Raw genomic sequence first — 57,671 nt, 5'->3', positions numbered from 1 at the left:
AAGGTGACATCCGAACCGTCCCGGAAGTGGACCCGATAGTTCGGGTCGCACTTGAGCAGCGTCAGGTAGTCCTCGATGCGGCGGCCCACCGCGCGGAAGGTCTCCTCGAACACCTCCGGCATCAGCACGATGGTGGGGCCCAGGTCCCACGTGAAGCCATCCACCTGCAATCGGTTGCAGCGCCCGCCCGGTCCCTGCGTCTTCTCGAAGACCTGGACGTCGAAGCCCTGGTGCGCCAGCCGGGCAGCGGCGGCCAGCCCGCCCACGCCCGCGCCCACCACCACGATGCGCCTGCCCTGTGTCGATGCACGCATGGCGTCCTCAGGCGGTGCGGTGGGCCAGCCGGGCGATGAGCGCGTCGAGCAGCTCTCTCACACCGTTGGGATTGGGCAGCGACTGCAACGAGCGGCGGGCGGCCCGGGAGGCACGCACCACCATGCGCTCACACGCGGCCCGGCCTCCGCAGGACTCCACCAGCGCGCGGGCCCGCGCCAGCGCCGCGGCGTCCTTCTGCTCCACCGGCAGCGCCCACAGCGCCTCCAGCTCCGTGCGCTCGGCCTCGGAGGCGCGCGCGAAGGCGGCCAGCACTGGAAAGGTTCGCTTGCCTTGGAGGAAGTCGCCGTCAGCGGCCTTGCCAGCGACGTTGGAATCACCAAAAAGGCCCAGCAAATCGTCCCGAAGCTGGTAGGCAAGACCGACGTGACGGCCCACGCGCTCCAACCCCTCCACCAAGCCGCTGCTGGCACCGCCGAGCATGGCCCCGCACACCAGCGGGGCGCAGAAGCCGTAGCGCGCCGTCTTGAGATGCGCCACGCGCAGCGCCTGGAAGAGCGTCACCTCCGCCAGCGGCGCGCGGCCCAGGTCCAGGTCCAGGTACTGCCCGGCCGCCGTGTGACGGCACACGCCCAGGTAGTACTGCACCACGCCCGCGACGCCCGTCAGCCCCGAGCCCAGCATGGCCTCCAGGGCGCGCGCGAAGAGGTGGTCTCCCACCACCACGGCCAGGTCCTCACCCGCGCGTCCAGGCGCCAGCATCCGGTGCAGGGACGCTGCGCCCCGCCGCAGCTCCGCCTGATCCGCCACGTCGTCGTGGATGAGGAGGAAGGTGTGCAGCAGCTCCTGCCCAGCGGCGAAGCGCCACAACCCGGAGGGCACCACCGCGCTCCCACGCGCCAGGCAGTGTCCGGCCATCACCAGCGCGGGGCGGAGCCGCTTGGCGGGCCGCAAGGTATAGGCCCGGGCCTGTGTCAGCGCCTGTGTCCAACGAACGTCCAGGCCGACCTCGTCGGGAAGTTCGAACAACTCCGCCAGCGAGGTCTCCACCTCCGCCTGGACCAGTTGCAGCCAGGCCTGCTCCAGAGGAAGCAGGCTCGTCGGCGGCCGCGCATCGGAAAGCGTGAGTGCCATGCTTCTTTCCTCCGAAGAACCTGTTCCTTTGCTTCCTAGAGGTAGCGTTTGCGTCCAGAGCTTGTCAAGGGTATGTCTAAGGTTCGCGATAACCTTGTACACAGAGGTCCCCTCATGAAGGCGTGGATCGCAGGTGCGCTCTCCATCTCCCTGGCAGCGGGAAGCGCCCTGGGCGCGGCGCCGTCCACCGAGCCGGTGGACGCGACGTTACGCACCTCCGCGGGAAAGGAGGTCCGGCTTTCCAAGTGGCGAGGAAAACCGGTCATCCTGTTCTACGAAGACAAGGATTCGACCAAGCTCAACTCGACCCTGAAGAAGGAGCTGTTCGCCCGAGGGCAGGAGCGCGGAATCCTGGATGCGGCCTGGGTGCTGGCGATCGCAAACCTTCAGAATTTCGACTTTTTCCCGGCCCGGCAGATTGCCCTCTCCTTCGTCCGGGACGAGGAGAAGAAGGTGGGCGTGCCTATCCTGGTGGATATGGATGGAGAGATGGGAAAGGCACCGTGGAAGCTGCCGGTGAAAACGTCCAACATCGTGCTGCTGGACGCCGAAGGGGCCCTGGTCTACCGGCACTCCGGCCGGATGAAGCCGGATGAGCTGATGACCTTCTTCGCCGTCCTGAGCCGCCTGGTGGGCGTGGACCTGAACGCGCCGGCGCCCTCGGAGCCCTCCCCGTGAAGGTGGCCGTCACCGGCGCGAGCGGCTTCCTGGGTCCAGGGCTTGTCCAAGGTTTGTTGGAGCGTGGACACCAGGTCCACGTCCTGGCCCGGAACGTTGAACACGCCCTGGCCCGCCTGCCCGCCGGCGTGACGGGAGCGCGCTTCGACGCCAGCTCGCCGCTGCCGCCCGAGGCCCTGGCGGACGCGGAGGCCGTCGTGCACCTGGCGGGCGAGCCGGTGGCCCAGCGCTGGACGCAGGAAGGCAAGCACCGCATCCACGACAGCCGGGTGCTGGGCACGCGCGCGCTAGTGGCGGCGATGCGGGGCGCGGGCACGGTGCGGCGCTTCGTATCGGCGTCCGCCATCGGCTACTACGGCGGCACGCGCGGCGCGGAGCCGCTGACGGAGGAGAGCCCTCCGGGTGACGACTTCCTGGCCCGCGTGTGCGTGGACTGGGAGGCGGAGGCGATGCAGGCGCGCGAGTCCAGCATCCCCACGGCGGTGGTGCGCATGGGCGTGGTGCTGCACCCGGAGGGGGGCGCCCTCCACAAGATGCTGCCACCCTTCCGCGTGGGCGCTGGCGGCCCGGTGGGCAGCGGCGAGCAGTTCGTGAGCTGGGTGCACCGCGAGGACGCCAGGGATTTGCTCCTCTTCCTGCTGGCCCATCCCCAGGTGGAGGGCATGGTGAACGCCACCGCGCCCACGCCGGTGACGAACGCCTTCTTCGCGCACACGCTGGGCCACGTGCTGGGCCGGCCGTCCCTGGTGCGGATGCCCGCGTTCATGCTCAAGGCGGCGCTGGGAGAGATGGCGAAGTTGGTGCTGGAGGGCCAGCGCGTGCTGCCCCAGCGCGCCCATGAGGCGGGCTTCGTGTTCCGGTACCCGGAGTTGGAGGGCGCGCTGCGCGACCTGCTGGCCTAGGGTGCGCGGATGGACGCGAAGACACTGGAGGCGCGGGCCCGCGCCGAGGGAACGCCCGTCATCGAATCGGACACCGCCACCTTCGTGTGGCGAGGCCGGGGCCCCATCTGCCTCCAAGGTGACTTCCAGGACTGGCGCGGCAAGCCGCTGCCCTTCAAGCGCGTGGCGCCCGGACTGTGGGCTCGCACGCTGACGCTGCCCGCGGATGCCTACGTCGAATACGCGCTGGAGGACCCGCGCGGCCAGCGCATGGAGGACCCGCTCAACCGCCACCCTTCCGACAACGGCTTTGGCGGCATCAACCACTCGTTCCACATGCCCCTGGCCCGCTCGTCCCTGCCCGCCCGGCACCCGCGCGGCGCGCCTCGGGGCCGCGTCACCCGGCACGTGGTGGACACAGGAGACGTGGACCTGCCGGGCCAGCGCCGGGTGTACCTGTACGCGCCGCCCACGGACGCGCCAGTGCCCTTGGTGGTGGTGTACGACGGCGAGGACTATCTGCGCCGCGTCCGCCTTCCGGAGCTGGTGGACACCCTGGTGGCCGAAGGCCGCATGCGCCCGGTGGCCCTGGCGCTCGTGTGCAATGGCGGTGAGACACGCAGCATGGAGTACGCCTGCAGCGAGTACACGGTGGGGCTGTTGAAGTGGAAGGTGCTGCCGCTGGCTCGCCAGAAGCTGTCGCTGGTGGACGAGCGGCGCAGCCCCGGTGCCCACGCGGTGCTGGGGGCCTCGCTGGGCGGGTTGATGGCGCTCTACACCGGCCTGCGCATGCCGGACGTCTTCGGCCGGGTGCTGTCGCAGTCCGGGGCCTTCGCGGTGGAGGGCCATGACTTCGTCGTCTTCGACCTGGCGCGGCCCCCACCCCGCCGCCCGCTGGACGTCTGGCTGGACTGCGGCCGCTTCGAGGGCTTGCTGGAGGGCAACCGCCGCATCGCTCCCGTGCTCTCAGAAGCCGGGCATCAGGTGGAACTCCGGGAGTACAGCGGTGGACACAACTACCCTGCGTGGCGTGAGGACCTGGTCCACGGCCTGGAGCGCCACTTCCCTCCCCCGCCCGCCAAGCGCCGGGAGTCATTGCGTTTTTCCGGGCGATGACGTGGGCGCGCCCGCCGTGCGGGGACACTCCGGCGGACGCACGTTAGAGGTGGGACGCAACTGGAGCCACACCGCGCCCGATAACCTACATGGGAATTCCCGGAGCTCTGTCCGCACCGGGCCCCATCCCTGGAGCCCCCATGTCTCGCATTGATGGTGGTAACCGTCCGTCCTCGCCCAAGGGCCCGGCGCATGAGCGCGCCAGCGCTCCGGAGCAGCGGCCGGCCTCCGGCACCGCCACCCAGGGGACGAAGGGTGTCCAGGCGCACCGCACGGTGCAGACGTTCCAGGGCCGCAGCGACTTCGAGCCCGACCGGCGCCCCGCCCAGCGCGGCGTGACGGCGCCGCCTCCGGATGCCACCGCCATCGCGGGCGCTGACGCGGAGCTGGAGCTGCTCTCCGAGTTTCCCGACCAGGCGGATGCCCAGGGCGGGCTCGCCTCCGCCATGCTGCACGCGCACGCGAACGAGCCCGCCTCGCAGGCCCGCATCGTCGAGCGCCTGAAGCAGGACGGCCGCCTGGAGTCGCTCTTCGGCGAGGTGTTCCGCGAGGGCAATCCCTACGTCGAGCAGCCGCACCGCAACGCCGTCGTGCGCGCGCTGGGGACCGCCATGGCGCGGGGCACGGTGACGTCCGACGACCTGCGCGCCTTCGCTCGCGGCGCCTACGCGCAGGAGTGGCGGCAGATCGGCTCCGAGCTGACGACGCCCCGCCCGCTCACGGAGAAGCCATAGCGCACGCGCCGGATGCACCCATGAAAGCTCCTCGTCGACGCACCCCCGTCGCGGGTCGCAGGAAAACCATCAGCCGACGCTCCCGCCCGGCCCGGCGCGCGCATGGCACGTACCGGGCCCGGCTCAGGACGCGCCCGCCCAAGAAGTACCGGGTGCGGATGCGGACCGCCCGCCTCACGCTCTGAACAGGCCCTGATGCCCGGCTCAGGGCAGCGCCACCTGCCCGGGTGACGAGCGCTGCCCCGCGGCGCCCAGGCCCAACGAGCCGTAGAGGCTGGAGCCCCAGCTCAGCACCGTGCCGTCGCGCTTCATGGCCAGGGAGAACTCCGCCCCGCCCGACACCACGGTGACGTCCGACAGCTCCCGCACGCGCAGGGGCTCCGTCCGGTTCGTGTTGTCCCCCAGCCCCAGCTGGCCGTGCGAGTTACGCCCCCACGTCCACACCGTGCCCTTGAGCGCCACGGCGAACGTATGGCGAGCCCCCGCGCCCACGGCGGACACCGCGGACAGGTTCGGCACCGGCTGGGGCACCAGGCGCATCCGCGTGCCGCTGGTGCCGTCCCCCAACTGACCGAACGCGTTGTCGCCCCACGTCCACACGGTGCCGTCGCCCCGCAGCGCCACCGTGTGCGTCGCGCCCGCGCGCACGTCCACCACGCCGTCCATGCCCTTCACCACCACGCGCGAATAGCGGGTGGTGCCGGTGCCGTCTCCCAACTGGCCCGACGCGTTGTTGCCCCACGCGGACAGGGTGCCGTCCGAGTGCAGCGCCAGCGAGTAGTGGTCTCCGCCCGCCACGGCCACCACGCCCTCCAGCCCCTCCACCCGGATGGGCAGGGAGCGCGACTCCGCGGTGCCGTCACCCAGCTGGCCGAACGCGTTGTAGCCCCACGTCCACACCGAGCCGTCCGAGCGCACCGCCATCGCGTGGTAGCCCCCCGAGCCAATGGCCACCACGTCCCCCAACCCGGCCACCTGCACCGGCTTGGTGCGCGGAGTGGACGTGCCATCCCCGAGCTGACCGAAGCCATTGGCGCCCCACGCCCAGACGGTGCCGTCACTGCGCAGCGCCAGCGAGTGCCAGGCGCCCGAGGACACGGCCACCACGCTCGCCAATCCATGCACCGCCAAGGGCACCGCGCGTCGCGTGGTGGTGCCGTCTCCCAACTGGCCGAACGCGTTGTCGCCCCACGTCTGCACGGTGCCGTCCGACATTTGCACCACCGCGTGCTGGCCCCAGGCGCGCACGGTGCGCACGGGCGGTCGGATTTTCGGCCCGTCGATTTTCACCGCCATCGGCGTCAGCTGCGGGCCCGTCTTCCCATCACCGAGCTGGCCGTACTCGTTGCTGCCCCAGGCGCGGGCGGTACCGTCCAGCAGCACGGCCACGGTGTACTGCTCTCCCGCGGCCACCGCCTCCACGCCTTGCAGCTCCGGCACCTGCCGGGGCCACATCCACGTCGGCGAGGACGAGCCATTCCCCAGCTGCCCCAGCGTGTTGTCGCCCCACGTCCACACCGTGCCGTCGGACTGCAGGGCCACCACGTGGTGGGCCCCCGCGGACATGGCGCGGATGCCCTTCACGGAGGCCACCTGCTTGGGCACGCTCCGCGCCTGGTTGGTGCCATCGCCCAGCTGGCCGGACGGGTTCGCGCCCCATGCCCACGCGGTGCCGTCGTCGCGCACCGCCACCGAGAAGGCGCGCCCGGCCGCCACGGACGCCACACGCTCCAGCCCCTTCACGCGCACCGGCGTCAGGCTCGGCGCGGTGCCACCCTCTCCCAGCTGGCCCGAGCCATTCGCGCCCCAGGCCCACAACGCGCCGTCCTCGCCCACCGCCAGGGTGTGCGTTTCGCCAACGGCCACGGCCACCACGTTGGAGAGGTGCCCGAGGTGGGCCGGCAGGGCGCGGTCCGTGGTGGTGCCGTCCCCCAGCTGGCCGCTGGCGTTGCCGCCCCAGCTCCACACGGAGCCATCCGCGCGCAGCGCCACCGACGCGTCTCCACCCGCCGCCAGCGCCACCACGCCCCGAAGTCCCACCACCAGCCCCGGCGTCACGCGCGGGGTGGTGGTGCCATCTCCCAGCTGCCCCCGCCCGTTCGCGCCCCACGCCCAGACGGTGCCGTCACACGCCAGCGCCAGCGAGTGCTGTACGCCACTGGCGACCGAGCGGACACAGGGCACGCCACGCACGGACACCGGACCCGCGCGGTGGGTGGAGGTGCCGTCGCCCAGCTGGCCCGAGCCATTCTCGCCCCAGGCCATCACCGTGCCATCGGCGCGCACCATCAGCGTGTGCGCGCGGCCGACGGACAACCGGTCCACGCGGCCAATGCCACGCACCTGCACTGGCAGGGCGCTCCACCCCGCGGCGCCCAGGCCCAGCTGGCCGAAGCGATTGTAGCCCCACCCGCGCAACGTCCCATCCGCGTGCAGCGCGAGCACGTGCAGGTGGCTGGGGTGGAGCGCCTGGATGCCAGTCAGGCCGGGGATGAGGGCGGGCCGCACGCGCGAGGTGAGCGTTCCGTCTCCGAGCTGGCCGTAACCGTTGTAGCCCCACGCGCGCACCGTGCCATCGCCTTGCAATGCCATGGAGTGGGAGCGGCCACCGCTGACCGCGGTGATGCCCTGCAGCCCCGGCACTTGCACCGGACGGAAGCGGTCCGCCCAGGAGCCGTCCCCGAGCTGCCCTTCACCATTGTCGCCCCACGCCCACACCGTGCCGTCGCCGCGCACGGCCAGCGCATGCGCGGAGCCCGCCGCCACGCGGGTGACGTTCGCCAGTCCCTCCACACGCACCGGACTCAGTCGCTGCACGCCACCGCCGTCCCCCAACTGTCCCTCGAAGCCCTCGCCCCATGTCCACACCGTGCCGTCGGACTGCAGGGCCATGGAGAAGTACGAACCGGCGGCCACCGCCACCACCGCACCGAGCCCCGACACGCGCACCGGCGTCAACCGGTCCACCGTCGTGCCGTCCCCCAACTGCCCCAGCGCGTTGTAGCCCCAGGCCCACACGCTGCCGTCACTGCGCAGCGCCAGGACGTGACTGCCGCCCGCGGCCACCGCCGTCACCGACGTCAGGCCCGACACCGCGACGGGCCGGGCGCGGTCGGTGGTGGTGCCATCCCCCAGCTGTCCGGCGGCGTTGCGCCCCCAGGCCCAGACCGCCCCATCCATGCCCACGGCGAGCGAATGGTGGGCGGCCGAAGCGACGCTGCGAACGCCGCCGAGCCCCTCCACGCGCACCGCGGCGTGGCGCTCGGCGGTGCTGCCATCACCCAGCTGCCCATAGGTGTTGCGGCCCCAGGCCCAGACGGAGCCATCCCCCAGCGCGACCAGGGAGTGGAAGCTGCCCGTCGCCATCGACGTCACGCCCGCCAGGCGCATCACCGGCGCGGGCACCACGTGGCGCTCGGAGCCGCCGTGGCCCAACTGGCCCGACTGGCCTCCGCCCCAGGCCCAGAGCGTGCCGTCTTTTCGCAGGGCCAGCGCGTGCTGCGCGCCGCCCACCACCGAGGCCACCGCATTCAACCCCGACACCTGTCCCGGCGTGGCGCGGTCGGTGGTGTCTCCATCGCCCAGCTGGCCGGAGCCATTGGCCCCCCACGCGAACACGGCGCCCGTTTCGAGCAGCGCCAGCGAATCCGAGTCCATGGAGGCCACGGCCTTCACCCGCTCGAGTCCCGGCACCTGCATGGGTACGGCGCGGTCATTCCACGTGCCATCACCGAGCTGCCCGGAGGCATTGCTGCCCCATGTCCACACGCTGCCGTCCTTGCCCAGCGCCAGCGCGTGGTAGGTGCCCGCCGTCACCTCGGTGATGCCGCTGAGCTCGGAGACCTTCACGGGAGCCAGGCGCTGGGTGAAGGTACCGTCGCCCAGCTGGCCGGAGCCGTTGGAGCCCCACGCGCGCACCGTGCCGTCCTCGAGCACGGCCAGCGTGAAGTCGAAGCCCGCGGCGAGCGCGACCACGCCCTTCAACCCGGGAACCTGTTCGGGCGTGAGCCCCGGCTGCGTGTGTCCCCGGCCGAGCTGTCCGTGGAAGTTCGTCCCCCACGCCCACACCGTTCCGTCCTCGCGCAGCGCCAGCGAGTGGAAGTCTCCGGCGGCCACCGCCACCACGCTGTCCAGGCCGGCCACCCGCATCGGCGTCGCGCGGTCGGTGGTGGTGCCATCACCGAGCTGCCCGGAGCTGTTACCGCCCCACGTCCACACCGAGCCATCCGCGCCCATTGCGAGCGAGTGGGCTTCTCCGGACACCACCGACACGATGTCCTCCAGCGCCGCCAGCCGCACCGGCGCCAGTCCCTGGAGGGACGTCTCCGCCCCGCCAAGCTGGCCGGAGCCATTGCCGCCCCAGGCCCACACGTCGCCTCCGGGTGACAAATACAGCGAGTGCTGGGCGCCCGCGGCGATGCGCATCGGCGGAGCCGTGACGACCACTCGCTGGGTGCGCGTGGCGTGTGGAGTCTCCGGCATGGCGAGCTCCCCCGAGGGCTCGCAGCCAACCATCAGCAGGGCGCTCAACAGGCACGTCAACAGGCGGCGCGTTCCCGCCATCATGTCAGGGGGCATGGGGGTCTCCTCGATGAGGTGGTGCATGCGCGTCAGCCAGGCGGTTCGCCGTTACACACGCGGCGCCCCTTCAGTGGCTTTCGGGCAGGCCGGTGTCTACGGCCAACACGCTGTCACTTGTATCGCGAGAACGGCTCAGGCGCGCTCTTGGCCGCATGCTGCAATCGCATGCGACGTGGGTTCGGGTCGCGATTGCCCCAGCTGCGAACACCCCGCGCGGATTGATGCGATGTCCGTGTACGAGGTGTTCACATTTCTTCACGCCGGATTGCATTGCAGCGCGTCGCGCACGGGTCAGGATGGCGCACTGCATGGACACCGCGCGCTTCATCCTCTTCGCCCTCGTCACCGGCATCGCCACGGTCGCCGTCCACGTCTACCTGTACCGGCGCCTCTTCGCGGCCACGTCGGAGCACCGCGCATGGCGGCGTGTGGGCATGGGCGTCATGACGGTGCTGGGCACATTGCTGGTGCTGTCGTGGTCGGTGACGCGCTTCCTTCCCATGGACTCCACCTTCGCCGTGGCCACGGCGGTGTGGACGTGGATGGGCATGGCCATCTACCTGTTGCTCGCGCTCGGAGTGTTGGGCGCGGTGCGCAAGGTGGCAGCACGAATGCAGCGCTCACGCGGCGAGCCGGCGGTGGTGGAGCTGCGCGGTGGCGAGACGACCTCGATGTCCCATGCGAATGCGGTGGGTGACTCGGCGCAGGCTGGCAGCACGCTGGCGGCGACTGGCACGGAGTCCGTGTCATTGACTCCGGAAGCCCTGGCGACAAGTGGACACGGCGAGGCGGCGACGCACGCCGAGGCTGCTCCGGTGGCGATGGCGGCAGGGACCGGCGGCGCCATGCCCAAGGCTCCGGTAGCGGCAGGCTCCAGCAGCGCCATGCCCGCAGCTTCGGCTCCGGTAGATGTTGAGCGCCGACGCTTCCTTGCTCGGGCGACAGCCGGCGGAGCGGTGCTGGCCGCAGGTGGCGTAACAGGCTTCGGAATGTGGAGCGCCTTCCATCCGCCCGTGGTGAACGAGGTGGCGGTGAAGCTACCGGGGCTGCCCAAGGCGCTGGATGGCTTCAGCATCGTCCACCTGAGTGACATCCACGTGGGCCCGGTCATCCGGCGCCGCTTCATGGACGAGCTGGTGCGCCGCTGCAACGCATTGCGCCCGGACCTGGTGTGCATCACTGGCGACCTGGTGGACGGACACGTCGCATCGCTGGCCCCAGCGGTCTCGGCGCTGTCCGAGCTGAAGTCACGCCACGGCACATACTTCGTCACGGGAAACCACGAGTACTACTGGAGCGACGCTGCCTGGGCTGAGGCGCTGGAGCGTATGGATGTGCATGTTCTGCGCAACCGTCACGTGCGCATTGGCGACACGGCCGCCTCATTCGACCTGGTGGGTGTGGACGACTGGTCAGCGGGCAAGATGGGGTTCTCGCAAGGCTATGACCTGGCGGCGGCGACGGCGGGCCGGGATTCCGAGCGGGCCTCGGTGCTGCTCGCGCATCAGCCGTCGAATTGGAAGGTGGCGGCGCGGGAGGGAATGGGCTTGCAGCTCTCCGGGCACACCCACGGGGGACAGTTCTTCCCCTTCACGCTGGCGGTCTCCGCCATCTGGGAGCACGACGCGGGCTTGTTTCACGAAGGAGACCGGCACCTGTATGTCAGCCGGGGAACAGGTTTCTGGGGTCCGCCGCTCCGCGTCGGAGCGCCGCCGGAGATCGTCCGGGTGACACTCCTGGCGTGATGCATAGATTCGGCGGGTATGGCCAGGGAACCCGCCCAACGTGAGCTGAAACAAGAGCGTGCCGCGCGCACGCGCATGGACATTCTGGAAGCAGCCATCCACCTCTTCGCGAGGCGAGGCTTCCTCGCCACGACGATGGCGGACCTATCCCGCGCCATCCGGATGACGCCCGGAGCGCTGTACTGGCACTTCCCCACCAAGGAAGACCTGCTGCTGGCTGCGATTGAAGAGTTGCACCAGCGCTGCGTCCGCGAGTTCCAACTGCTCGGCAACTACCGCGAGCTGCCGGCACAAGCGCAGTTCCAGGCGATTTCCGAGCGGGCACATCTGCTCCTGCGCGAGCACCGCGAATACGGCATCTTCTTCGCGATGCTCGCGGCCGAAGCGGCGAATTCGAATGACCAGGTGGCGGAAGCCATCCGCGACAAGCTCGCGCTCTACGCGGCGAGACTGGAGGACATCATCCGCCATGGGCAGGAGACGGGAGAGTTCCGGCAGGATGTGAATGCACTCCACGCGGCACACAGCCTGCTTGGCGGCTTCCTGGGCGTGCTCGTGCACCAGAACCTCTTCCGCGCGTCCATGGCCTTTGACCTGCCTTTGGCAGCGCTGAGTTTGCTGATGACGGCTGGAATCAGCCATCCCACGGCAGGGGCATGCCCGCTGCCGCAGAGTTCCTGATAGATACGGCACAGGGTTTCCGCCAGCTCAAAGCTCTCGGCCCACTGAAGGGCTCATGGCACACCAAGCTGTCACCTCGGAATTCTCGATAGGCCGAGGACCTTTCTTGCTCGATTCTTCGTCTCTTCGGATGCCCACGGTGCATGCTCCAAACGGGAGAGCGCCTGTAGCAATCTAGAGTCCATATCAATCCCATCAAGCCATCCAAGTGCAAGCACAGCCCAATACTCCATTCCTCCGACAAGAGCCCCCTCAAGCAAGCGGTTTACTGGGAAGGAGAATTGCTCGCCATCTCCAATCCCATATTCACGCAAGGCACGGAAAACCCCATCCGATATCTGTTCCCTATCGCCTTCGAGCAGTGGAAAAGCCGGAAAAAAACCCACATCCACCAGTCGCCAAAGCTCGCCTCCTCTCTCAGCAACCCACTCACCGTTTCGCAGCACGCCCAAACGCGAACTCCCCGCAATGGACAAAATAGGCATCCACTCAATATCCATGCCTGGCTCATGACACCGCCCCATCCTCCAGCCTGCGTCACCAATCATCATTCGCGCCCCACATAAAGCCGCACAAAGACCTACCACCCAACACTATGCTCAACCACGTCCCCCGTCATCCTCCTCATGGAATCCACAAACTGCGCCCTTACTTCTGGCGTCCAATTTCTCCAGAAATGACCACTCCCTTCGTTCGTAAGGAATTCACCATTCTTGCCTCGACTAAACATCCCGCCCACGACAGTGCCGGGGTCGGCCCCTATCAATGCTGCAAGCTTCTGATGCGGAGATGCCCCCGCTCCCTGAACTGAGCCAACCAGAAACGTCTCTGTCTTTGGATCAAAGACGAACTCAATTGCCGACTGAGAAGGCCTGTAATTCTTAAATGCAGCAACAGATCGAACTCTTGAACTGACTTCAATAACACCAGAGGCAGGTCCCGAGCCCTTCAACACCGCCTTCAAGGAACTATCAACACCACTTCTTGCCGTCTCTGCCGCATGACCTAGCTTAGCAATATTCCGCTGGTTCCGTACGGCCAACCCCACCTTGGCCAATTTAAAAACAATCTTTCCCGTCCCACCAGTAGCCATTTGAAGGGCAAGCTCTTCTTCAGACGTTGGGAGAGGATTGAGAGCAAGGAGCCCTTCCTTCAACGTACTCTCGTACGCGCTTTGGAAGGCCTGTTTATCAGCAACCGAACACCCGCCCTTGCAGGCCTCTGCAAGCGCCACACTCGGAAGATCGAGACGACCAAAGCGTCCATCCGGATCCCAGTAAAGCAAGGGGTTCTGCCGGACATACTGGTACGGGTGAAGGTCCCACGGAGAAGAGAGAAACTGCGGTTCAGGCCCCTTCACAGGCGGATCCGGGGTCAACCACCGAGCGGCCTCGGGTGCCATCCAACGGGCACCATGATCGCTCCAGCCAGTGTACGTCTCGGTCAACTTGTTCAGGACATTGAGGGGCTCGCCCACATGGTCCACCTCACCGAGTTCGGCTGAACCGCCAGGCAACTCACGATAGGCATCAATGGCTGCGCCAAATGGCTCGTAGCGCCGCTCCTCCAGAATGCTTCCATCCTCGCGGCTGATCAACACGGGCCCAGCGCTCACACCTCCGTGGAAGTATTGAACCTGCTCCGCGTTCCATAGCGCCGCGCGCTGAGCGCCAGCGTGGTGCTCGGCCCTGATACCGGTGTCACAGGACAATCCCAGCATCGAGACGGCCAGCATTCCGGCAGACCAGCGCCGACAGCGGCCATGAGCAGGAACACGAATACACAAGACCACCAGCACAACGCAGACGAGCGCTCCCAACATCAATCCCGACAACAAGCGGCCTACAGCCCCATCAATGGCAGCGCCCTCAGGTCCAACAGGAGGCGGCACCACCGAGCTTCCAGACGAAGAAGAGGGTACATGCGTTACACGTGCCAACACGCGGTCCGCCAACCCGAGGTAGCGTTCCCGAATAGATGTTCCCCGCTGGGTCAACTGCGGAGAGAACCAATACTGCATATCTCCAGAGGGAGCACGAGTAAGCACCCGAACCCCATCAAAACCGTAGTCGTGTTCGACAACTGAAGTGGTTCCAAGAGGTGACGGCAACTTGACGCGCACAAGTTGATCCAGCCCGTTGTACGTCATCAAATGGGCGCCCTGCTGCACCAAGCGGCCTGCGCCATCGTAATCCATCAACGTCTCATTGGAACCGGCCGACACCCGGGTCAACTGGCGAGGACCAAACCCTCTCTCTCCGTAGTGATAGACACCTGCGAACACGTTGAGTGCCTTGGGACCTGACGATTGACGCAGAACCATGTTCTGCAGCCCATCGTAGGCATATTCAAACCGGAAAGACTCGGATCCCTCCCCGAGCGTACCATCAGGGAGAGGTACCGCTCCCAGTACGGACTCCGTCAGTCGCGCCGCAGGATCATATTCGAATGTGACCGAATGGTTGAGGCCAACGCCGTCAGCGTCGCTCACAGTCACTGGCGCACCGAAAGCGTTTCGCGTCAGCGTCACGTCGTACAGCGTCACGCCCGTGGCGCGTTGGACATGAACGCGACTTGGCATCCCCAAAGCGTCTCGCGCATAAACCTGACGCACTCCATTACCGAAACGCTCCTCAATGACTCTTCCGGCGGCGTCGAGTTCCACAGCCTCCCAATAATTTCCGAGGCGAACGGGACGTCCGGCAGCATCGTAGGTCGTGTCAACCAGAACTCCGTCTACATCAGAAGTGAGCGGCAACCCCGTCGTACTGAAGAGAGTACCCTCCACGCTCCACATACCTTCAATGGCGCGCCGCTGACGGGTAACTCGCCCATGAGAGTCATAGGCGAAGTGCACGCTACCGCGAGGCTCTTCAACCCAGGCCATTCGACCGGCGGTATTGCCGACGGCGGCCCCATCCTGAGCAACGTCATAGTGATAAATGAACGTCGCGCCATCCTCACCCAAAGTGCGAACAAGACGACCTGCGTCATCATAAAAATACTCTCGAACCTGCTGAGCCCCATTTGTCAATCGCGTCAGATGACCGCTATCTGCGTAACGCAATGTCCTCGTACCGATGTCCGGATCACTCGCGAACACCAATCTGCCCAGTGTGTCGTAGGTGAAGGCGTGGATGACTGCCCCATCTTGCAGCCGCAGCGTTCTGATCCGATCCGCAGCGTCATAAGTGGCGTCCACGGACTCAAGGACTGGGCCAATCTGGCGCGTTGTCCTCCGAATTCTGCCCAGACCATCCTTGGCCGTGTGGACGGGGGCCATCCCCTGCACCGTATGGGTGGCGCCCAATACGGAATAAACCATCGTCTGAACCGCTCCGGTCGGCAGAGACTGGCTCACAATCCGTCCCAGTGCATCATAAGCCAGCAATTGAGCATCGGCGTTTGCCGGCCGAACAGCGGGCAGTGACGACTGCGCCCAGACGAAGGGCTCCGCCCGATAGACAACCCTGCCCCTGGCGTCTCGTTCCGCCCAGTCACCTACGAGCCACTGCGTCGGCAACAGGCGCGTGGCGGTGTACAGCGCCTCGCCAGCACCATTCGCAACAGCCACTGTCTGTCGCCACTTCGAACCAGGACTCCACGGTAAGGATTGCGCCCGGAGCTCGGCGTCAGAGCCGTCATATGCGTACGTGGTCGTCCGCGGCGCAGGGGCCGTCCATTCGTACGAATAACGAAGATGAGGAGGCGCACCAGCAACAGACACTGTTACCAGTCGGCCCAGACTGTCGTAGTCCACTTCAGTCGCGATACCATTGGGGTCCGTCAATACCTTCAACTCCCCCAGTACATCATCCCACTGGGCAACCCACGTCAGTGTTCTGCCCGGAACTGGCGATACACTTTCTGTAGTCGCATGGAGCCGATTGGCATCGTAGGAGATCGTGCGCCACACACCGTTCTCGAACACCCGGACTGGGTTGTCCCAAGCATCATATTCAGTGGAACTATCCACCACCCAGCGCGGATGAACTGAGTCTTCCAACCAGCCACGCTTCACGCGCACCAACCTGCCTACGCGGCATGCTTCGACATCCGTCCAGGCGAAAACCTGCGACGCATCTCCATAGAAAGTGCGTGAGTGAGAAACGAGCGTACCATCCGCCTCCAGTACCTTCTCTTCACACACCGCATCCTGTACCCAGAGCGCATCATCACTGGCGTACGCACGAATGACCGTCTTTTCGTCTCCCTGCAGATCCAAGCGCCCAGCGTGCAGTTCTTCAACAGGCCGTACGCGATTGTCGTAGGCATAGGTCGTGAGGGTCTCTACTGGCGTTGCCGCCCCTTCATGGTGCCAAATACGCTGCTCCAGCACTGCAGCCTTGCGAAGCAGCGCTACGGACGGGAGTCCCTCAACGGTTCGAGCCTCGTATTGGGAGGTCTTGACCGAAAACAGCTTCCCAGTGCCATCCTCGGTGCGCACTTCCAGTGGCAGCCCACGGAGAATGCGCTCCACACCAAGCCCTGCGTGATACAGCGTCTCCTCAATGAGCGTCTCTCCCTGCGTTGTGCCCACTTGACGACGAATGCCGGTGAGAAAGCCACCGAAGCGCCGCTCTTCCCCATCCCAGAAACCATCCCGCACCGAGTACTCCACTACCCGAGGGGGGCCTCCCGCACCTGGATCCACCGTCACTGTCACCGGAACCGGCACAGACACGGGAAGCTGCTTCTCCCACGACTGGCCAGCGGCCTCCGCGGCCACCGACAAGACCGCTGAAGCCGAGTACTCCAGAGAGACTGTCTTCCCCAAGCCATTGTCGATCCCAACCAACATGCCCGCGGAGGTATGCCCCGCCAGATCCAGGACCCACAGTCCTTGCTGAGAGGACCAAACGACATCTTCACTGCCGTTGCCATTCACATCGGCTATAGCAACCACTGAGTCATAGGCAGAGCTGCCCGGTCGAGCAAGGAACCGAGCCGTTGACTGCACACTTCCATCCGCCTTTCCTGCGTACCAGTACGCGTGGCTGGCAGACAGTCTCACGACGTCCATGAGACCATCACGGTTGAGGTCGCATAGTCGCAGGTCAGCCAGCGGAAAACTACCCGTGCCCCACGGATGGCTGTAACTGCCCTTCAAAATAAAGTGACCGTCCCCCTGCCCCAAGAACACGCGCATCAAGGAATCTGTGAGTTGCACCACATCAGCCAATCCGTCACCATTTACGTCGTGAAAACGTACATTGGGGCCAGGAACCAACTGAGAGAATCCACCAATGTATGGACGGGAAATCCAGGCCCCCAAGCCTGTTGGACCATTAAATTTAATACGAACGCCACCCGAAACGCGTTGAATGACGTCAACTCTTCCATCTCCGTTCAGATCGGCGTAGAAGTGGTCAGTCGCAGTCAAAGACAGACCATCGCTTCCCTCCCACTTGCTTCCGACGTCCACCCAGGACAATCCAGCCAACCTATATGGCCTCCAGGCGCCGCTCAGATAGCGAACCAACTCCGGTCGCGCATCACCATCCAAATCCATCAACCGCACATTCGAGAAACCGGTGGATGGGCCAGGCAACGTTCGCGGCGACGCAAATCCATGGCCGTTTCCCTTCTTGTACGAATGCCCAGAGGACTCGATGCGTAGGAGATCACTCATCCCATCTCCGTCCACATCCGCCAAGCTGACACCGCGGGAATTAAGCACCCAACCATCAACCCCCGTCTGCTGAACAACCTGTTCAGCGGAAGGCTGCGCATACGCAAAGGAGAGCATTGGCAGCGCACCTTCGCCTCCGCGACCTGACACCTCTACGTGAGCCAACCTACTCAGCGCAAAGCTATCATCGTAGGACAGATGATATGTGCGAACCACCTCATTGAATGAAGTGACACGCACATCCTTCAAACGCTTCGCGGTCTCAACGCCAAATCCTGAGCGATAGCTCACTACAGAATCCTGTCGCTCCTCGTAGAGCAACTCCACGAGAAATGACTCACCAGGTCCCCAAGTCAGGCTAGCCGGATACACCTGGCCGCCATCAATGAAGTACTGAATAGTGATCCGATGACCTGCCGGATGATGAACCTCCTCGGCGAACCATGCAGCAACCTGTCCTGTTGTGGCTGACTCCTGGCGGGCATTGGCCGTAGTGCCCAAGAAGTACCGTGTTCCCCCGTTTTCAGTAACCAAGAAACCCGCGCCGCTGCGCTCTATCTTCACCTCCTGCCCACGCCCTTCCAATCGCCATGAGCCATCCGGCAGCTCGACCAAGCGACCTCCTCCCGAAATCCCTACCAACTCCAACTCATCCGCCGACGTATACGCTGGAACGCCGTGGCGCAGCGAGCGTCGAACAGACATAACGGGCAGCGACCACCCCACGCCAACCAAGCCATTTCCCAGCGCCCCCGAATAAGACAACTCTAGCTTTGGCGAGAATCCCCCCACCCCCCTAGGCAAATCAAAAGACACGCCATACCGAACCTGAGCGCTAAACTCATTCACGGAAAGCTCATCCCCGAGCCCTCGCACTGACCCTGGTCCATCCGGCAACCGTAGCGTCTGTGCATTAAGCGCACTTGGCACGGGCTCCCCCGCCGCCCATGCCGAACTCGAGAGGGCACACAAAACCCCCAAAGCAACGACTATCTTCATTCTGAAAGCCTTGAGCTATGGATGCGAGACATCCAAGGAGGAGAGGCCCGCCCCAAAAGGCGCGGGCCTCTTACTATCACTTCAAAATCAACCTAAAACGACAGGCACGAAGCTTCCCCAACATCTTCGGGTTCACACATAGAACCCCTAGACGCGTCATGCAGCAGATCCTGATTGCTCGGTGACGCACTCGGCTCCGGAGCATTCGAAATAGACACCACATCAAACCGCAGATGTATGTCGGCTATCTTATTCACAGGAAATCCGTTTTCCAACGCTCCCAGATACGGGACGAGCAGCAGGTATTCACCGTAAAAGCCTCGCCCCGCCAGTTCATCGGAACAGCCAGTTTGAATCGTACACCCCAACGACACCCAATCAGCCTGCTCCATGTTAAGTTTCGCCTGGAGGCCTGCAGCTGACCACGCAGCGGTTGAGGCCCTATTGTGCTGCCCTCCTAGGCCGGTCAAGTCGAGCGACGGTCGGCTGGCGCGCACCTGGAAGTCCGACCCATCACCACGGCCAAGGCTATCACACCAGTGACTCTGGAATGCATTGCGCTTATACAGCAACACTTGAACACCATTGGCTTCAACCCAATTTCCGAGGTGGCCCGTAGTCACCAGCGCACGCACCGACCACACACGTTCCGCACAGCGCAAAGCCAAACCATTTGGGACAGGCATAGCAAAACGAATTCCTTGCCCCATATATCGTCCGTCTCGATCGAACACTGCACTTTCAGGCGCGGCCATTCGCCGTGCGAACCTTTCTTCAGGACTGAACGCTCTTTCGCCCAAAGGAGAATCCTCTTGAGATACCAATTTAAGGACATCGTCGCGCAAGCTAAGCGTGACACTCACTTCCCCAGGGAACCTTCCTCCAACCTTGCCAGCGAATTTGAGCTGATTCAGCCTATTGAAAACCGCCCTCAACTCCGCGGGCCCTGATGCGCTCAGCACCTGTCGGCGCTCAATGAGGCTTTGCTGCATTTCGGATTCCAGCGAAAGCGCCAGAAGGTAACTCAATCGCCGAGCCCACTGGAGTGATGCCTCTGCCGTGGCGATACGCTCGTCCAGCCAATAGTGATGAGCGACTGATGGAACCTGGCGCCCTTCCTCACGACTCACCGCTGCGGCTCCCTCATGAGAAAGTTGGGTCACGCGATCCTGCATGTTCCGCATATTCAGCAGTGCGAGTTCCACGTCCGTGGCGGCGCGTTCGATCTGAAGGGCTGCGGTCTTGATCCCCACCATATGGAGGTTGGCGTTATAGAAACACTCCTTGACAGAACTCGCCAGAGACAAGGTTTCCAACTTCGTGTTGAACTCTTGCTCAGCAATGGCGATCTGCCTCGAAATTCTGGCAGACTCATCTGCCTTAAGACCACCCAAAACGCCTATTCCGAGGCCAATCACGAACCCAACGCCACCACCAATTGGCCCTCCGAGGGATGCACCAAGGGTAGCGCCAGTCCCGGCCATGGAAATAGCGCGATTGACACTATCGACACCTTGATTGAGCCGATCGGCATCGGACCTCGCGCTTATCAGCCTGACCATTTTCTTCTCGTGCTCATCAATGAGCGCAAGCCTCGCGTTCCCATCCTCGACGACGTCCCAGCACCGACGAGTTGAGATGTCATGGCGCTCTTGGGCATCAACCCAGGAGGAACGGGCAACCTGCATGCTCTGGCTTGCGGCAGTGACTTCAAGCCGAAGCCTTCCCAACTCCCCACGGAAGCACTCATTGCCAAGACTCCGGTCAATGTCCACGGGTGAGGGCAACATGTGGATCCCTCCGAGTGAACCACTGCATTGTTGCTCGAAGTATGCCAACGATGCTTCCGACACCTTATCCACGGAGAATGGCGGCCGGTACAGGGCGGTCACAGGCATCTGTTGCCCTCTGGCACGAACCATCCCGCCCAAGACCACTGCTTCATGCCAGCCTGCGGCTACCTCGAAGTAAGGCGAGGGAAGCGTGATTTCTCCCCGCCCCCGCAGACCATTCCAAACACAAAGCGAATATCGAGCGGCTGGTGCCCTCACGGCTGAATAGAGGGAAATTGGCGTAACACTGCACTCAGGAGATTGCCGCGCAACGTAGCATGTCTCAGCGCGAAGCGCGTTCGGCTGCTCAGGGTCGAACAAGGCCAAAGCGTCTTTTGCTTCGGAGTCAAGGCCGCACATCTCAACCAACGGACGACCATACTCCGTCTTGAGGGTCTCCAAACGTCGCTGTACATCAAACTCTGACAACTGTTGCTGAATGGCACTGGTCCGCTGTTGGTCCCAAGCCGTTCGCGCAGCCTCGACGTCCGCCTCAGCCTGAGCCAAACCACTTGCGGCATACCCGAGAATATAGTCAGAGCTTGCAAAGTAGCGCTCTGACGCTCCCGTAGCACTTCGGAAGAAGAGCGGTGCCTCATCCTCGGGGATGTTCCAGGGACGGCAACTCTGCATTGCAGCAAATCGCTGTTGCACTCGGTTGCGTACTGCCTCAAGCCCGGCACGCGCTTTCTTCCAGCGAGCCTCAATATTGGGCCCCATCCCTACAGTCCCATCACAGTTCATCGAACGCACATTGTAGTGTTGCGCGGCAGCCCGTGATTCAAGAACAATGGAGTAACGGAAAGCTCGACCGAAGCGCTCCATCGCTTGACCGCGCTCGGAGCCAGGTGACGTGTCACTACAGGCAGCAGTCCGAGAGACCCGCTCCAACTCAGCATCCAGCAACTCCAGGTGAGCCGAAAGGCCTTCCAAAATGACTGTCGGCAGCCCGATTCCCTGGTCATGATGAGGAAGACTCCCATTCGGCGCCAACAAGTCGCTCGACCTGTCTGCAAAATGCGACGCCGACTTTTGAACGAACTCAGCAACCTGCTCATCCGACAAAGCATGATCCCACACGACCGCCCCGGAAGTAGAATTTTTCAAGTCACCCGCTGCGGGGTCTTCCGTGTATGGGGCTACGAAACCTGTCGGCCCAGTGGATGACGGAACAACGAAGAATGGCTGTTGATATGGAGAATGGACCTCGTATTGACCTGAACGTCGACGCACCACATACGGCGCCGTAATATCGGGATCCATCCACTCCAGTTCGTGCTCAACCCGCGTCCACTCGCCACCTGCGACATGCTCTACAATGAGCACCTCCTCGGCCCCCGCCATGTATTCATTCCCAAACTTATGCACATAGAACTTATTGGAAGCCTCGCCACCTACCTCCTCGCCAAAAGACAGAATTGGATAGAAGCCCTTCTCGCATCGGCCCGGCGGGCACCCTTCCCGATTCTGCGCGCATTCATCAGCCTGAATCACATCGCACGAACTCTGTGCGCTTGCATTTGGATACCAAAAAACTGTCAGATCCGAACCGCCCGGGAAATGATCAGGGGCAACCCACCGATCCATGACCAAGCTATTCGACCGCCAACTCCAAACGCCCGTCGGCCTCGGAGGAAGTCGATAATCCGGGTTCTTGAGATCGCAGAACGAGTTTCCCCCAACATAACTTCCAATCTGAGGCACAGCTTCGTCAAACATGAGGTCCCACGCTCGCTCGAACTGATCAAGCGAACTGGCCAACGATGGGACCTGCCAATTCGGATTGTCTCCCAAGTATGAATAGGATCCTTGCTGCTGAACGACCTGGCGGGCAGTAAAGGCATTCGCCTCAATCCACCGCTGCAGCAAGTACCAGCGCAACCGGTCATGATCCGCTCGGCGCCTATCGCCAAGCAATGACAGTGAGTCAAAAAGCCGCACCGCACTGAAGCACTGTCCAGGGTTCTGCAATCTCGCCTGGAAGAATGATTGAATATCCGTCGACATGGGCCATTGAGGCATGGCCTGCAAATCGCCGATACAAGCCTGCAACATCTGACGACTATCCAAGACAGCCAGACCTGGGCGGACAGCGTTGAAGTCTCTCTGAGTAGCCAACCGCGAGAGCGACGGTGGCAATCCGTTCAGGCAGGCAAGATCTCCTGAGTAAGAAAGAATTTCATCATCAAAGATACGCACTGGCGACTGCTGGTCGCCACTTTGACACATGATGCCCTGAGCCAGGAAGGCATGAGACATGCCAAAAAATGCGGGTGCCTCCTGGAGTTGCTGGGCACCTGAGTCATTCCAGGCCTTTCTCTGCTCATGAACAATCGTGTTTCGCGGAGCTACCGTGCTGCTAGCAGAACCTTGCCTCACAAATGACCATGCATCCCCTGGCACGCAAACTTGCAGTCCATCCTCACAGACCATTCCACTTGAGCAAGGGTTTACTGCGCCGCACTCACCAACTGCAGCCCCGACCGACTTCGAAAGTGCGTAATCAACCTCAATCAACGCGCCAGCAACACTCAAGCGAAACGCGCCAGAGAGACTCTGTGTCGAAGCCGTCACATTGGGGAAACCAGCGATGTAGTGGACGGTCGCCGTCATCGCGTCTACAACCGTTCTATCCCCAGATGCAGTCGTTGATGGGAGCCAACCAAATTCGACCTTGGGGTTCGTCCTGCTCAGCCTGAGCTTGCCCGTGGTCGAAAGCACCTTGCTTTCATCGTACAGGAGAAGAAATTGATTGTTGGCCCAGGCTTTCACAGGGAGCGTCAACTTTGTCTCGGGAGCTCCTAGCGAAGAGATGGCTGTGGTCGAGTTCCTCAGATGCAGAACGACCTGTCCTTCGAAGGGCACAACTGCCGTCGAGGAGCCCGGAGGAGCGTATCGAACCGCCGACACACGCTCTCTTGAAGGAGCTAGCTCTGCTCCATCAAGCAGGATGTCCCAAGTCGTCTGAGTGCTGCCCACGGAGGGCCGCGCCCAAATTCGCTTTACACTCCTGAACTGGCTACCAGCGGCGGAAAAACTCCATCCAGTCAGGTTGCATTCATGACTGTAGGGACCGGCTCGGTCAGCACAGGAGACCTCCATCTGCGTCCCAGCTCGGACACGCACGTTTCGACTTGCCGCCGAAGCAGTCTCAGACGAGGACTTCACCTGAAGATAGACATCGACCCCCAGCGCCGACCAATCGGCACCTGATGCAGCAGGGGGCTCAAAGCTAAGAAAAGATGGCTGTAACGTCAGAGCAGGCCTTACCGTTGCAACTGACGGATTGCCTCCCGGGGTGCCGCACCGACCATCGCAGCCACAGACACTTCCAGGCTCGGCACATGCCTCCGCCCCCGTCCCCTCCTCAAGACACTGCCAATCACACTGTGATGTACTTCGATTGCAGAAGGCCCCCCATGGACAGTCATCATCAAAGGAACACGCACGAGGATGCGTCGTTTTCAAGGACTCAAGCAACTCCGCATCGCGAGAGCAGCTCAGGTCGAGCCCTTGAACCATGACTCCATCTGACTCAGCCCTAGAACGTTCGGGCTCAGCTACGCCACAGGCAACGACAAGCATTGCACCGAAAGCAAGCACACCAACCCTGTAAACACCCACATCGAACAATGCGAACCCCCTCATGAGGCGGTGCTGACTAGCACATTTGTTGGATAGATTTAATGCAGTCGAAATTGGCGGATTCCCTTGTCGCTTCTGTCCCCACCTTTATTGCCAGTCCTCCAACGCGTGGGGCGCTGGAACGTATCGAGGACAGCTCTAGCCGAAGTGCCATCTGGCCTCTCCATGGGAGGTATCCCCAGGCGCCCGTTGGCATGTGAGTCACTAGCGTCGTGACGCGTTGGGACTGAGCGTGAATGGCCTCTTCCGCGTTCAACCATGACCCACCTTCGTCATGGATGCCTCCGTCGGAGTAATGCAACTCAGGCGCCACACATACAGAGAGAGTATGGGCGAGCAACCCGCTCACACTCCATGTCTGTTCAGCCTCCCGACGCCGCGCCACACACCTCTGCGGCCAGGTCCCTCGGGGAGCGCGGGATGCGCCAATTCTACGGCCCATAAGGCTCTAGGGCTGATTGAGCTGGTGCAGACGCCTTTGCGGTGGCGAGTCAAGGCGCGGCAGTCCTGCACGGCCTGCCTCGACAAGCCCGCGTCTCCGGTGAGTGGCCTTCTCGGACCGTCTCATTAGAGAGACGGCCCGTCTCGTTTAGGAGATGGGGCGGCTCCATCAAAGCGCCAAAAAGAAACGGGCGGAACCCCAAGCCAGGGTTCCGCCCGTTCTGAAACTCAATGGGACAGGGCCAGCACTTCAGCCCCACCCCCTTGCTGCCTGACGGCTACGGCTGCTCTGCCGGGCTCTGCGAGTTCTGCGGCTGACGCGCGGCGCGGACGACGAAGTCGTCCCCATTGTTGTCCGTGTCATGGCCGTTGCCGGCCAGGGCATCCGCCCCCCCCTCCGCCATGGTCTCCGTCGTGGCGTTCGGACGCGCCTTGCGCTCAAGGCTGCCACCCGCGGCCGGGTGGGCAGGGGCCGCGCTGCGCTCGGGCTGATTCGCATTGCCGTAGCCGATCTTGTCCACCGTGTTCGGGTCATCCAGGACGCTCGCATCCAGGCTCGGGCCGATACGGACGTGGCCGCCGCCCGACGCCGAGGCCGACATGTCGAAGGCGTACCCCACGTCCTTGGTGACCGTGCCGGTGTAGCCCGTGTTGTGCGCGAGCAGCAGGTACCCGTAGGCCCTGATGACCGTGCCATCCGGAATGTCTGCCGAGCCCGAGTAGTTGGAGGTGCTGGTCGAGCTCTTGTACTGGACCTTCCAGCCATTCAGCGTGATGTCCGCGCCCGTCGGGTTGTACAGCTCGATGAACTCATCGTTCTGAGCCGTCGCGCCGCGCGCGGAGATTTCACTGATGACGATATGGCCGACGGCGGGCCGGTCCGCGATGGTGATCTCCACCCCGCGGGTGACGCCCGCGTAGGACGCAATCAGCCGCCCCTGGGCGTCCACGTCGCCCGCGATGAACGTCACGGTGCCCGTCGTCTGGCCTTCCGCGATGCTCACCGTCGAGCTCGACAGCTCACCCATGCCCGTGGCCGGCTCCAGCGTCACGTCCACCGTGATGCCACCCGCAGGAGCCCGACGGTCCAGCGCCACCGTGAAGACCTGCTGCGTGCCGAAGTAGACGGTGGCCACCGACGGCGTCACCGCGCTGAGCGCGGGCGGAGGCGGAAGCACCGTGAGCTCGGTGGTCTGGGTGATGCCGTACAGCGAGGCGTACACCGTGCCCGTGCCCTCGCCCTGCGCGTCCGCCGTGAAGGTGAAGGTCACCTCCGTGGCACCCGCCGGAATCGTGGCCGAGGCCGGCACCGTGCCGTAGTTCTGCACGCCCGCCCCCGGCACCACCGCCAGCTCAACAACCGTGTCCTGCGCCGCCGGACGGTCCACCGTCAGGGTGAACGTCTGCGTCCCGCCCGCCGGAATCGTCACCGCCGAGGACGGCGACAGGGCCGTCAGCCGCGGAGCATTCTGGTCCAGCGTCACGGTTGCGCTCGCGCTGCTCGCGCCGATGCTCGCCGTCACCGTGCCGGGCTCGGTGGCCGTGGCCGCCGCGTCCGTGATGAAGGAGAACACCGCCTCCGTGGCGTTCTCCGTCACGGTGAGCGTGCCGTTCGCCGGAACGAAGGTGCCGAAGCCCGTCGCCGGATTTACGCTCAGCGCCACGGTGGCGTTGGCGGGCGCCGGACGGTCCATCTGCACGGTGAAGACCACCTCGCCGCCGGGCACCATCGTCACGTCACCCGGGGTGACGCCTACCACCTCGGGCTGCTCGTCGGCACCCAGCACCCGGATGGTGGCCGTCTGCGTGGAGCCGCCCAGCGTGGCCGTCAGCGTCACGCTCTGCGCGGGCGCCAGCGCATTCACCTGCACCGTCGCGGACGTCTGACCCGCGGGGATGGTGATGCGGCCGTCCGGCACGCTCAGCGCGCTCTCGTTGGAGGAGGTGATGGCGACGTCGAGCGCCTCCGCGTAGGCGGACGACAGCGACAGCGTCAGCGCCTGCGGGAAGGTGTTCACCGCACCCGTGCCACCCACGCGCGCGTAGCCATCCGGACCGAAACCCGTCAGCGACGGCGGCGGCAGCGGCATGTCCGCCTGGAAGCGCGGCACCAGCTTCGAGTCGTTGAAGTTGTACGTCAGCACGCCGCGCAGCGCGCCGAAGCGCGTGCCAATGGACGGGACCGGGAAGGCATAGGCCTGGTCGTCAATCATCAGACCCGGCTGACCGGCATCACCCGCCTCGTTCACGAGGAACTGGCCGAACTCGTCCACTCCCGTGTTGACCGCCACGTCGCGGACCTCCACGAGCACGCCTTCCAGCGCGGCGGCGCGCGGGCCACCGGTGCGGATGTCGGCCGTCGTCACCAGCACCGGCGCGGGCACCTCGTTGCCGGAGCTGCGCTTGACGTACTTGACCTCGGTCAGCTCGGGCAGGCCGTGGAAGAGAATCAGCACACCCGTGGTGATGTCGATGCGGTCGCCCACCGCCAGGTCCTCCTTGCGCGAGTACACCAAGAGGCCCGAGTGGTCCACACTCGTGCCCGAGGGCAGCGGGTACGTCTGCACCCAGTAGCCCAGAGAGCTCGCGCCGCCCTTCACCACGCCGGTGACGACGACGTCGGGGATGGACACCGGCTTCCCCAAGAGCGGCAGGCTGCCGCCCACGGGCGTCTTCAGCTCGTGAATGGTGGCGGGGCAGCCCAGGTCGCCCGGGTTCGGAACACTGGAGCACGCGTCACACGCATCACCCTTGCCGTCGCCGTCCGCGTCCGCCTGGTCCGGGTTGGCAACGAACGGGCAGTTGTCCAGCCACGTCACGATGCCGTCGTGGTCATCGTCGCCCACGGTGAACGACGTGCAGGCGTTACCCGCCTCCAGCGGGCAGGGGTCGCACGCGTCGCCAATCCCGTCGCCATCCGAATCCGCCTGCTTGCCATTGTCCATGGGGCGAACGGGGTTGAAGATGGCAGGGCAGTTGTCGACGGAGTCCACCAGCCCGTCCCCGTCCTTGTCCGCGGTGCGAACCTCGCCCGTGTAGCTGGTGGAGTTGTTCACGACGGCCGGCCAGCGCGAGTCCAGCGAGGCACGGCGGGGCGCGCACGTCGGCTCGTTCTCCGGCGTACCGCACGCGAACAGCGGGTACTTAGCCGTGGCGCCAGACGTCAGCGCCGCCAGGTTCTTGCCAATCTCGGACTGGAGGCAGACCTCCTTCGAGGCGCCGCACACGTCCAGCGTGTCGCAGGTATCCGCGCCACGGAGCCCGGCCATCAGCGCCTGGTCACCGTAGAGCGCCTTGCCACCCCGCATCGTGAGCACCACGTGCTCGGGGTTCGAGGTGATGACCGCGCGGTGCGGCGAGCGGGTGAAGGTCCGCAACTGGAAGATGGCCAGGTCGGCCACCTTGCCCTCGGCGATGCGGCCCGTCTTCTCGAACGTGTCCACCAGGTCCGATGCGTTCGACGTCACCATGCGCCAGAGGTCCTCGTCGCTGAAGGTCCGCGCGTAGTGCGAGGTGTTGAGGTAGTCCGCGCACTGGAGCTCGCGCAGCAGGTTCATGGAGCCGGAGCGCAGCCAGTCGGTTCCCAGCGCGATGGTCACACCCTGGTTCTTGTAGGCAGACACCATGGCCGTGTCGCCATACAGAGAGATGTTCGAACGGGGCGACCAGATGAGGCCGGTGCCGTTCTCCGCCATGACGCGGATTTCCTTCGCCGTCAGGCCGATGCCGTGGATGACGGCGGTGCGCGGCTGCATCACGTTGTTCGTGCCCGTGGACAGGCAGAGGAACTCGTTGAGCGCCGCGGTGGAGATGCCCTCGGAGACGTGCGGCAGGTACGCGGCCGAGCTCGGCAACGAGCTCGTCGTCGGCATCGAGCCGTAGCCACAGCCCGATGCAATCATGGTGCCGCTGGTGTCCCCCAGCGGGAAGGTGTCGGAGTTCACCACGCCCTCGCCCAGGCCTTCCTGGAGCGCGGTGTTGCTCACGTCCACGTTGCGCAGCAGACCTGCCTGGCCGCCCGCACCCGCCATGGAGGTGGCGCCGGCCATCATCTGCCGCAGCTCGCCCCAGCGGACGTTGTCCGCGGCGGAAGCCTGCGGACTGTTGATGCGCGTGTGGCCGTTGCGGCCGGTACGCCACTCGTGGCGGTGCTCGTAGCGCTCCTCGGTTCCAACGTACGGCTCCATCGGAAAGGCGATGTGCTCGTGCGGATTCACCAGGCCCGGGGAGATGACACCGCCGGGGCAGGACACCTGCGTGGCATCGGCGGCGCCCGCCGCGGCGGAGCAGTCACAGGCGGCGCACTGGATGATGCCCTGCGCGTCCACCAGCACCTGGCCGCCCACCAGCGTCTCGCCGTCCTTCAGCACCACGCCCGTGAAGAGGCGCGCGGCGGAGCCCGGCTGCGTCACCGCGCAGGTGGCGCCGTCGGGAAGCGCGGGCGCGTTGGCCGCGGGGCATAGGGTCAGCGTCGGCGTGCAGTCCGCCTGACAGCCATCACCGTCCACCGTGTTGCCGTCGTCACAGACCTCTTCGCCTTCCAGCTTGCCGTTGCCACATACCGCGGCCGGCGCGGGCGTCCGCGTACAGTCGGACTCACAGCCGTCGCCGTCCACCTTGTTGCCGTCGTCGCACTGCTCGCCCTGCTCCACGGTGTTGTTGCCGCAGACCGCTTGCGGGTTGCAGCTCGCACCCTCACAGCCAGGCTCGTCGCCGCATCCGGCGTGGAAGAGGAGGACCGCGCCTAGCGCGGCGAGTAATAAACGTGGGGACATTCGCATCTCGTGGGTCTCCCGGCGGAGCCGGCCGGAGGGAAGGTGACAGGTCCTTGGCACGCGAAGAGCGTACCCCTTGAAACATTTCAGCGACACCTGACCGAACAGGTCCAGTTCCCGAGCGTCCGCGCACGCGAATGTGCCGTGGAGTACGCCGCTCACCTCACCTCAAGTACGGGGTGTTCAGCGCCTACCTGTCGGACTGGCCCGCACCCGGTCTTGACGCACCGCGAGAATCCTGCGCGCAGGTGCCTCACGCGCTACAAGCCGCTGCACGTTTCAACACCGGGAGCCCGCGTCATGGACGTCGCCGTCCTCACCTTCGAAGGCTTGCCTCAACTCGATGCCTTTGACGCATCGCTGCTGCCCGCGCTCGCGGCCCTGGGCGTGGAGGCCCGGCCCGTCGTCTGGGATGACCCAGCCATGGACTGGAAGACGGTGCGGCTGGCCCTGGTGCGCAACACGTGGGACAGCCACCTGCGCCGCGACGCCTTCGTCGCCTGGGCGGACAAGGTGGGCCGCCTCACGCAGCTCCACAATCCCGCGCCCGTGCTGCGCTGGAACACGCACAAGCACTACCTGCGCGAACTGGAGGAGAAGGGCGTGTTGGTGACGCCCACCACCTGGGTGCGGAAGGGCGACACGCTCGATGTGGGCGAGCTGGCGTCCAGGCACGGCTGGGACGCGGTGGTGCTCAAGCCCGCCGTGTCCGCGGGAGCGCTCAAGACGCACGTCTTCCCGCGCGCGGAGGCCCACGCCGCCACCGCCCGGCTGGCGGAGCTGACCCGCGAGGGCGACGTCATGGTGCAGCCCTACCTCACCGCTTTCGAAACGGAGGGCGAGCGCAGCTACGTCTTCTTCGACGGCGTCCTCAGCCACGCGGTGCGCCGGCCCCCCACGCTGCTGGACGCGCCGCGCGGCTTCTCCGAGCCCACCGCCTTCACGCCCGAGGACGCAGCCGAGCTGCGGCTGGCGGAGTCCGTGCTGGAAGCGGTGGGCCGTCCCCTGCTCTACGCCCGCGTGGACCTGGCCACCGACAACGCGGGCCAGGCGCGGCTGCAAGAGCTAGAGGCCACCGAGCCCCGCCTGTTCCTGTCGCTCGACGCGGGGGCCGCGGACCGGCTGGCCCGCGCCATCGTCGCGAAGCTGTGAGGCCGGACTACAGGCCGCACACCGCCGGGGCCGCGTTGCGGAAGTTGCACAGCAGCTTCGGCAAGCGCCGCTTCCAGAAGGCCCAGTCGTGCTCGGCGCCGGGCTCGTTCCAGTGGGCCACGCCGTAGCCGCGGCCGCGCAGCGCCTCCACGAACTCCAGGTTGGACTGGCAGTCGTCCCCACCCTCCTCGCCGTCCCGCGTGCAGCCCGCCACGGGCGAGCCGTGGTCCACGTAGAAGCGCACCGGCACCACCGGCTCCTGGCTCGCGCGGACAATCATCGCGTTGCCGTCGTCGCGGTCCACCACGCCGTCATGGGGCCAGAACAGCGTGCCGGACTGGGAGCCCACGAAGCCGAACTTCTCCGGCATCTGGAAGCCCGCGTACACGGAGATGAGGCCGCCCAGCGACGCGCCGGCGATGCCCGTCTCCTGCGGGCCCGTCTTCACGCGGTAGGACGCCTCCACGCGCGGCATCAGGTCGTCGCGGATGAAGGCCAGGTAGTCATCCCCGCGCGGCGTGGGCCAGCCCGGCGCGCGCGCGGGCGGAAAGGTGTACTGCGCCAAGCGCACGGACTGGTCCGGCAGCGCCACGAAGACGAGCACCGCCGAGTCCGCCGGCCGCGCCACGTAGTGCGTGTCCGCCGCTTCCGCGAAGGACTCACGCGTCAGGCTCTCGTTGCCGTCGTGGAGGTACATCACCGGCAGGGACGGACACGCCGGCCCGTCATACGCCGCCGGCGTGTAGACGAAGACGTCGCGCGCGTCCCCCAACACCGTGGCGGGCACGCCGTACCACGCGGTGAGCCGGCCCTTCGCGGCGTCCTGGAGCTCCGGGTAGATGAGCGAGTTGAATCGCCCCACGTCGTACCGGTTGAAGTCGTCCCACGCGACGTGGCGCGCGCCCGGGTCCGCGATGAAGTCGCCGTCCTTCACCAGCTTGTACGGCTGCGGGCCCGTGCGCGGCACCTCCACCTCCGCCACGTACAGGTCGGTGTCCCGCACCTGCACCAGCGGCGTGGCCGTGGCGGACCAGCCGTTGAAGTCGCCGGCGACGAAGGTGTCCCGGCCGGCCTCGCCTCGCACGAAGAAGGCCACGCGAGGACGACCCGCCTTGACGTCACTCACCAGGGGCCGGCCGCCCTGCTCCTCCACCTCCGCCACGAAGCGGTCGATGGCCTCCGTGCGCTGCGCGGAGGACGTGGCGCGGCTCATCTCCAGTTGCAGCCGGGTGAGCAGCCTCATGGGCGCGTTGTGCACCGTCGTGCTCCGCTGGCAGGCCCAGGGCTCCTGGGTGCCCGCGTCCGGGCGCGTGCCGGCGTCCGGGTACGTCTCCGTGGAGGGAGGCGGCGGCGTGGGAGGCGGTGGGGAATCGTCTTCACAAGCCGCCAGCACGACGGCGGCGCAGAACACGGCGGCGAGCAGGCGACGCATCGAATCTTCCAAGAGGCGGGGATGCCTTGTCCGGGGGACAGGAGGCGGTCGCGGGTGTACTACAGGGGTCGGCCCAGGCGCGAGTGGGGCATCCCACCCGCATCTGGCCATTCGTTGACATCCCATGGCCCCCCACGCGCACCTTCTCGGGCCGCGACGGGGGAGGAAGGTTATTCAACCCGCATGGCTCGCGCACTGCTGCTCTCGCTGCTCGTGAGGCAGCACATGGCTCTCAAGGAGAAGTTTCGCGCCAAGTACCCACACCCATGGCTGGTGTGGGAGGCGGGCGCTTGGAATGTCCCCGAAGTGGTGGAGGGCAACGTGGCCGCCACGCGGCTGCCGCTGACGGACCTGCGGGACTGTCTGCCCGCTGGAGACGCCCTGTGCTTCGAACTGGTGAGCCAGACGGACGGCAGTCCGCTGCGGCTGGGCCGGGCCTCGAACAACGCGCTGGTCGTCAATGACGCCACCGTGTCGCGCGAGCAGTTCCACCTGTCCCCTACCCTGGAAGGACGCTGGACGGTGACGCGCGTGGCCGCTTCCCGGACGGTGACGCTGGGCGGCACGGCCCTGGAGCCGGAGCAGCCCACCGTGCTCCAGCCCGGCGTGCAGCTTCACGTGGGTGATGTGCGCCTCACCTTCCACGAGGCGGAGGACTTCAACGAGCGCATTGGCCGCATCGCCGCCCAGGTGCTCGCCCAGACGGCGGCACCGCGCTGAGCGGGCTCAGGCCCCGCCTCCCAGGGCGGGGCCACCGCGACACCTACTGCGCGACAGGGCGCTCGCGACTCTTCTTGCCTGTCTCGCGCTGCGTCCCGGCCGCGGGCTTCTGCCGAGGTGAAGGCAGCGCCTTCACCAGCGGCACCTCCAGCTCGGCGTGCTTGTCCAGGTCCACCATCCGCTCCAGCGGGGCATAGCCGGCCAGCTCCACGCGCAGGCGCAGCGGCGCGGACTCACCGGACACCTGCTTCACCAGCGGCGTCACGCCCAGCAGCTCGCCCGTGTCCAGGCGCAGCACCTGCGCGCCCTCCGGGAAGGAGCGCACCGTGAGCGTGACGGGCGGAAGCAGCTGGGGCGCGGCGGCGGGCCGGCCCACGACGTCGGCCTCCTGGGCCACTGGGGCTTCGGCGGGGGCGGGCTCCGGCTGCATGCCGGACCAGGTGACCACCGCGGCAACCACCACCAACGCCGCGGTACCCACCGTCACCACCGCCCGGCGGTGCCAGCGCCCCGTCACCGCCACCCGCACCTTGTGCGTGGGCCGCTCGGAGGCCTCCAGCGCCAGCTCGGCGGGCGCGGGCGTCAGCGCCTGGGCGGACGCGGGCAACAGAAGGAGCGCCGTCGTCACCTCCGCCAGGCTCTGCGGCCGGGCCTCGGGCTCCTTCGACAGGCAGCGCATCACCAGCTCCGCCAACTGCGGCGGCACGGGCTCGCCGGACGGCAGGTGCGCGGGCAACGGCGGCGGCGGCTGGGTGATGATCTGCACGACCAGGTGGCCGAAGGCCGGCGCCTGAAAGGGCGGTTTGCCGGAGATGAGCTCGTAGAGGATGTTGCCCACCGCGTAGATGTCGGAGCGCGCATCCACCGGAAGGCCCGCGGCCTGCTCCGGCGCCATGTACGCGGGCGTCCCGATGATGGTGCCGTCCACCGTCCCGGTGGTGCCTCCCTCGGCGGTGAGCAGCTTCGCCACACCGAAGTCCAACACCTTCACGAAGTCCGGCTGGCCCGCGCGGTGGATGACGAAGAGGTTGTCCGGCTTCACGTCCCGGTGCACCACGCCCACCTGGTGGGCCGCGCCGAGCGCCGCGCACACCTGCACCACGAAGCGCTGGATGCGCGCCAGCGTCAGCGGCTCCGCCTGCGCCAACGAGCTCAGGCTCTGCCCGCGCAACAGCTCCATCACGCAGTAGACGTGCCCGCCCGTCGCGCTCTCATCGACGAAGTCGAAAATCTCCACGATGTGCTCGTGGTTGATTTGATTGACGGTGCGGGCCTCCTGGAAGAAGCGCCGTACGAAGCCGCCGTCCCGCGCGTGCTCCGGCCGCAGGACCTTGAGCGCCACCTGGCGCCCCAGCCGCGTGTGCCGCGCCTGGAACACCCGGCCCATGGACCCTTCGCCCAGGAGTTGCTCCAACTGGTAGTTCCCCAGCGTGGAGCCCTCCTGGAGCTCGTCGCTGGCTCGGGGCCCCGCGTCACTCACGGTGGCCTCGGCACTGGACTGCACGGTCTGCATGAAGGCGTCATCGGAGCCCATGGTGAGAAGAAATTTCCATGTCCGGGGCAAACAGCAACCCTGGATCTGCACTCTGTCTTCCCAGGGACGCCCCCCACCCTCGGTGAGTGCGGGATGGCGGACATTGACGCACGGGAGCCGACTTCATCACAGACAGACTCCGTTCACCTGGCAGCGCGGATAATCGTTTTCGTCATCCGACCTGAGAGGCCCGCACTGCGTTTCCGTGGGGCAGTCCGCGCGGTCCGCGCAGTCCACGAGCCCGTCCCCGTCATCATCCACGCCGTTGGTGCAGCTCATCTCCGTCTTCGAGCCCCCCTTGCACACGCACTGCGAACCACACGACTGGCCGTCGCAGTCCGCGCGGTCCTGGCAGTCCGTGAAGCCGTCCCCGTCGTCGTCCTGGCCGTTGGCGCAGTCCAGCTCCTGACGGCGCACGCACTCGCCATTCACGCAGTCCTGGAGGAAGGAACAATCATTGTTGCAGGCGCCGCAGTGGCCTGGGTCCGTCTTCAGGTCGAAGTCCTCGTCCGCCGTCCCGTCGCAGTCGTCATCCAGGCCATTGCAGATTTCAGTGCCGGGCAACACCTGCCCCACGCACGCGATGCTCGCCTCCCGGGTACAGATGGACTCACCGGCGTGACAGAGCCCCACGTCGAGCGTGCCTTCCGGCCCCGTGTAGCAGGCGGTCTCCAGGTTATCCACCAAGCCGTCGCAGTCGTCGTCCAGGCCATTGCAGACTTCCGCGGGGTCCGGCAGGCAGCAGTACCGCGGCCCGTTGTCGGGCAGAGACGTGCAGACGTAGCCGTCACCGCCGCAGTCGGCGGTCTCCGTGCACGTGTAGGGCACGTCGTCCGGGAAACTCACCGTACAGCCCACCGCGCCCACGACGAGCAACAGGCCACACCACACGCGCAGCCGGGATTCGAAGGTCTTCATAGGCTCTAGAAACTCCCGCCGACCATGAGGTGCAGGGACGAGGAGGCGCCGCCGCCGCTTCCGGGCGCCACGGACGTCGATGCGGGCGCGCTGCGCGCGGGCACCAGCACCAGCCACGCCACGCTGCCCGCCGTCACCGCGCCGCCGCCCACCAGCAGCGCCGTGGCCAGGTTGGCCTGGGACTGCGCGTCCAGCCGCTCCTTGCGGGTGACGTCGAACACGCCATCCCCATCCGCGTCGCCCCCACGCTTCTCCACGTCCTTGGCGGCCATGCCCATCACCACGCCCGCGCCCACCGCGGCCAGTCCCACCAGCGCGGTGTAAAGCGCGGGCCGCTTGAAGAAGGACTTGCGAGGCGCCTTCCGGGAAGACGCCACGCCGGCCACGGAATCATCGGGAGGTCCATCCGGCGCCGGACCGGAAATCTCCAGCATGACGTCCACTGTCTCGCGCGCGCCGGGCTTGAGGTCCAGGGTGCGCGTCTGGGTGCCGTATTCGTCCGCGGACACCTCCACCGCCACCGCGCCGGGCGCCTGGCGCACCTCCACGCTGCCCACGCCCACGATGCGCTCGCCCACCTTCACCACCGCCTGCGGCACGTTGACGTTCACCGTCAGCATCGCGCGCGGCCGGGCCAACGCCGTCAGGCGCTTGGACAGCATCGCGGCGGCTTCGTTCACGAAGTCCTCGTCACGCGGGTTGCGCCCTGTCACGAAGTCCTCGTGCACCACGCGGCGATCCCTGTCGTAGGTCCACGTCCGCAACGTCCAGCCCGCGTCCTCCAAAGACAGACGCGCGGTGGTCAGCAGGTCCGCGTCCAGCAACTCCGCGGGCTCGGCGAAACACGCGGCCTCCGAGCAACGCACCGCCGCGTCGTGGCCCTCCGCCAACCGCTCACGCGTCTCCACCAGGTCCGACGCCTGCGCCACCATGGCGGAGGACAGCGCCCCGCGCGCCAGGGCATCCAACCAGTTCGACGCCTGCTGCGCTCCCGCGCGCTCCGTCGCGTACAGCCCCACCAACGCGAAGCGAGGCAGGAGGTCCGCGTTGGGATTGCTGGGACGCAGGTCCAACCCCATGTCCATTCCCTGCTGCTCGGCGGGGGCGTCCGAGGTGAGGTCCAGGCCCAACCCACCCTGTTCCTGGGCCCACGAGGGGGCAGCCAGCAGCGCGAGCGCCAGCAGGGCGGTGACGGGAGCAACGGGAACACGCATGGCCCCCTTGTATCGCGACGCTCCGCGCAACGGAATGAGGCGCCCGTGGCGCCCCCAGTCCCCGCAAAACCCGTCAATGGCGCGCGGTCTGGCTGCCTGCCCTGCGCTCGGCGGGCGTGCGGCTCGTCTGGGGAAGCTTGCCTTGGCCCCGAGGGGTCCGCATCTCCCACTCTATAGCGCAAGGAGACGCACGACATGGCGAATGGGACGCTCTGGATTCTGGTGGGGAACGCAAGCCGGGCCCGCCTCTTCGCGACGGACGCGAAGGCGGAAGAGGACTGGCGGCTGGTGGAGGAGTTCCACCACGACGAGAGTCGGGCCCGTCAGGCAGAGCTGATTGAGCAGGCGGACAACCCCAATGCCGGCACCCTGCACGGCCCGCCGGCGGAGAACGAGCCCAATGGACGAAGGGAGCTGGAGCACGACCGCTTCGCCCGCGAGCTGTCCGTGTTCCTGGACAAGGCACATGACCGGCACGATTTCGACAAGCTGGTCATCGCGGCACCGCCGGGATTCCTGGGGAGGATTCGCCGCTTGCTGAGCGCCCGGGTCCGGCAGCGCGTCCTCCTGGACGTGGACTCGGACTACTCCAACGTCCCGGCGAAGGAGCTGCCCAACCGGGTGCCTGTCATCTGAGCAGGCAAGCGCGGGGGTGCCCTGGAGACGCGGGGCTCTGGTATAGGACGAGGGCCGACCTTTCTGGGAGGCCCCCGCACGCTGCCCGCCGCGCCACATGGCCCTTTCTCTTCCTGGAACCAAGTCCCTTCGTGGACGCCTCACGCTCTACGCGACGCTGCTGTCGGTCGTCCCGCTGCTGACACTGACCTGGCTCCAGGCCCGCAGCGCGCGGCAGGTGATGGAAGAGCAGATTCACGCGTCGCTGCTGAGCGAGGCCGAAGGCGTGAAGGACCTGCTGGAGTCGACGCTGGCCGAACGGGAGGCGAGCGCCCGCGGCTGGGCCGAGGACCCCGCGGTCCGTGCCGCGCTGCGGGGTGACGTGTCGCCCGCCGACGCCATGCTCGGCGTGCTCCAGAGCCGCTACCTCACCCTCAACGGCATCGTCGTCTTCGACGACACCGGCCGCGCCATCTCCGCCAACACCCCTGCCCTGCGCGACGAATACCTGCGCCGGCAGGACGAGGTGCGGCGCAGCCCCTGGTTCGCGGAGGCCCAGCAGGGGCGCACCAGCAGCGAGGGCATCACCGAGGAGCATCCCATCTTCACCGGCCACGTGCTATCGCTGGCCTTCCCGGTGCTGGACCCGGTCTCCAAGCACCGGATGGGCGTGCTGCTGGCCGCCTTCGACTGGGCGCACGTGGACCAGTTGGTGCAGCCGGCGCTGGCCCGTGCCCATCAGCGCGCACTGAAGAGCTTCGCGATTACCCTCCAGCGGCCGGACGGCACGCCGCTGTACGACTCACGCGGCGCGAACGCCCAGGGCAATGACGCGCTGCTGGCCGTCACGGCCGTCAACGGCACGGACGTGCGCGACGTGGCCGACGGCTGGCACTTCGTGGCGCGCGTGGACCCGGCGGAGGCCTACGCCCCGGTGGTGCGCGTGAACCGGGTGGCGCTGCTGATGGCGGTGGGCTTCATCGTGCTGGCCGTCGTGGGCGCGTGGCTGCTGTCGCACCGCATCTCCGGTCCCGTGCTGGCCCTGCGCGCGGCGGTGACGCGGCTGGTGAGCGAGGGCGACCTCACGCAGACGCTGGACGTGAAGGCCGGGAACGACGAGGTGGGCGAGCTGGCCGGCGCCTTCGGCCTGCTGGTGTTCCAGCTGCGGGAGACGGCGCAGAGCCTGCACTCCGGCACGCGCGTGCTCAGTGAGACGGTGGCGGAGCTGCAGACGGCGTCGACGCAGCAGGAGCGCAACGTGGCCCGTCAGGCCGCGGCCCTCCAGCAGACGCAGGTGACGGCGCAGGAAATCAAGCAGACGTCGATGCTGGCCTCGGAGAAGGCGGAGGACGTGCTCAATCGCGCCTCCGTGGCCGAAGAGGTGGGACGCGCGGGCGAAGGGGCCATCCGGGACAGCCTGGGCGGCTTCTCCGAAATCCTGTCCCAGGCCGAGCAGATGACGGAGCGCATCGCCCAGCTCAACGAGCGCACGCAGCAGATTGGCGGAATCACCCAGACAGTGAAGGACCTGGCGGACCAGTCCAACATGCTGGCGCTCAACGCCGCCATCGAGGCCGTCCGCTCCGGCGAGCACGGAAAGGGCTTTGGCGTCGTGGCGCGCGAGATTCGCAGCCTGGCGGACCAGTCCATCCAGGCCACGGACCGGGTGCGCGAAATCCTGGGCGATTTGAGCAGCGCCATCCTCTCCACCGCGAAGATGACGGAGCAGGGCTACACGCATATGGAGAGCGGCCTGGAGCAGGTGCGCGGCACCGGCGAGCGGCTGAAGGAGCTGGCCGCCATCATCCAGGACAACGCCACCGCGGTGCGGCAGATTGCCGGCGCGGTGAGTCAGCAGAACGCGGGCATCGCCCAGATTTTCAGCGCGGTCACGGACCTGTCCTCCATGATGAACGACACCCAGGAGAGCCTGGCGGCCACTACCCGGGCGGCGAAGTTGCTCCAGGATGTGTCCGAGCAGATGCAGGACGTGGCCCGCGCTTATCGCATCTGAAGGAGCATGCATGGCGCAGGTGAAGGCAGTACTGCTGGACCTGGGCAACGTCCTCGTCTTCCACGACAACACCCTGCTCTTCTCCCGGCTGGGCGCCCGCGCGGGCCTGGAGGCCGCGGAGGTGGCCCGGCGGCTGACGGGCGCGGGGTGGACGGACGCCAACCGGGGCGTGCTGGGCGCGGAGGGCATCCGCCAGGACGTGTGCCGCGCGCTGGACGTGGACCTGCCCATGGCGGAGTTCGCCCCGCTGTGGAGCAGCCACTTCACGCTGCATGATGCCGTGCTGCCGCGCATCGAGTCGCTGGTGGGCCGGGTGCGCCTGGGGCTGGTGTCCAACACCAACGCGCTGCACGTCGCCTACCTGCGTCCGCTGCTGCCGGTGCTCCAGCGCTTCGACAGCGTGGTGATGAGCTGCGAGGTGGGCCACGTGAAGCCGGAGCCGGACATCTTCCGGCTCGCGCTGACGGGCGTGAGCTGCGCCCCGGAGGAGGCCGTCTTCTTCGACGACCTGGCCGAATTCGTCCAGGCCGCCGAGGCCGTGGGGATTCAAGGCCGGCTCTTCACCACCGCCGCTGCCTTCGATGCGCAGCTCAAGGCCCTGGGTCTATGAAGCTGGGCGGCTACGTCCTCCACCGGAACAACCGGGACACGTTGGAGCCATGCCTGCGCGGGCTGCTGGCGCTCTGCGATGACGTGGTGGCGCTGGACTCCGGGGCCACGGATGGCTCGGCGGAGCTGGTGCGTTCGCTGGGCGCGCGCTCCGTGCCCCATGCGTGGCGAGGCTACGGCGCCGCGCGCGAGGCCGCGGTGAACGCCCTGGCGCCCTGTGACTACGTCTTCTTCCTCGACTCGGACGAGCTGCTGGGCCCCGAGGCGGTGGAGACACTGCGCGCGTGGAAGACCTCTTCGCCCACGGAGGCCGTGTACCGGCTGCCCCGCCGCGACTGGGCCGAGCTGGGGACGCACCGCTTCCGCTACCGCACGCAGTGGCGGGCGCGGCTGGTGCGCCGGGACAAGGCCGTGTGGCGGCCGGAGCAGATTGTCCACGAGGCCCTGCCGAAGCTGGCGGGCGGACGCGTCCGCGCCTTCATCGAGCACCGCTTCGCCACGTCGGTGGAGTACCGCGCGCAGAAGGAGGACCGCTATGCCTTGCTGTGGGCCCTGCGCGCCCATGCCGAGCAGCGCGGCCTCAAGCCCGTGGGCGTGCAGCGCCTGGCGTCCTGGGCACGCGACTGTCTGCTGAAGGGCGCGCTGTGGCGCGGCGGCGCGGAGGCCTCCCGCCTGGCATGGGCGGTGGCGGGTTACCACGCCACGAAGTACGCGTACCTGCGCGAGCTGCGCCAGGGCCGCTACCCGGAGCTGGTGCGGCTCTACGCGGAAGGCCGCTACGACGCGCTGTTCGAGCGCGTGCGCGACGGCGCGCTGAGCTGACAGCCATGACCAAAGCGTGACGAAATGACCGCACCGCCATGGCCCTGGCGGTGCGCGGGCTCCCTACGGTGGCGTCCTCTCCCCGACGTCCTCCGAAAGGTCTGCTCGTGATGTCCCCTTCCCTTCTCCCCCGGCTGTCGATGTGGGCGGCTTGCTGCACCCTGGGTCTGCTCGGCGCGTGCACGAGCGTGAACACCGCCCCCGCTGCCGCGTCGCTGTCCGTGCGTGAGCTGAACATCGTCGACGAGCACGGACAGGCGCGCATCCGCATCGCGGCGCCCATGCCCGACCCCAAGGGCCTCAAGCGCGCGGTGAAGGCCTACGGCATCCAGTTCATGAATGCGTCCGGGCAGGAGGTCGGCGGACTCGGGATGCTCGACAGCATCGGCATCAACGCCCTCTGCTTCGACAGCGAGGAAGGCTACGAGGCGATGTGCATGGGGCTCATCCAGGGCAAGCCCAACATCACCTTCCGGCACGACTGGAAGGAGCGCATCGTCATCGGCGTGGAGGAGGGCGTGGCGAGCATCGTCCTGCATGATGCGAAGGGCACGCCCCACCTGAAGCTCGCGGTGGACAAGGACGGCGCCACCCGGGTCGAAGAGGTGAAGCCGGCCCCCGCGAGCAAGTAGCGCGCTGGGAGGAAGGCTCAGTCGTACTTCGGGATGCCGGGCTCGCTCCGCCCTTCCTCGGTCCACTTCTGGAGCGCGGGCAGCGCGAGCACCGCGTCGCGGTAGGCCGCGCTCACCGCGTCCAGCGCCACGTCGTAGGTGACGAAGCGGGTGACGACGGGCGCGTAGAAGGCGTCCGCGATGGAGAAGCGGCCGAAGAGGAAGGGCCCTCCCTGGCCGAAGCGCCCGCGACAGTCATTCCAGAGGGCCTGGACGCGGGCGATGTCCTCCGCCACACCGGGCGCACGGCCCTTGCCCGGGCTGCGCGCGCGCAGGTTCATGTTCATGTGCTGCCGGAGCGCGCCGAAACCGGAGTGCATCTCCGCGGTGACGGCGCGGGCCACCGCGCGAGCCGCCATGTCCTGGGGCCACAGCTGGGCCTGGGGGAAGGCCTCCGCGAGGTACTCACAGATGGCCAGCGAGTCCCAGATGGCCAGGTCGCCGTGCTGGAGCACCGGCACGCGCTTGCTGGGGGAGTACCGGGCAATCCGGTCCTCTGTGTCCGGAACAGCCAGCGGAATCACCACCTCCTGGAAGGGCTGTCCCGTGTGGGCCAGCGCGAGGTAGGGCCGCAGGGACCAGGATGAGTAGTTCTTCGAACCGACGACAAGTGTGAGCTGGGGCATGGGGCGGCCTCTATAACGCCGCTCGCCCAGGCCCGCCCGCGCTTGTGCGCGTCAGTTCGCCGCGCTCCGGCGCCCCCAGAAGGAGCGCATGCGCGACAGCAGCGGCGTCCGGCGGCGGTGCTCGGGCGGGTCGATGCGGTAGACGGCCACGGGCAACCGGATGTTCTTCATCTCGCCACGGCCCAGGCGAACCGGCGGTGAAGCCAGGCGGCCTTCCACCTGACGCGCCACCGTCTCGCTGACATAGAGCGTGCCGGGACGGGCCAGCGCCTCGATGCGCGCGGCCAGGTTGACGCCTTCTCCAAACACGTCACCGTCGCGGTGGACCACCATGCCCAGGTGGACACCCACGCGCAAGACGACACGGCGCTCGGCGGACACGTCTCCGTTGCGGGCATCCAGGACGCGCTGCAATTCCAGACCGAAGTCCACCGCCGCGGGGCCGCCCTCGAACTCCAGGAGGAAGCCATCCTCCAGCCGCTTCACCTCGCGCCCTCCATGGCGCGGCAACAACTCACGGACGAGCAGCGCATGCTCATCCCGCATGTCGTTCTGGAGCGATTCGTCACGCCATGAGAGCCCATCAGGGCCTTCAATGCCCGTGAAGAGAATCGCCGATAGTTTCCCGGGTTCTGGAGCCTCCACCACCATCGCGCATCTCCCCTTTCCCCCCGGCACTGTCAGCGATGCTACATCACACAGGGCCCCCGGTCCCAGCCGAGCCCCCCTCTCGGCTGGAACCGGGCCCTGGACGGCCGTCCGCCCCGGGGGGACGCGGCCGTACACCGTGGGTCCACCGGCGATGACAGGCTCCCCCCGAGGGCCCCTTGCCCTCCCTGTGCCCGCATACGCTCGGTGTTGGACATGACATGAACCGACGTGTCAGTCCTCATCAGGATACGTAAACCCTGACGCGCCGCACCAACGCCCTGCTGCGTCCTGTCCGGGCGTGTCGGGCCTCGAACTCAGCAGGTCGGGTTCGGTCCGAGTCCTGACAGGGCACGGCCCCACGGTCCCGCCAGGCTGGGGCGCCCGCGAGGCCATCCTGCTGGCCAGGAGGCTCGGCTGGTCGCCCGAGGGGCGAGGCACGTTCTGGATTCAGCCCGAGCACGGCCTCGAACTCGAGGCACTCTCGGTCATCGCACCTGACGCCTCCACGTAAGGAGGACGCTACTCCGCGCCAGCAGCGGGCACGGCGTGCGTTCCTGACGCCTCCACGCGTGGATCCGGCCGTGGCCACACGGCGAAGGCCACGGCGGCGACGAGCGCCACCATCATCGCCACCGTGAGCGGAGTCAGCTTCCGCTTCGGCTGGGCGGCGAGCACGCCTGGCGAGGCGGACTGGGCCACGCCCGTCTTCGAGCGCAGCAACACGGTTGACCCCACCGCGCCCGCGCCTGGCGAGGGCGGCCCATTCCGGGCAGCGACCGGCGCGGAGGGCCCCCCTGCCACGGGCGCCCGCGCGATGGGCGCGGGGACCACCTTCGGTGACGCGGCACCGGGCTGTGCGCCCCCTGCTGGCGGACGTACGGGTGGAGCGTCAGCGCGGCGCGGCAACGGAGCAGGCGCGAGGGGTTTCTCTGGAGGGGGTTCCCCATGCGTCCACTCGGGCCCTGGAGACGCCGCGGAGGGCGGCCTCGCCACGGGCGAACGGGCGATGGGCGCGGGCACGACGTCCGCGGGCGCCACGACGGGCCGAGGCGGGGGCGCCTCCATCTCCGGCAAGGGCATCGCCTCGGCGATGGTCGCGGCGTCGTGGGCCGGGGCCACCACGGGCGCCGGCGCGGCCAGGCTGACCGTCTCCGACTCCCGGAATGGCGGGTTCGCGTCCGGAGGATTCACGTCGACGTCTTCGTCCTCCGTCCCGCGTCCCGAGCGCCTGCCGGGCACCGTCTCCGGCTTCGACTCCGGAGCCAGCTCCACCGCGAGCCGCGGCGTGCTCAGCGGCGTGAGCATCGGCACCTCGCCCATCGTCTGGAGCGCGCGCCCCGTCAGCGCGAAGATGAAGCTGGCCACGTCCGGGAAGCGGTCCTCCGGGCGCTTCTCCAACGACTTCTCCACCGCCGCGATGACGTGGTCCGGCAGGTCCGGCACCAGCGCCTCCAGGGGCTCCGGCGGATCATAGACGATGCGGTAGATGAGCTCCGGAAGGTTGCCGTTGTCCCGGAACGGAAGCCGGCGCGCCAGCATCTCGTAGACGAGGCACCCGAAGGCGAAGATGTCCGTGCGCGGGTCCACCTCGCCGTTCTTCCCGGTGGCCTGCTCGGGCGCCATGTACTGCGGCGTGCCCAGGAGGATGCCGCCCTGCGTGTGCACGCTCTGCGAGTCGATGACCTTGGAGATGCCGAAGTCGAGCAACTTCACATGCTCCATCATCACGCCGCCCACCTCGGTGGGCACGAGGAACACGTTGCCCGGCTTGAGGTCGCGGTGGACGATGCCCGCGCGGTGCGCGGCCTGGAGCGCCGAGCCCATCTGCCGCGCGCAGGAGAACACCTCCTCCAGCGTCATCGGGCCCTTGCGCAGCCTGCGCGACAGCGGCATGCCGCGCAGGCACTCCATCACCATGTAGGGTGAGCCATCCTCGAGGCTGTCGAAGTCGAGCACCTCGACGATGTTGGGGTGCCCCAGCTTCGAGGCAATCTCCGCCTCGCGCCGGAAGCGCACGAAGGCCTCGGCCCCCATGCCCGCGTCGTGGCGCAGCACCTTGATGGCCACCTGCCGTCCGCGCAGCCGCAGGTGGTTGGCCAGGAAGACGGTCCCCATGCCACCTCGGCCGAGGACGCCTGCAATCTCATAGGTCTCCCTCAGCACCGTGCCGAGGGGAATGTCATTGGGTTTGGAGGGAGCCATGAGTAACCGGTTTTCAGCTTTGAACCGGATTCTATCCTGCTCCCTCTGACATGCCTTGGCCACTGCGGCCAAGGCGTTCAGAAAGCCCAAATCCAATCCACAAGACCTCTCAGGTCTTGAGAACCGCGACTACTTCGCGGGAACGACTGCGGCGTCGCTGGCCGTGCGCAGCTCGTCTACCACGCGCCTGGCCCCGTAGACGTGCTCCAGCCCCGCCAGGATGCCCTCTCCGTGCACGGCGACCGCGCGGTTCGTCTCAGGAACGTACGCATAGCGGCCCCCCAGCGAGTGCAGGTTCCCATCGAAGATGAGCCCCACCACGCGCCCGTCGCGGTCCACCAGGGGCGAGCCGGAGTTGCCGCCGATGATGTCGTTGGTGGTGGCCACGTCGAACGGCGTCTGGGGCGGCACCTTGCCGCGCGCCTTCAACCAGGTGTCCGGGAGCTTGTACGGCTCCTTGCCGGTGTGCCGCTCATACGCGCCGCCAAAGGTGGTGAGCGCGGCCACGGGGCGGCCATTCTCATCCCAGCCCTTCACCTGCCCGGGGTTGAGGCGGAGGGTGAAGGTGGCGTCCGGATAACCGGAGGTGCCGTACACCGCGAGGTGCGCCTTGGCGATGCGCTCGCCATTGCGCTTGAGCACCGCCTCCACGGTGTCCTCGTAGCGCTTGCGCGCCGCGCGGGCCTCCGCGTCCACCTTGCGCGCGAAGAGAATCATCGGGTCCTTGGAGGCCTCCACCGCAGCCTTGCCGCCCTTGAGCAGCGCGGCGCGCACCTTCACGTCCCGCAGCTTCGTGCCACGCACCAGGGTGCGCGCCAGGTCGGCGGGCGCCTCGCGTCCGAGCACCAACTTGACGAAGGCGTCATCCGCCCCCAGCGTCTCGCGCACGCGGGTGAGGCCGAACGTCAGCAGCGCCTGGTCCAGCTCGGGGGTAACCGGCGCGTCGCGCAGGAGCTGCTGCTCCAGCGTGGGGAGCTGGGACTGGGTGTACTCGCGCAGCCGCTCCGCGTTGGGCCGCTCCTTCTCCTCGGCCACGCGCACCAGGTGCCGGGCCATGCGGAAGAGCTCGGAGGGATAGGCGTCCCCGGCCTCCTTCATGCGGTAGTCGGGCAGCATGCGGCGGTACGCATCCAGCGCCTGGGTGATTTCGTCCCACGCGCCGTCGGTGGCGGCCTTCACCTGCGCGTTGGCGTCCACCTTCTGGCGCAGCGCCGCCTCGTCCTGACGCTTGCCGGCCAGCAGCGCCGGGTCCGCCAGCGACTGGTGCCGCCCGCGCAGCGCCTTCAGCCCGTTCTCCACGCCGCGCAGCATGGAGCGCGTGGTGCGGTAGCGCTCCGCCGCCCCCCCGGCGTACTCGCGCAGCATGCCGCGCAGCTCGGCGAGCTGGAGCAACGTGTACGGCAGGTTGACGTCGCGCTGGAACTCCAGCTCGGCGACGGTCGCCTTGCGCTCGGTGCCACCCGGGTGGCCGGAGACGAAGACGAGGTCACCCTCCTTCGCGCCCTGCTTCGCCCACGGCAGGAAGTGCGGGCTCTTCGCGGGCGCATTGTCCTGCCACACGCGCAAGAAGGCCGCGTCGAAGCCGAAGCGCGGGAAGTTGAAGTTGTCCGGGTCACCGCCAAAGGCGGCCATGGAGAACTCGGGCGCGAAGACGAGCCGCACGTCCTGGAAGCGACGGTACTTGTACAGGTGATACTTGCCGCCGTTGAAAAGCGTCACCACGTCACAGCGCACGTCTCCGGACGTGGCGCAGGCGGCCTCCACCGCGGCCGTCTCCTTCTTCAACGCGGTGTTGAAAGCCGCGCCCGTGAGGCCCTTCGTCGCCGCGTTCATCCGCTCGGTGACGTCCGTCATCTCCACCAGCTGGTTGGCCTCCACCTTCGGGCAGCGCAGCTCCTGCGCGGCGCTCGACGCGTAGAAGCCCTTGGCCAGCAGGTCCTTCTTCGGCGAGGACAGGTCCTCGATGCAGCCGCGGATGCAGTGGTGATTGGTCATCACCAGGCCCTCTGGCGACACGAAGCTGGCGGAGCAGCCGCCTGCCAGTCGCACCGAGCCGAGCCGGACGTGGTCCAGCCACGCCTGCGTGGGCGTGAAGCCGTAGGCCTTGTTCACCGTGTCGGAGGGAAAGGCGTCGTAGGTCCACATTCCCTCGTCCGCCGAGGCGGGGAGGGACAGGAGCAGGCCGAGTGCGAGCAGTCTGCGATCCACGTGCGGGCGTCCTTCTGTCATGACTGGGAGTGGGGGTTGCCGGTTCTGGACTTGACGGCCGGCGCGCGTCAACCCCCGAGCGGAGGATGCATTCCCCACGGGTATCATGCGCCGCGTCAGATATGGTGGAGGCAATGCCAGGCAAGCATCGCGTCTACCTCGTCCCCGGTTTCTTCGGCTTCATCAACCTGGGCGAGCTCATCTACTTCGGCCACGCCCTGGACTATCTGAAGGACGAGTTGGCCCGCAGGCAGGTGGAGGCGGAGGTCATCATCGTCCTCTCCCACCCCACGGCCTCCATCCGCACGCGCACCGCGGACCTGCTCAAGGCCGTGCAGGAGACGGCGTCCGGAGACGACGGCCCCATCCACCTCATCGGCCACTCGACGGGCGGGTTGGACTCGCGCCTGTTCGTCAGCCCCGGCGCGCAGGTGGCGGAGGGCGTGGACCTGGAGTCCTTCGCCAGGCGCGTGCGCACCGTGACGTCCGTATCCACGCCGCACGCGGGCACGCCGCTGGCCACCTTCTTCATGGGCCTGTTCGGGCAGCGCATCCTCAAGCTGCTGTCGCTCTTCACCGTCTACGTGCTGCGCTTCGGCAGGCTGCCGCTGCGCGTGGTGTTCCGCTTCGGACACCTGCTGGCGCGAGCGGATGACCAGCTCGGGTGGAAGCCCACGCTGCTGGACCAGCTCTATGACCAGCTCCTGGGTGACTTCTCCTCGGAGCGCCGTGACGCGGTGTCGAAGTTCCTCAGCGACGTGGGCAACGACACCTCGCTGATTCCGCAGCTCACGCCGGAGGGCATCGACCTGTTCAATGCCAGCACGCTGGACCGGCCCGGCGTGCGGTATGGCTCGGTGGTGACGCAGGCGCGCCCGCCGTCGCTGCGCACGCGCATGGCGGCGGGGCTGGACCCCTACGCGCAGCTCACGCACACCATCTACGCGCTGACATACGGGCAGACGCAGCGGATGCCGCTCACGGCGCTGCCGCTGCACACGCCCGCGCAGACGGCGGCGCTGGTGCAGGCCTATGGCGCGATGCCCGGCCCCACGGCGTGTGACGGCATCGTCCCCACGCGCTCGCAGGTGTATGGCCGGGTGCTGGCCGCGGTGCGCGCGGACCACCTGGATGCGATTGGCCACTTCGACCAGCCCGCGCACCAACCGCCGCACGTGGATTGGCTCATCTCCGGCTCCGGCTTCCGCAGGCCCCAGTTCGAGTCGACGTGGAAGAGCATCGTCGACTTCCTGCTGGAGGACGAGCGCCCTGTCTTCACGGGGCCGTGACGACCGCGAAGACCTCCGCGTCCGGCAGGGTCAGTAGACGCCAATCAGGTGAATCTGCACGCGCGGATTCCCAAGGTATTCCTCCAGCCGCCATCGGCTGCGCATGCCGTCATCACGGATGCCCAGGCCGCCTCCGGGCTTCGGCGCCTCCGCGCTGGCGAGCGCGTCCCGGAGCTGGGACACGGCCCAGGAGTCGAATTTCGGGTCGCCGGAGCCTTCGAGCACCTTGAGGTCGAGCAGCTTCCCGTCGCGCGCCTGCCAGACCTCGACGATGGCCGCGAGCGCGAGCACCGGCGTGGTGACGTCCACCATGTACATGTTGGCCGCGCGTCCAGCCTCGACAGCCGCTTGCATGCGATTGCGCTGCTCCAACCGGTGGTCCCGGGGCTCGGCGACAATGGGACTGCCTGTCTTTCCGAAGCGCGCAATGGCATCCACTTGCTCGCGCTTCATTCGTGAGCCCAACACCTTCAGGTCCGGGGGTGGCGGGTTCACCAACTGCTTCGCGAAGCCTTCCCGCAACTTCGCGAAGTAGGGATGCGTGGCGCCGCTCGACGCGCGCGCCGTGGCGGCGGCGTCCTGGGCCCAGCCGTCCACACGCACCCGGGCCTCCTCGGCCTGCCGGACCGCCAGCGCCTTCGGGTCGGGGCCTTCGCCAGGGCGGAGCGTCCGTCCCGTCGAAGGGGGGCCGCCGCGCAGCATGCCGCCTCCCAGCAGGCCCTGTGGCTCCAGGTTGGGACGCTGCTGTGGGTGAGGGACGTCGCGAGGGACGTCTTGCGCCAGGGCTGGCGGCGGCTCGCTGGGGCCCGCTGGAGCGGCATCGGACGGAGGTGCCTCGGATGTGTCGGGGGCCTTCGTCGTGGTGGGGCGCGGACGCTCCGCGTGACGAGGCGGGTCCTCCTTCTTCGGAGGCAGGCGCGGGGGCGCTTCGTCAGGAGGCGGCTGGCGGGGCTCCGGCGCTGGCGGCTCGGGGGGAGGCGTCACGTCCTGGTAAACGACCTCCATCTCGACGGCACGTGGTTCCACGCGGCGCTGGCGGTCGTTGGGCTCGCTGCCTGACAGCGCCACGAAGAGCGCGACGTGCAGGAGCCCCGACACCAGGAGCATGAAAATCAGTTGAGCGCGCCGCGACACGGCGGACAGCTTGCCTCGACGGGTCACCACAGTGAAGCAGCTCCTTTTGACGGGTGCCCGGAGCTGACTCCTGCCTGCCAGCTACTCGCCTTCACCTCCCCTCAACGCTGGCGGTCCCGAACTTCAGTGCCGTCGCCGCCTGGTCCCAGCACAAGGGGGCAGCCCTACGCCGCCTCAGGCCTTCTTCATCACCGCCAGGAAGCGGGCATCCGCGATGTGCGTGCCCTCGAAGTCCTCCAGGCGAACGGGAATCCACTCCTGGGCCTTGTCCCCCTTCTGCCGGAGCGCCGCGTCCAGGGTGTTGAAAACCTCGGGAGACGGCTCGCAGATGGCGCGCACGCCGCCCTTCGCCTTCGCCTTGAATGACACCTGGAGTTCGTTCACCAGCGCCAGGTAGCGGCCGGGCGGAAAGCGGCGGAAGAGCCACACGCCCATGGTCAGCTCCATCACCGTCACCTGCACGCCCAGGTACACGCTGCCCACGTGGTTGCGCGTGCGCCGCTTCAGCGGCACGGACACCTGGGCCCGGGCATCCGATGCGTCCTCTACCCGGACGCCCATCACCGAGGACAGCGGGATGATGTTCTTCACCGCCACCGTCAGCAGCGCATTCGCCGCGCTGGGAGACACCTGGCGCAGCCGTTCCACGAGGTCGAGAGCAAGCATGGTCCGCCCATCATACCGACCGCGAGCCCGGCCGCCTGCCCCCCAGGCATCACGCATGGGCTGGCAATCCCGGAAGGAATCCCCACCTTGGAATGACCTTCTGGAGGAACCGCGCACCATGAACTTCCCAAGCCATGTGAATCTCCCCACCGACGCACGTGAGGAGCTCATCGATTCCCTCAACACCCTGCTTGCCGACGCCATCGACCTGCATTGGCAAATCAAACAAGCGCACTGGAACATCCGCGGCCGGCACTTCTACAGCCGCCACGAGCTGTTCGACGACCTGGCCAAGCACGTCCGCAAGCAGGCCGACGAGTTCGCCGAGCGCGCGGGCACGCTGGGCGGCTACGCCGAGGGCACCATCCGGCTGGCGGCCAAGAACAGCGAGCTGCCCGAATACGACCTGAAGGCCGTGGACGGTGACGACCACCTCAAGGCCCTGGTGGACCGCTTCGCCCGCTACGGGGCCAGCATCCGCACCGGCATCCACCGCTCCGACGAGCTAAACGACCCCGTCACCTCCGACCTGCTCACCCAGACGCTGGGCGAGGTCGAGCTGGACCTGTGGTTCCTGGAGAGCCACCTGCACGGCGAGCCCCGCGCGGGGGCGCGCCGCGGCGGGGACGTCCGGCCCCAGGACGCCTCCAGCCCCCCGTCCAACGCCTGAACGGAGCGTTGACCACCGGAAGGCCCCCGCGCGCCTGCTCAAGAGCAAGCGCGCGGGCGGGCTCCAGCGTATAGAAGGCGTCCTTTCGCGATGGAGGACGCCTTTTGACTTCACAGACGCGCATGGATGGGAAGGTGTGCCTCATCACCGGGGCCACCGGCGGCATCGGCCTGGAGGCCGCCAAGGCGCTCGCGCGCATGGGCGCCACGGTGGTGCTGGTGGGCCGGGACGCGGGCCGCACCGAGGCGGCCGTGGCCGCCGTGAAGGAGGCCGCCCCCAGCGCCCAGGTGGACTGGCTCCGCGCCGACCTCACCTCCCTGAAATCCGTGCGGGAGCTGGCGCAGACCTTCCGCGACCGCTACCCGCGCCTGGACGTGCTGCTCAACAACGCGGGGCTCATCATCGACCGGCGGCAGGTGACGGAGGACGGGCTGGAGGCCACCATGGCCACCAACCACTTCGCGCCCTTCCTCCTGACGAACCTGCTGCTGGACGTGATGAAGGCCACCGGCCCGGCCCGCATCATCAACGTCTCGTCCGATGCCCACGCCGCGGGCAAGCTCGACTTCGATGACCTGCAGAGCGAGCGGAGCTTCATCGGCTTCCGCGTGTACGGCACGTCGAAGCTGGCCAACATCCTGTTCACCCGCGCGCTGGCAAAGCGGCTGGAGGGCACGCAGGTGACGACCAACGCCCTGCACCCGGGCGTGGTGCGCACGGGCTTCGGTCACAACACCCAGGGATTCTTCCGCCACATCGTCAAGCTGGGCGCGGCGTTCATGATTTCGGCGGAGAAAGGAGCGCGGACGTCCGTGTATCTGGCGTCCTCGCCCGAAGTGGAGGCAGTGTCCGGGCAGTACTTCTACAAATGCCGTCCGAAGAAGCCGTCCTCCGCCGCGCGGAACGACGCGCTCGCCGAGCGGCTCTGGCAGGTGAGCGAGCAGCTCACAGGAGTCAAGGGATGATCGACCTCTACACGTTCGCGACGCCCAACGGGCAGAAGGTATCCATCGCCCTGGAGGAGCTGGGCCTCCAGTACAAGACGCACGTGGTGGACATCACCAAGGGCGAGCAGTTCAAGCCCGAGTTCCTGGACATCAACCCCAACAACAAGATTCCGGCCATCGTCGACCACGCGACGCAGGACCACCGTCCGATCAAGGTCTTCGAGTCCGGCGCCATCCTCATCTACCTGGCGGAGAAGACGGGCCAGCTGCTGCCCTCCAACCAGCGCGGCCGGGCGGAAGTGATGGAGTGGCTGATGTTCCAGATGGGCGGCGTGGGCCCCATGTTCGGCCAGCTCTACCACTTCGCCCGCTTCGCCCCCAAGAAGGTCCCCTACGGCATCGAGCGCTATCATGCCGAGTCCCGGCGGCTCGTCGGCGTGCTCGACGGGAAGCTGGGCTCCGGGGATTACGTCGCGGGCCGCTACTCCATCGCGGACATCGCGCTGTATCCCTGGGTGGCCGGCGCCCGCGCGAGCTTCCCCGAGCTGTTCCGGGGGAGCAGCAACGTCGTGCAGTGGCTCCACCGCGTGGGCAGCCGGCCCGCCGTGGAGCGCGGCATGAAGGTCCCCCAGCTCAAGTAGTCCCACGCAGCTTCCCGGAAGCGTGGTGGCTGGATGGCCGCCGCGCTTCCATGTGTTCTCCCCCGTCATGGCCACGCTCGAACAGCTCCGATTCGACAACACCTATGCCCGCCTGCCCGCTGGGTTCGGCGCGCGCGTCCACCCCAGTCCCTTTCCAGACGCGAAGCTGGTGAGCGTCAACCCCGCCGCCCTGAAGCTCCTGGACCTGACGCCCGAGGAAGCGCGGCGGCCGGAGTTCGTCGCGGCGATGGGGGGTGCAAAGCCTCTGCCGGGGATGGAGCCCTTCGCCATGGTGTACGCGGGGCACCAGTTCGGCGTGTACGTGCCCCGGCTGGGCGACGGCCGCGCCCTGCTGCTGGGCGAGGTCCGCGACGCCGCCGGGGCGAAGTGGGACTTGCACCTCAAGGGCGGCGGGCCCACGCCCTTCTCGCGCGGGGGTGACGGACGCGCGGTGCTGCGCTCCACCATTCGCGAATACCTGTGCGGCGAGGCCATGCACGGCCTGGGCATCCCCACCACGCGGGGCCTGGGCATCCTTGGCAGCCAGGCCCCGGTGTACCGCGAGGCGGTGGAGACGGGCGCCATGCTGGTGCGCATGGCGCCATCGCACGTGCGCTTCGGCACCTTCGAGTTCTTCCACTACACCGAGCAGACCGAGCACGTGGCGACGCTGGCCGACCACGTCATCACCGAGCACTTCCCCCACCTGGCGGGCCAGGAAGGCCGCTACGCGCGCTTCTACACGGAGGTGGTGGAGCGCACGGCGCGGCTGATTGCGCAGTGGCAGGCGGTGGGCTTCGCGCACGGGGTGATGAACACGGACAACATGTCCATCCTGGGCCTCACGCTGGACTACGGACCCTTCGGCTTCCTGGACGACTTCGAGCCGGGCTTCATCTGCAATCACTCCGACGACCGGGGCCGCTACGCATTCGACCAGCAGCCGCGCATCGGCCTGTGGAACCTCGCGTGTCTGGGCGAAGCGCTGCTCACCCTCATCTCGGAGGATGAGGCCCGCGCGGCGCTGGCCACCTACCAGCCCGCCTACAACGCGCACTACGTGGACCGGATGCGCGCGAAGCTGGGCCTGCGAGAGACGCGCGACGAGGACCGCGAGCTGGTGAGCGACCTGTTCGCCCGCATGGCCGAGGCCCACGTGGACTACACGCGCTTCTTCCGCGCGCTGGGCCACTTCGCCTCGACGGACGGCGCGGACACACATTCAGTACGTGACATGTTCCCCGCCCCCGAGGGCTTCGATGCCTGGGCCGGGCGCTACCGGGCGCGGCTGGCCGCCGAGGGCAGCGTGGACGCAGAGCGCCACGCGCGCATGACGCGGGTGAACCCCAAGTACGTGCTGCGCAACTGGGTGGCGCAGGAGGCCATCTCCCGCGCGGAGGCCGGGGACTTCTCGCTCGTGGACCAGCTGCTCGGCGTGCTGTCGGACCCGTTCGCCGAACACCCCGACGCGGAGGCCTACGCGGCGGCGCCTCCCACCTGGGGCCGGCACCTGGCGGTGAGCTGCAGCTCCTGAGGCCGCCCCACGGGCGAAGGTTGAAGAAGCGAAGATTCCGCCCGGCCACGGTTGCCGGAACACGCGGCAGGCGCAACCTTTGCTGTCTATGGTGACGGACCTCACCCGGTTGCCCCTGCGAGGGAAACAAGGCGCCTTTCACGTCATCGTCGAGTCTCCCCGAGGCTCCACGCTGAAGCTCAAGTACGACACGGCGCTCAGGGCCTTCAGCCTCTCACGGCCGCTTCCCAGGGGCCTGAGCTATCCCTTCGACTGGGGCTTCATCCCCTCCACCCAGGGGCCGGATGGGGACCCGCTGGATGCGATGGTGTACTGGGACGACGCGAGCTTTCCCGGCGTGGTGCTGCCCTGCCGTGCGCTCGGCGTGCTCCAGGTGGAGCAGAACACGGGCGACGGCGGACGCGAGCGCAATGACCGCATCCTCGCCGTTCCCATCAGCCCGTCCCGCGCCGGACACCTGACGGACTATCAGCAACTGTCACAGCGCGAACGAGAGGAGTTGGAGCACTTCTTCCTCGCCGCCGTGCGCTTCGAGGACAAGGACGCGCGCATCCTGGGCTGGGAGGGGCCGGAGGGTGTCGAGCGGATGCTCCGCCAACACGCACGCACGGAGGAATAGATGGCTCAACCCACGCCCATCCGAGGACTCGGGCCCGACAGCCGCCTGGGAGACGCCGCGCGCCGCATCCTCGCGGGCCGGCTCGCGGACGTTCGCAAACCGGAGGCCGGCTTCCAGGACGCCGTGGATGACGAGTCCGTCCATGACATGCGCGTGGCCACCCGGCGGCTTCGCGCCGCCCTCAATGTATTCCGCTCCCTGGGCGGCATGAAGAAACTGGAGCGCGACGTGAAGCGCATCCAGGACGCGCTGGGGGGCGTTCGGGACGTGCACGTCCAGTCCGCGTGGATGGAGAGCGTGGCCCGGAATGTGAGCAAGAAGCCCCAGGTGCGCGCCGGCATCCTGACCCTGCGCAAGAAGCGGCTGTCCGAGCTGGCGACGCACGAGACGCGCCTGCACGCGGAGCTGGAGCGCTGGGTGGACAGGACGGTGCCGCGGCTCTTGCGCAGGATGGACGGGCTCGATGACGGGCACCGCTTCGCCGGCCGCCGCGTCCGGGACGAGCTGCGCCAACGCCTCAAGCGCGTGCAGAAGCGAATCGACACGTACGTGGACTCGGCCGACGCGGCGTCCGCCCACGAGCTGCGCAAGGAGCTGAAGCGGCTGCGCTACGAGCTGGAGATCTTCCAGCCGGCCGTCCGCCGCACCCTGGACGCGCTGCTGGAGATGCTCGTGCCGCTCCAGGACGGCCTGGGCGAGCTGCACGACGCCGACGTGCGCCTGGAGCTGTTCGAGCGGCTGGCCGCGGAGTCGGCGCCGCGCGAGCGCAAGTCCGCGCGGGCCCTGCTCCCCCTGGTCCGGGAGGAGCGAACGAAACGCGCGGCGGAGATTGCCCGCGAGGTCCAGCGGTGGCGCACGGAAGAGATTCCCAAGCGCTTGCGCCGCATGTTGACCTGAGGTCACAGCGCGTGTGTCGGGTTTCCCCAACGTCGCGCGCTATTGCGCATTCCGTTACATGTAATTGAAGGGCATGGCGACGGAGAGCGTATGGATGAGTTGCTCGGTCTCCGCATAGGGCCTGCGCGTGAAGACGTTGAGGTAGCCCACCTCCACGGAGGAGTGGTCCCCGTACTTCCAGCCCGCGCCAACGAACACGCGGTTCATGTCGAAGCCGGCGCTGGGGCCATTCGCCACCGAGCTGAGGTGGTAGAAGACCTCATCCCAGACAATCAACGACAGCCGCCCCTCCGCGGCCACGGGGTGCGCACCGCGCAGCATGACGCGGCCCCGGTGGGAGACCTCCGTCGTTCCGGGCAGGAAGCGCTGCTCCAGGCGGGCGCGGAGCGTGCCCCGGACCTGGCCGAACTTCGGCGTGTAGAGGAACTGCTGGAAGAGCCGGCTTTCGCCCTGACGCAAGGCCGGGTCGCCCTCCCAGCGCCACAATGGAAACCAGCCCTGCCCCAGCCACAGCGACATGTCCTGGGCCAACCGTACGCCTCCCGCCGAGCGGAGGATGCCGCGGGCGTCGTCCTTGCCGAAGCGCGGCTGGGCTTCCAGGTAATAGAGGAGGTGTTCCCCGATGCCACCCTGCACCGACACCGTGTACCAGAGCTGGGCTTCCGCACGGACGGGCCGGGCCTCCACGGTGCGAAAGGGGATGACGAGCAACAGACCGATGAGGGGGAGCCAGGTCGCCGTGCGCATGATGCTCATGCCTAGAGCACGACACGTGCACTGGCTCAACTGGACAACGCGCGAGTGCGGTCTGACCGACGATGCCGCGGCCGCTTCGCACACCCCGAGGCTGGAATGACGTGTCCGCCATTCACCGTGAGGAAGGACGGACGGCCCAGGCAGGCTACTGCGTGGGCTGCTGGGAGCCCGGGGTGGACTGGCCACGCTCCGGAGCAGCCGGCGCAATGGGCTGGACCTGGGAGGTCACCTCGATGCGCACCGCATGGGGCGCGGGCGCCACGGCCATTGGCTGCTGTGTCTGCTGGCGAAGCTGCTCGACCTGCTGACGAGCCTGCTGATTCTGCTGCTGGGCGCTCTGCTGGGCCTGCGACACCTGGCCGTTCACCGCAGACTGCTCACTTGCCTGCCCTTGGTTCCCCCGGTCGCGTTCTTCACACGCCGTCCCCAGCGTCAGCGCCGCAGCGCCCGCCAACAGCCATCCCGCGCGAAATCTCATTGGCTGCCTCCCGTCTACATGCACGTCCCAGAAGAAAGATGGCGAGCGGCGTCCTCGCGCCACCCCACATCCGCTCCAGGCGTCCGCCCTCCCGGCCGCCCTCCTCCCACTGGTTGGTGCACGAAGCGCTACCCATGGATGGGGTTTAACGGTAAGGGGCGCCCCCCATGCGTGCGTGCGGACTCGATTTCGGAACCAGCAACACCGCCGCGGCCCTGCCTGACGGCACGGTGCTGTCCCTGCAACCCCATACCTCGGAGGCCCGTCTCTTCCGCTCCGTCCTCTTCTTCCCGGACGACGAGCAGGACATCTACGCCGGCGCCAGCGCCATCCAGCGCTACCTGGAGGACAACACCGGACGCTTCATCCAGTCCGTGAAGTCCTTCCTCCACTCCAGCTCCTTCCGCGCCACCCAGGTGAAGGGGCGCACCTACACCATCGAGGAGCTGGTGGCCGTGCTGCTGCGCCGCGTGCGGGACGCCGCCGCGAGCTCCATGGGTGGCGCGCCCGAAGCCGTCGTGCTCGGCCGGCCCGCCGTCTTCACGCCGGACCCGGAGGCGGATGCCCTGGCCCAGCAGCGCCTGCTGCGCGCCGCGGAGCTCGCGGGCTTCCAGCACGTCCAGTTCCTCATCGAGCCCATCGCCGCGGCGCTCGCCTATGAGGCGCAGCTCACTCGCGACGAGCTCGTGCTGGTGGCGGACTTCGGCGCCGGCACCACCGACCTCACCCTGATGCGCCTGGGCCCCAGCCGCCGCGGCAACCCGGACCGCCGCCAGGACGTGGTGGGCTCCACGGGCGTGCGCATCGGTGGTGACCGCTTCGACGCGGAAATCATGCGCCACAAGCTGCTGCCCCGCTTCGGCGCCGGCTCCACCTACCAGGTGCGCGGTTTCAGCGACAAGCGGCTGCCCATTCCCCAGCACATCATGGCCAAGCTGCTCACCTGGCACGAGATGTCCTTCATCCGGGAGAAGTCGACCCAGGAGCTGCTGGAGACCATGCTCAACACGAGCGACCGCAAGGCCGAAATCCAGGCCCTGTACGACCTCGTCATGGACAACCTGGGCTACCGCCTGTTCCGCGCCATTGAAGCGGCCAAGGTGCGCCTGTCCCAGGAAGACACGGCCACGGTGGACTTCGAGGAAGCCCGCATCACCCTCCACGAGCCCATCACCCGCGAGGAGTTCGACACCTTCAGCCAGCCCCTGCTGAACGAGCTGGACCAGTGCACCGCGGGCCTGCTGGAGAAGCACGCGGAGGCGCAGGACATCGACGCGGTGTTCCTCACCGGCGGCTCGTCGCAGATTCCCGCGGTGCGCCAGCTCTACGTGCGCCGCTTCGGCGAGGGGCGCGTGCGCACGGCGGATGCCTTCACCTCCGTGGCCGAAGGGCTCGGGCGCGCCGCGGCGCACCTGTCCGTCTGAGCCGGACGTCCGGGGCTGGGCCTATGGGCCCACGTCCACGGTGCGGCTGAGCCACCCCACCCGTCTCTTATACCCATCTCC

The 57,671-nt window shown here is 67.2% G+C and carries 40 protein-coding genes and 1 pseudogene (1 of these 41 running past the window's edge); 21 read left to right on the top strand and 20 right to left on the bottom strand.

Annotated elements, in window-relative coordinates:
- A protein-coding gene (locus F8M74_RS02830) for an NAD(P)/FAD-dependent oxidoreductase (RefSeq protein ID WP_141253619.1) crosses the window boundary here: on the bottom strand, positions 1–314 show its start. The gene continues 1,240 nt to the left of window position 1, outside the view; only the first 314 of its 1,554 coding nucleotides appear in the window; it begins with the start codon at positions 312–314; its stop codon lies off the left edge, out of view.
- 7 nt (positions 315–321) lie between these two features.
- Positions 322–1,407: a polyprenyl synthetase family protein gene (locus tag F8M74_RS02825; protein ID WP_141253620.1), complete on the bottom strand. Its 1,086-nt coding sequence runs from the start codon at positions 1,405–1,407 to the stop codon at positions 322–324.
- Positions 1,408–1,521: 114 nt separating this feature from the next.
- Between F8M74_RS02825 and F8M74_RS02820 the strand changes: the two genes are divergently transcribed.
- The 4 genes from F8M74_RS02820 (at position 1,522) to F8M74_RS02805 (ending at position 4,816) form a co-directional block, all read left to right on the top strand.
- Positions 1,522–2,085, top strand: coding sequence for a peroxiredoxin (locus F8M74_RS02820; RefSeq protein WP_171410205.1), 564 nt, complete (start codon positions 1,522–1,524; stop codon positions 2,083–2,085).
- Positions 2,082–2,987 (top strand): TIGR01777 family oxidoreductase, encoded by a 906-nt coding sequence (locus tag F8M74_RS02815; RefSeq protein WP_141253622.1) that lies wholly within the window; start codon positions 2,082–2,084, stop codon positions 2,985–2,987. Before F8M74_RS02820 ends, F8M74_RS02815 begins: the two co-directional genes overlap by 4 nt.
- Positions 2,988–2,996: 9 nt before the next feature.
- Complete coding sequence (locus tag F8M74_RS02810; RefSeq protein WP_141253623.1) at positions 2,997–4,082, top strand: alpha/beta hydrolase-fold protein; 1,086 nt, start codon at positions 2,997–2,999, stop codon at positions 4,080–4,082.
- 140 nt (positions 4,083–4,222) lie between these two features.
- A complete protein-coding gene (locus F8M74_RS02805; RefSeq protein ID WP_228559165.1) occupies positions 4,223–4,816 on the top strand; it encodes a hypothetical protein in 594 nt (197 codons plus the stop codon).
- Positions 4,817–5,020: 204 nt separating this feature from the next.
- Here F8M74_RS02805 and F8M74_RS02800 read toward each other — a convergent pair whose 3' ends face one another.
- Positions 5,021–9,394 carry a chromosome condensation regulator RCC1 gene (locus tag F8M74_RS02800; protein WP_228559166.1) on the bottom strand — a complete coding sequence of 1,458 codons (4,374 nt, stop codon included), beginning with the start codon at positions 9,392–9,394 and terminating at the stop codon, positions 5,021–5,023.
- Between the two features lie 311 nt (positions 9,395–9,705).
- Here F8M74_RS02800 and F8M74_RS02795 point away from each other — a divergent pair, with 311 nt between their 5' ends.
- Positions 9,706–11,142: a metallophosphoesterase gene (locus F8M74_RS02795; protein ID WP_141253626.1), complete on the top strand. Its 1,437-nt coding sequence runs from the start codon at positions 9,706–9,708 to the stop codon at positions 11,140–11,142.
- Positions 11,143–11,160: 18 nt separating this feature from the next.
- Positions 11,161–11,823: a TetR/AcrR family transcriptional regulator gene (locus tag F8M74_RS02790; protein WP_141253627.1), complete on the top strand. Its 663-nt coding sequence runs from the start codon at positions 11,161–11,163 to the stop codon at positions 11,821–11,823.
- A gap of 71 nt (positions 11,824–11,894) precedes the next feature.
- Here F8M74_RS02790 and F8M74_RS02785 read toward each other — a convergent pair whose 3' ends face one another.
- The 5 genes and pseudogenes from F8M74_RS02785 to F8M74_RS02770 form a co-directional block, all read right to left on the bottom strand.
- Positions 11,895–12,323, bottom strand: a complete 429-nt coding sequence (locus F8M74_RS02785; protein WP_141253628.1) for a hypothetical protein — start codon at positions 12,321–12,323, stop codon at positions 11,895–11,897.
- A gap of 80 nt (positions 12,324–12,403) precedes the next feature.
- Complete coding sequence (locus F8M74_RS02780; protein ID WP_239004895.1) at positions 12,404–18,070, bottom strand: FG-GAP-like repeat-containing protein; 5,667 nt, start codon at positions 18,068–18,070, stop codon at positions 12,404–12,406.
- 39 nt (positions 18,071–18,109) lie between these two features.
- Positions 18,110–18,454: pseudogene (locus F8M74_RS38610) on the bottom strand (SpvB/TcaC N-terminal domain-containing protein); the annotation flags it as partial.
- Between the two features lie 92 nt (positions 18,455–18,546).
- Positions 18,547–23,058, bottom strand: coding sequence for a hypothetical protein (locus F8M74_RS02775; RefSeq protein WP_141253630.1), 4,512 nt, complete (start codon positions 23,056–23,058; stop codon positions 18,547–18,549).
- A gap of 1,592 nt (positions 23,059–24,650) precedes the next feature.
- A complete protein-coding gene (locus F8M74_RS02770; RefSeq protein WP_163884315.1) occupies positions 24,651–29,153 on the bottom strand; it encodes a lamin tail domain-containing protein in 4,503 nt (1,500 codons plus the stop codon).
- A gap of 294 nt (positions 29,154–29,447) precedes the next feature.
- On the opposite strand from F8M74_RS02770, the gene F8M74_RS02765 reads away from it, so the two are divergent.
- Positions 29,448–30,299: a RimK family alpha-L-glutamate ligase gene (locus F8M74_RS02765; RefSeq protein ID WP_171410204.1), complete on the top strand. Its 852-nt coding sequence runs from the start codon at positions 29,448–29,450 to the stop codon at positions 30,297–30,299.
- 7 nt (positions 30,300–30,306) lie between these two features.
- On the opposite strand, the gene F8M74_RS02760 is transcribed toward F8M74_RS02765, so the two are convergent.
- Positions 30,307–31,731, bottom strand: a complete 1,425-nt coding sequence (locus F8M74_RS02760) for an esterase family protein (RefSeq protein WP_141253632.1) — start codon at positions 31,729–31,731, stop codon at positions 30,307–30,309.
- A 183-nt stretch (positions 31,732–31,914) separates the two neighbouring features.
- Between F8M74_RS02760 and F8M74_RS02755 the strand changes: the two genes are divergently transcribed.
- A complete protein-coding gene (locus F8M74_RS02755; RefSeq protein WP_228559168.1) occupies positions 31,915–32,451 on the top strand; it encodes an FHA domain-containing protein in 537 nt (178 codons plus the stop codon).
- Between the two features lie 43 nt (positions 32,452–32,494).
- Here F8M74_RS02755 and F8M74_RS02750 read toward each other — a convergent pair whose 3' ends face one another.
- The 3 genes from F8M74_RS02750 to F8M74_RS02740 all read right to left on the bottom strand — a co-directional run bounded on the left by F8M74_RS02750 (position 32,495) and on the right by F8M74_RS02740 (position 36,117).
- The gene (locus tag F8M74_RS02750; RefSeq protein ID WP_141253634.1) at positions 32,495–33,985 is read right to left on the bottom strand and encodes a serine/threonine-protein kinase; all 1,491 of its coding nucleotides are present in this window, start codon (positions 33,983–33,985) and stop codon (positions 32,495–32,497) included.
- A 126-nt stretch (positions 33,986–34,111) separates the two neighbouring features.
- Positions 34,112–34,903 (bottom strand): MopE-related protein, encoded by a 792-nt coding sequence (locus F8M74_RS02745; RefSeq protein WP_141253635.1) that lies wholly within the window; start codon positions 34,901–34,903, stop codon positions 34,112–34,114.
- A 5-nt stretch (positions 34,904–34,908) separates the two neighbouring features.
- Positions 34,909–36,117 (bottom strand): hypothetical protein, encoded by a 1,209-nt coding sequence (locus tag F8M74_RS02740; protein ID WP_141253636.1) that lies wholly within the window; start codon positions 36,115–36,117, stop codon positions 34,909–34,911.
- 195 nt (positions 36,118–36,312) lie between these two features.
- On the opposite strand from F8M74_RS02740, the gene F8M74_RS02735 reads away from it, so the two are divergent.
- The 5 genes from F8M74_RS02735 to F8M74_RS02715 all read left to right on the top strand — a co-directional run bounded on the left by F8M74_RS02735 (position 36,313) and on the right by F8M74_RS02715 (position 40,809).
- Entirely contained in the window at positions 36,313–36,753 is a 441-nt protein-coding gene (locus F8M74_RS02735) for a host attachment protein (RefSeq protein WP_140860638.1), read from the top strand.
- Between the two features lie 97 nt (positions 36,754–36,850).
- Positions 36,851–38,746, top strand: a complete 1,896-nt coding sequence (locus F8M74_RS02730) for a methyl-accepting chemotaxis protein (RefSeq protein ID WP_141253637.1) — start codon at positions 36,851–36,853, stop codon at positions 38,744–38,746.
- A gap of 10 nt (positions 38,747–38,756) precedes the next feature.
- Positions 38,757–39,356, top strand: a complete 600-nt coding sequence (locus F8M74_RS02725; RefSeq protein ID WP_141253638.1) for an HAD family phosphatase — start codon at positions 38,757–38,759, stop codon at positions 39,354–39,356.
- Positions 39,353–40,177: a glycosyltransferase family 2 protein gene (locus F8M74_RS02720; RefSeq protein WP_141253639.1), complete on the top strand. Its 825-nt coding sequence runs from the start codon at positions 39,353–39,355 to the stop codon at positions 40,175–40,177. The genes F8M74_RS02725 and F8M74_RS02720 overlap by 4 nt, the downstream gene beginning before the upstream one ends.
- Before the next feature lie 38 nt (positions 40,178–40,215).
- The gene (locus F8M74_RS02715; RefSeq protein ID WP_141253640.1) at positions 40,216–40,809 is read left to right on the top strand and encodes a hypothetical protein; all 594 of its coding nucleotides are present in this window, start codon (positions 40,216–40,218) and stop codon (positions 40,807–40,809) included.
- A 17-nt stretch (positions 40,810–40,826) separates the two neighbouring features.
- Here F8M74_RS02715 and F8M74_RS02710 read toward each other — a convergent pair whose 3' ends face one another.
- The 4 genes from F8M74_RS02710 to F8M74_RS02695 form a co-directional block, all read right to left on the bottom strand.
- On the bottom strand, positions 40,827–41,474 hold the full coding sequence (locus tag F8M74_RS02710; protein ID WP_141253641.1) for a glutathione S-transferase family protein: 648 nt from the start codon (positions 41,472–41,474) through the stop codon (positions 40,827–40,829).
- A 51-nt stretch (positions 41,475–41,525) separates the two neighbouring features.
- Positions 41,526–42,125: an adenylate/guanylate cyclase domain-containing protein gene (locus tag F8M74_RS02705; protein ID WP_141253642.1), complete on the bottom strand. Its 600-nt coding sequence runs from the start codon at positions 42,123–42,125 to the stop codon at positions 41,526–41,528.
- Positions 42,126–42,644: 519 nt separating this feature from the next.
- Positions 42,645–44,327 carry a serine/threonine-protein kinase gene (locus F8M74_RS02700; RefSeq protein WP_141253644.1) on the bottom strand — a complete coding sequence of 561 codons (1,683 nt, stop codon included), beginning with the start codon at positions 44,325–44,327 and terminating at the stop codon, positions 42,645–42,647.
- A gap of 129 nt (positions 44,328–44,456) precedes the next feature.
- Positions 44,457–46,535: a S46 family peptidase gene (locus F8M74_RS02695; RefSeq protein WP_141253645.1), complete on the bottom strand. Its 2,079-nt coding sequence runs from the start codon at positions 46,533–46,535 to the stop codon at positions 44,457–44,459.
- Positions 46,536–46,669: 134 nt separating this feature from the next.
- On the opposite strand from F8M74_RS02695, the gene F8M74_RS02690 reads away from it, so the two are divergent.
- A complete protein-coding gene (locus F8M74_RS02690) occupies positions 46,670–47,824 on the top strand; it encodes a triacylglycerol lipase (RefSeq protein ID WP_163884314.1) in 1,155 nt (384 codons plus the stop codon).
- Positions 47,825–47,854: 30 nt separating this feature from the next.
- Here F8M74_RS02690 and F8M74_RS02685 read toward each other — a convergent pair whose 3' ends face one another.
- Entirely contained in the window at positions 47,855–48,988 is a 1,134-nt protein-coding gene (locus tag F8M74_RS02685) for a ferrichrome ABC transporter substrate-binding protein (protein WP_141253647.1), read from the bottom strand.
- Positions 48,989–49,132: 144 nt separating this feature from the next.
- Entirely contained in the window at positions 49,133–49,624 is a 492-nt protein-coding gene (locus F8M74_RS02680; protein WP_228559172.1) for a DUF4442 domain-containing protein, read from the bottom strand.
- Positions 49,625–49,742: 118 nt separating this feature from the next.
- Here F8M74_RS02680 and dps point away from each other — a divergent pair, with 118 nt between their 5' ends.
- The 6 genes from dps to F8M74_RS02650 all read left to right on the top strand — a co-directional run bounded on the left by dps (position 49,743) and on the right by F8M74_RS02650 (position 54,932).
- Entirely contained in the window at positions 49,743–50,294 is a 552-nt protein-coding gene (gene dps / locus F8M74_RS02675; protein WP_141253649.1) for a DNA starvation/stationary phase protection protein Dps, read from the top strand.
- A 122-nt stretch (positions 50,295–50,416) separates the two neighbouring features.
- Entirely contained in the window at positions 50,417–51,259 is an 843-nt protein-coding gene (locus F8M74_RS02670; protein ID WP_141253650.1) for an SDR family oxidoreductase, read from the top strand.
- The gene (locus F8M74_RS02665) at positions 51,256–51,882 is read left to right on the top strand and encodes a glutathione S-transferase N-terminal domain-containing protein (RefSeq protein ID WP_141253651.1); all 627 of its coding nucleotides are present in this window, start codon (positions 51,256–51,258) and stop codon (positions 51,880–51,882) included. The genes F8M74_RS02670 and F8M74_RS02665 overlap by 4 nt, the downstream gene beginning before the upstream one ends.
- Before the next feature lie 67 nt (positions 51,883–51,949).
- A complete protein-coding gene (locus F8M74_RS02660; protein WP_141253652.1) occupies positions 51,950–53,416 on the top strand; it encodes a YdiU family protein in 1,467 nt (488 codons plus the stop codon).
- An 88-nt stretch (positions 53,417–53,504) separates the two neighbouring features.
- Positions 53,505–54,035 (top strand): inorganic diphosphatase, encoded by a 531-nt coding sequence (locus F8M74_RS02655; protein WP_141253653.1) that lies wholly within the window; start codon positions 53,505–53,507, stop codon positions 54,033–54,035.
- Positions 54,036–54,932, top strand: coding sequence for a CHAD domain-containing protein (locus F8M74_RS02650; protein ID WP_141253654.1), 897 nt, complete (start codon positions 54,036–54,038; stop codon positions 54,930–54,932).
- 54 nt (positions 54,933–54,986) lie between these two features.
- Here the strand turns inward: F8M74_RS02650 and F8M74_RS02645 are convergent, their stop codons facing one another.
- Both F8M74_RS02645 and F8M74_RS02640 read right to left on the bottom strand, forming a co-directional pair.
- Complete coding sequence (locus F8M74_RS02645) at positions 54,987–55,688, bottom strand: DUF2490 domain-containing protein (RefSeq protein WP_228559174.1); 702 nt, start codon at positions 55,686–55,688, stop codon at positions 54,987–54,989.
- A 145-nt stretch (positions 55,689–55,833) separates the two neighbouring features.
- Positions 55,834–56,166, bottom strand: coding sequence for a hypothetical protein (locus F8M74_RS02640; protein WP_216619889.1), 333 nt, complete (start codon positions 56,164–56,166; stop codon positions 55,834–55,836).
- Between the two features lie 167 nt (positions 56,167–56,333).
- On the opposite strand from F8M74_RS02640, the gene F8M74_RS02635 reads away from it, so the two are divergent.
- Entirely contained in the window at positions 56,334–57,590 is a 1,257-nt protein-coding gene (locus tag F8M74_RS02635) for an Hsp70 family protein (RefSeq protein WP_141253656.1), read from the top strand.
- The last annotated feature ends 81 nt before the right edge of the window (positions 57,591–57,671 follow it).

The organism is Myxococcus sp. CA023, from assembly GCF_010998615.1.
Classification (GTDB): Bacteria; Myxococcota; Myxococcia; order Myxococcales; family Myxococcaceae; genus Myxococcus.
The sequence above is the reverse complement of the archived record's forward strand: the minus strand, read 5'-3'. Positions and strand labels throughout refer to the sequence as shown.

Excerpts from the sequence above, each read along its gene's own strand:
- F8M74_RS02825 (WP_141253620.1), bottom strand. The coding sequence starts at position 1,407 with ATGGCACTCACGCTTTCCGATGCGCGGCCGCCGACGAGCCTGCTTCCT.
- F8M74_RS02665 (WP_141253651.1), top strand. The coding sequence starts at position 51,256 with ATGATCGACCTCTACACGTTCGCGACGCCCAACGGGCAGAAGGTATCC.
- F8M74_RS02770 (WP_163884315.1), bottom strand. The coding sequence starts at position 29,153 with ATGCGAATGTCCCCACGTTTATTACTCGCCGCGCTAGGCGCGGTCCTC.
- F8M74_RS02745 (WP_141253635.1), bottom strand. The coding sequence starts at position 34,903 with ATGAAGACCTTCGAATCCCGGCTGCGCGTGTGGTGTGGCCTGTTGCTC.
- F8M74_RS02725 (WP_141253638.1), top strand. The coding sequence starts at position 38,757 with ATGGCGCAGGTGAAGGCAGTACTGCTGGACCTGGGCAACGTCCTCGTC.
- F8M74_RS02790 (WP_141253627.1), top strand. The coding sequence starts at position 11,161 with ATGGCCAGGGAACCCGCCCAACGTGAGCTGAAACAAGAGCGTGCCGCG.
- F8M74_RS02680 (WP_228559172.1), bottom strand. The coding sequence starts at position 49,624 with ATGCTTGCTCTCGACCTCGTGGAACGGCTGCGCCAGGTGTCTCCCAGC.
- F8M74_RS02735 (WP_140860638.1), top strand. The coding sequence starts at position 36,313 with ATGGCGAATGGGACGCTCTGGATTCTGGTGGGGAACGCAAGCCGGGCC.
- F8M74_RS02715 (WP_141253640.1), top strand. The coding sequence starts at position 40,216 with ATGGCCCTGGCGGTGCGCGGGCTCCCTACGGTGGCGTCCTCTCCCCGA.
- F8M74_RS02635 (WP_141253656.1), top strand. The coding sequence starts at position 56,334 with ATGCGTGCGTGCGGACTCGATTTCGGAACCAGCAACACCGCCGCGGCC.
- F8M74_RS02660 (WP_141253652.1), top strand. The coding sequence starts at position 51,950 with ATGGCCACGCTCGAACAGCTCCGATTCGACAACACCTATGCCCGCCTG.
- F8M74_RS02700 (WP_141253644.1), bottom strand. The coding sequence starts at position 44,327 with ATGGCTCCCTCCAAACCCAATGACATTCCCCTCGGCACGGTGCTGAGG.
- F8M74_RS02690 (WP_163884314.1), top strand. The coding sequence starts at position 46,670 with ATGCCAGGCAAGCATCGCGTCTACCTCGTCCCCGGTTTCTTCGGCTTC.
- dps (WP_141253649.1), top strand. The coding sequence starts at position 49,743 with ATGAACTTCCCAAGCCATGTGAATCTCCCCACCGACGCACGTGAGGAG.
- F8M74_RS02765 (WP_171410204.1), top strand. The coding sequence starts at position 29,448 with ATGGACGTCGCCGTCCTCACCTTCGAAGGCTTGCCTCAACTCGATGCC.
- F8M74_RS02730 (WP_141253637.1), top strand. The coding sequence starts at position 36,851 with ATGGCCCTTTCTCTTCCTGGAACCAAGTCCCTTCGTGGACGCCTCACG.
- F8M74_RS02645 (WP_228559174.1), bottom strand. The coding sequence starts at position 55,688 with ATGAGCATCATGCGCACGGCGACCTGGCTCCCCCTCATCGGTCTGTTG.
- F8M74_RS02755 (WP_228559168.1), top strand. The coding sequence starts at position 31,915 with ATGGCTCGCGCACTGCTGCTCTCGCTGCTCGTGAGGCAGCACATGGCT.
- F8M74_RS02800 (WP_228559166.1), bottom strand. The coding sequence starts at position 9,394 with ATGCCCCCTGACATGATGGCGGGAACGCGCCGCCTGTTGACGTGCCTG.
- F8M74_RS02655 (WP_141253653.1), top strand. The coding sequence starts at position 53,505 with ATGGTGACGGACCTCACCCGGTTGCCCCTGCGAGGGAAACAAGGCGCC.
- F8M74_RS02670 (WP_141253650.1), top strand. The coding sequence starts at position 50,417 with ATGGATGGGAAGGTGTGCCTCATCACCGGGGCCACCGGCGGCATCGGC.
- F8M74_RS02810 (WP_141253623.1), top strand. The coding sequence starts at position 2,997 with ATGGACGCGAAGACACTGGAGGCGCGGGCCCGCGCCGAGGGAACGCCC.
- F8M74_RS02705 (WP_141253642.1), bottom strand. The coding sequence starts at position 42,125 with ATGGTGGTGGAGGCTCCAGAACCCGGGAAACTATCGGCGATTCTCTTC.
- F8M74_RS02740 (WP_141253636.1), bottom strand. The coding sequence starts at position 36,117 with ATGCGTGTTCCCGTTGCTCCCGTCACCGCCCTGCTGGCGCTCGCGCTG.
- F8M74_RS02820 (WP_171410205.1), top strand. The coding sequence starts at position 1,522 with ATGAAGGCGTGGATCGCAGGTGCGCTCTCCATCTCCCTGGCAGCGGGA.
- F8M74_RS02805 (WP_228559165.1), top strand. The coding sequence starts at position 4,223 with ATGTCTCGCATTGATGGTGGTAACCGTCCGTCCTCGCCCAAGGGCCCG.
- F8M74_RS02760 (WP_141253632.1), bottom strand. The coding sequence starts at position 31,731 with ATGCGTCGCCTGCTCGCCGCCGTGTTCTGCGCCGCCGTCGTGCTGGCG.
- F8M74_RS02785 (WP_141253628.1), bottom strand. The coding sequence starts at position 12,323 with ATGGATATTGAGTGGATGCCTATTTTGTCCATTGCGGGGAGTTCGCGT.
- F8M74_RS02640 (WP_216619889.1), bottom strand. The coding sequence starts at position 56,166 with ATGAGATTTCGCGCGGGATGGCTGTTGGCGGGCGCTGCGGCGCTGACG.
- F8M74_RS02710 (WP_141253641.1), bottom strand. The coding sequence starts at position 41,474 with ATGCCCCAGCTCACACTTGTCGTCGGTTCGAAGAACTACTCATCCTGG.
- F8M74_RS02750 (WP_141253634.1), bottom strand. The coding sequence starts at position 33,985 with ATGGGCTCCGATGACGCCTTCATGCAGACCGTGCAGTCCAGTGCCGAG.
- F8M74_RS02720 (WP_141253639.1), top strand. The coding sequence starts at position 39,353 with ATGAAGCTGGGCGGCTACGTCCTCCACCGGAACAACCGGGACACGTTG.
- F8M74_RS02650 (WP_141253654.1), top strand. The coding sequence starts at position 54,036 with ATGGCTCAACCCACGCCCATCCGAGGACTCGGGCCCGACAGCCGCCTG.
- F8M74_RS02795 (WP_141253626.1), top strand. The coding sequence starts at position 9,706 with ATGGACACCGCGCGCTTCATCCTCTTCGCCCTCGTCACCGGCATCGCC.